General features: G+C 69.3%; 48 protein-coding genes and 1 pseudogene (2 of these 49 only partly in view). 26 read left to right on the top strand and 23 right to left on the bottom strand.

From position 1 onward, the window contains the following. Positions 1–1,429, top strand: partial view of an AAA family ATPase gene (locus OG373_RS09230; RefSeq protein ID WP_405437352.1) — the 3' portion only. The gene continues 95 nt to the left of window position 1, outside the view; 1,429 of the gene's 1,524 nt are visible here — the last part of the coding sequence; the start codon falls outside the window, past its left edge; it ends in the stop codon at positions 1,427–1,429. Positions 1,430–1,626: 197 nt separating this feature from the next. Next, entirely contained in the window at positions 1,627–2,283 is a 657-nt protein-coding gene (locus OG373_RS09225) for an HNH endonuclease (protein ID WP_405437351.1), read from the top strand. A gap of 225 nt (positions 2,284–2,508) precedes the next feature. Here OG373_RS09225 and OG373_RS09220 read toward each other — a convergent pair whose 3' ends face one another. After that, positions 2,509–3,684: a magnesium and cobalt transport protein CorA gene (locus OG373_RS09220; protein ID WP_405437349.1), complete on the bottom strand. Its 1,176-nt coding sequence runs from the start codon at positions 3,682–3,684 to the stop codon at positions 2,509–2,511. A 178-nt stretch (positions 3,685–3,862) separates the two neighbouring features. Between OG373_RS09220 and OG373_RS09215 the strand changes: the two genes are divergently transcribed. After that, positions 3,863–5,032 (top strand): winged helix DNA-binding domain-containing protein, encoded by a 1,170-nt coding sequence (locus OG373_RS09215; RefSeq protein WP_405437348.1) that lies wholly within the window; start codon positions 3,863–3,865, stop codon positions 5,030–5,032. 86 nt (positions 5,033–5,118) lie between these two features. Continuing rightward, complete coding sequence (locus OG373_RS09210) at positions 5,119–6,816, top strand: AMP-binding protein (protein WP_405437347.1); 1,698 nt, start codon at positions 5,119–5,121, stop codon at positions 6,814–6,816. Between the two features lie 122 nt (positions 6,817–6,938). Here OG373_RS09210 and OG373_RS09205 read toward each other — a convergent pair whose 3' ends face one another. Next, positions 6,939–7,427 (bottom strand): glutathione peroxidase, encoded by a 489-nt coding sequence (locus OG373_RS09205; RefSeq protein WP_405437345.1) that lies wholly within the window; start codon positions 7,425–7,427, stop codon positions 6,939–6,941. Between the two features lie 145 nt (positions 7,428–7,572). After that, positions 7,573–8,457, bottom strand: coding sequence for a hypothetical protein (locus tag OG373_RS09200; protein WP_405437343.1), 885 nt, complete (start codon positions 8,455–8,457; stop codon positions 7,573–7,575). A gap of 267 nt (positions 8,458–8,724) precedes the next feature. Between OG373_RS09200 and gcl the strand changes: the two genes are divergently transcribed. Next, on the top strand, positions 8,725–10,512 hold the full coding sequence (gcl, locus tag OG373_RS09195) for a glyoxylate carboligase (RefSeq protein ID WP_405437341.1): 1,788 nt from the start codon (positions 8,725–8,727) through the stop codon (positions 10,510–10,512). A 95-nt stretch (positions 10,513–10,607) separates the two neighbouring features. Here the strand turns inward: gcl and OG373_RS09190 are convergent, their stop codons facing one another. From OG373_RS09190 to OG373_RS09175, 4 genes are all read right to left on the bottom strand, one after another. Then, entirely contained in the window at positions 10,608–11,150 is a 543-nt protein-coding gene (locus OG373_RS09190) for a hypothetical protein (protein ID WP_405437339.1), read from the bottom strand. 403 nt (positions 11,151–11,553) lie between these two features. Further along, positions 11,554–13,011: a catalase gene (locus OG373_RS09185; protein ID WP_405437337.1), complete on the bottom strand. Its 1,458-nt coding sequence runs from the start codon at positions 13,009–13,011 to the stop codon at positions 11,554–11,556. A gap of 210 nt (positions 13,012–13,221) precedes the next feature. After that, positions 13,222–14,121, bottom strand: coding sequence for a 2-hydroxy-3-oxopropionate reductase (locus OG373_RS09180; RefSeq protein ID WP_397733675.1), 900 nt, complete (start codon positions 14,119–14,121; stop codon positions 13,222–13,224). Between the two features lie 75 nt (positions 14,122–14,196). After that, positions 14,197–15,030 carry a TIM barrel protein gene (locus OG373_RS09175; RefSeq protein ID WP_405437336.1) on the bottom strand — a complete coding sequence of 278 codons (834 nt, stop codon included), beginning with the start codon at positions 15,028–15,030 and terminating at the stop codon, positions 14,197–14,199. A 125-nt stretch (positions 15,031–15,155) separates the two neighbouring features. On the opposite strand from OG373_RS09175, the gene OG373_RS09170 reads away from it, so the two are divergent. The 7 genes from OG373_RS09170 to OG373_RS09140 all read left to right on the top strand — a co-directional run bounded on the left by OG373_RS09170 (position 15,156) and on the right by OG373_RS09140 (position 21,166). Further along, positions 15,156–15,407, top strand: a complete 252-nt coding sequence (locus OG373_RS09170; RefSeq protein ID WP_390798964.1) for a thiamine-binding protein — start codon at positions 15,156–15,158, stop codon at positions 15,405–15,407. Continuing rightward, a complete protein-coding gene (locus OG373_RS09165; protein ID WP_397733678.1) occupies positions 15,404–15,802 on the top strand; it encodes a helix-turn-helix domain-containing protein in 399 nt (132 codons plus the stop codon). The genes OG373_RS09170 and OG373_RS09165 overlap by 4 nt, the downstream gene beginning before the upstream one ends. 154 nt (positions 15,803–15,956) lie before the next feature. Next, complete coding sequence (gene uraD / locus OG373_RS09160; protein ID WP_405437333.1) at positions 15,957–16,472, top strand: 2-oxo-4-hydroxy-4-carboxy-5-ureidoimidazoline decarboxylase; 516 nt, start codon at positions 15,957–15,959, stop codon at positions 16,470–16,472. Between the two features lie 2 nt (positions 16,473–16,474). After that, the gene (gene uraH, locus OG373_RS09155; RefSeq protein WP_397733682.1) at positions 16,475–16,879 is read left to right on the top strand and encodes a hydroxyisourate hydrolase; all 405 of its coding nucleotides are present in this window, start codon (positions 16,475–16,477) and stop codon (positions 16,877–16,879) included. Between the two features lies 1 nt (position 16,880). Next, positions 16,881–17,804 (top strand): factor-independent urate hydroxylase, encoded by a 924-nt coding sequence (pucL, locus tag OG373_RS09150; RefSeq protein ID WP_266573105.1) that lies wholly within the window; start codon positions 16,881–16,883, stop codon positions 17,802–17,804. Between the two features lie 191 nt (positions 17,805–17,995). Continuing rightward, positions 17,996–19,399: an 8-oxoguanine deaminase gene (locus OG373_RS09145; protein WP_397733684.1), complete on the top strand. Its 1,404-nt coding sequence runs from the start codon at positions 17,996–17,998 to the stop codon at positions 19,397–19,399. Positions 19,400–19,771: 372 nt separating this feature from the next. Further along, positions 19,772–21,166 (top strand): nucleobase:cation symporter-2 family protein, encoded by a 1,395-nt coding sequence (locus tag OG373_RS09140; RefSeq protein WP_405437330.1) that lies wholly within the window; start codon positions 19,772–19,774, stop codon positions 21,164–21,166. A gap of 103 nt (positions 21,167–21,269) precedes the next feature. Here OG373_RS09140 and OG373_RS09135 read toward each other — a convergent pair whose 3' ends face one another. Beyond that, entirely contained in the window at positions 21,270–22,238 is a 969-nt protein-coding gene (locus OG373_RS09135; protein WP_405437329.1) for an MTH938/NDUFAF3 family protein, read from the bottom strand. 128 nt (positions 22,239–22,366) lie between these two features. Here OG373_RS09135 and OG373_RS09130 point away from each other — a divergent pair, with 128 nt between their 5' ends. Next, positions 22,367–22,753 (top strand): VOC family protein, encoded by a 387-nt coding sequence (locus OG373_RS09130; RefSeq protein WP_405437327.1) that lies wholly within the window; start codon positions 22,367–22,369, stop codon positions 22,751–22,753. A gap of 93 nt (positions 22,754–22,846) precedes the next feature. Here OG373_RS09130 and OG373_RS09125 read toward each other — a convergent pair whose 3' ends face one another. From OG373_RS09125 to OG373_RS09110, 4 genes are all read right to left on the bottom strand, one after another. Next, positions 22,847–24,037 carry a GDSL-type esterase/lipase family protein gene (locus OG373_RS09125; protein WP_405437325.1) on the bottom strand — a complete coding sequence of 397 codons (1,191 nt, stop codon included), beginning with the start codon at positions 24,035–24,037 and terminating at the stop codon, positions 22,847–22,849. Between the two features lie 277 nt (positions 24,038–24,314). Further along, on the bottom strand, positions 24,315–25,934 hold the full coding sequence (gene aceB / locus OG373_RS09120) for a malate synthase A (protein WP_405437323.1): 1,620 nt from the start codon (positions 25,932–25,934) through the stop codon (positions 24,315–24,317). A 252-nt stretch (positions 25,935–26,186) separates the two neighbouring features. Then, entirely contained in the window at positions 26,187–26,798 is a 612-nt protein-coding gene (locus OG373_RS09115; protein ID WP_405437321.1) for an NTP transferase domain-containing protein, read from the bottom strand. After that, positions 26,765–26,947, bottom strand: coding sequence for a hypothetical protein (locus OG373_RS09110; protein ID WP_405437320.1), 183 nt, complete (start codon positions 26,945–26,947; stop codon positions 26,765–26,767). Before OG373_RS09110 ends, OG373_RS09115 begins: the two co-directional genes overlap by 34 nt. A gap of 88 nt (positions 26,948–27,035) precedes the next feature. Here OG373_RS09110 and OG373_RS09105 point away from each other — a divergent pair, with 88 nt between their 5' ends. Then, positions 27,036–28,523 (top strand): PLP-dependent aminotransferase family protein, encoded by a 1,488-nt coding sequence (locus OG373_RS09105; RefSeq protein WP_405437318.1) that lies wholly within the window; start codon positions 27,036–27,038, stop codon positions 28,521–28,523. Between the two features lie 32 nt (positions 28,524–28,555). Here OG373_RS09105 and OG373_RS09100 read toward each other — a convergent pair whose 3' ends face one another. From OG373_RS09100 to OG373_RS09090, 3 genes are all read right to left on the bottom strand, one after another. Then, on the bottom strand, positions 28,556–29,035 hold the full coding sequence (locus OG373_RS09100) for a hypothetical protein (RefSeq protein WP_405437316.1): 480 nt from the start codon (positions 29,033–29,035) through the stop codon (positions 28,556–28,558). A 136-nt stretch (positions 29,036–29,171) separates the two neighbouring features. Further along, positions 29,172–29,801, bottom strand: a complete 630-nt coding sequence (locus tag OG373_RS09095) for a response regulator (RefSeq protein ID WP_405437314.1) — start codon at positions 29,799–29,801, stop codon at positions 29,172–29,174. Then, positions 29,798–31,105, bottom strand: coding sequence for a sensor histidine kinase (locus OG373_RS09090; RefSeq protein WP_405437312.1), 1,308 nt, complete (start codon positions 31,103–31,105; stop codon positions 29,798–29,800). Before OG373_RS09090 ends, OG373_RS09095 begins: the two co-directional genes overlap by 4 nt. Positions 31,106–31,239: 134 nt before the next feature. On the opposite strand from OG373_RS09090, the gene OG373_RS09085 reads away from it, so the two are divergent. Further along, positions 31,240–32,325: an ABC transporter permease gene (locus OG373_RS09085; RefSeq protein WP_405437310.1), complete on the top strand. Its 1,086-nt coding sequence runs from the start codon at positions 31,240–31,242 to the stop codon at positions 32,323–32,325. Then, positions 32,322–33,014 (top strand): ABC transporter ATP-binding protein, encoded by a 693-nt coding sequence (locus tag OG373_RS09080; protein WP_405437308.1) that lies wholly within the window; start codon positions 32,322–32,324, stop codon positions 33,012–33,014. Before OG373_RS09085 ends, OG373_RS09080 begins: the two co-directional genes overlap by 4 nt. Before the next feature lie 94 nt (positions 33,015–33,108). Here OG373_RS09080 and OG373_RS09075 read toward each other — a convergent pair whose 3' ends face one another. Further along, positions 33,109–33,912 carry an IclR family transcriptional regulator gene (locus OG373_RS09075; protein ID WP_030390329.1) on the bottom strand — a complete coding sequence of 268 codons (804 nt, stop codon included), beginning with the start codon at positions 33,910–33,912 and terminating at the stop codon, positions 33,109–33,111. 336 nt (positions 33,913–34,248) lie between these two features. Between OG373_RS09075 and allB the strand changes: the two genes are divergently transcribed. Both allB and alc read left to right on the top strand, forming a co-directional pair. Continuing rightward, entirely contained in the window at positions 34,249–35,583 is a 1,335-nt protein-coding gene (gene allB / locus OG373_RS09070) for an allantoinase AllB (RefSeq protein ID WP_405443996.1), read from the top strand. A 3-nt stretch (positions 35,584–35,586) separates the two neighbouring features. Then, positions 35,587–36,705 (top strand): allantoicase, encoded by a 1,119-nt coding sequence (gene alc, locus OG373_RS09065; RefSeq protein WP_405437307.1) that lies wholly within the window; start codon positions 35,587–35,589, stop codon positions 36,703–36,705. A gap of 194 nt (positions 36,706–36,899) precedes the next feature. On the opposite strand, the gene OG373_RS09060 is transcribed toward alc, so the two are convergent. Both OG373_RS09060 and OG373_RS09055 read right to left on the bottom strand, forming a co-directional pair. Next, positions 36,900–37,637 carry an SDR family oxidoreductase gene (locus OG373_RS09060; protein WP_405437304.1) on the bottom strand — a complete coding sequence of 246 codons (738 nt, stop codon included), beginning with the start codon at positions 37,635–37,637 and terminating at the stop codon, positions 36,900–36,902. A 169-nt stretch (positions 37,638–37,806) separates the two neighbouring features. After that, entirely contained in the window at positions 37,807–40,983 is a 3,177-nt protein-coding gene (locus OG373_RS09055; RefSeq protein WP_405437303.1) for a DNRLRE domain-containing protein, read from the bottom strand. Between the two features lie 411 nt (positions 40,984–41,394). Here OG373_RS09055 and OG373_RS09050 point away from each other — a divergent pair, with 411 nt between their 5' ends. Both OG373_RS09050 and OG373_RS09045 read left to right on the top strand, forming a co-directional pair. After that, positions 41,395–48,768: a polymorphic toxin-type HINT domain-containing protein gene (locus OG373_RS09050; RefSeq protein ID WP_405437302.1), complete on the top strand. Its 7,374-nt coding sequence runs from the start codon at positions 41,395–41,397 to the stop codon at positions 48,766–48,768. Continuing rightward, positions 48,765–49,226: a hypothetical protein gene (locus OG373_RS09045; RefSeq protein WP_405437300.1), complete on the top strand. Its 462-nt coding sequence runs from the start codon at positions 48,765–48,767 to the stop codon at positions 49,224–49,226. Before OG373_RS09050 ends, OG373_RS09045 begins: the two co-directional genes overlap by 4 nt. 264 nt (positions 49,227–49,490) lie before the next feature. On the opposite strand, the pseudogene OG373_RS09040 reads toward OG373_RS09045, so the two are convergent. The 3 genes and pseudogenes from OG373_RS09040 to OG373_RS09030 form a co-directional block, all read right to left on the bottom strand. Further along, a pseudogene (locus OG373_RS09040) lies at positions 49,491–49,755 on the bottom strand (IS5/IS1182 family transposase); the annotation flags it as partial. A gap of 60 nt (positions 49,756–49,815) precedes the next feature. Then, the gene (locus tag OG373_RS09035) at positions 49,816–50,250 is read right to left on the bottom strand and encodes a transposase family protein (RefSeq protein WP_405437298.1); all 435 of its coding nucleotides are present in this window, start codon (positions 50,248–50,250) and stop codon (positions 49,816–49,818) included. Beyond that, positions 50,135–50,791 (bottom strand): transposase family protein, encoded by a 657-nt coding sequence (locus OG373_RS09030; RefSeq protein WP_405437296.1) that lies wholly within the window; start codon positions 50,789–50,791, stop codon positions 50,135–50,137. The genes OG373_RS09035 and OG373_RS09030 overlap by 116 nt, the downstream gene beginning before the upstream one ends. 201 nt (positions 50,792–50,992) lie before the next feature. Here OG373_RS09030 and OG373_RS09025 point away from each other — a divergent pair, with 201 nt between their 5' ends. Beyond that, positions 50,993–51,607 carry a dihydrofolate reductase family protein gene (locus OG373_RS09025; RefSeq protein WP_405437294.1) on the top strand — a complete coding sequence of 205 codons (615 nt, stop codon included), beginning with the start codon at positions 50,993–50,995 and terminating at the stop codon, positions 51,605–51,607. A gap of 11 nt (positions 51,608–51,618) precedes the next feature. On the opposite strand, the gene OG373_RS09020 is transcribed toward OG373_RS09025, so the two are convergent. Further along, a complete protein-coding gene (locus OG373_RS09020; RefSeq protein WP_405437293.1) occupies positions 51,619–51,990 on the bottom strand; it encodes a hypothetical protein in 372 nt (123 codons plus the stop codon). Between the two features lie 135 nt (positions 51,991–52,125). Between OG373_RS09020 and OG373_RS09015 the strand changes: the two genes are divergently transcribed. Continuing rightward, positions 52,126–53,049 carry a DMT family transporter gene (locus OG373_RS09015; RefSeq protein WP_405437291.1) on the top strand — a complete coding sequence of 308 codons (924 nt, stop codon included), beginning with the start codon at positions 52,126–52,128 and terminating at the stop codon, positions 53,047–53,049. A 63-nt stretch (positions 53,050–53,112) separates the two neighbouring features. On the opposite strand, the gene OG373_RS09010 is transcribed toward OG373_RS09015, so the two are convergent. Then, complete coding sequence (locus OG373_RS09010; protein ID WP_405437290.1) at positions 53,113–54,126, bottom strand: Gfo/Idh/MocA family oxidoreductase; 1,014 nt, start codon at positions 54,124–54,126, stop codon at positions 53,113–53,115. Positions 54,127–54,348: 222 nt separating this feature from the next. Here OG373_RS09010 and OG373_RS09005 point away from each other — a divergent pair, with 222 nt between their 5' ends. The 4 genes in view from OG373_RS09005 to OG373_RS08990 are tightly spaced (each overlapping or abutting the next) and all read left to right on the top strand, a layout consistent with a single transcriptional unit that may run on beyond the window. Next, the gene (locus OG373_RS09005; RefSeq protein ID WP_397733724.1) at positions 54,349–55,329 is read left to right on the top strand and encodes a substrate-binding domain-containing protein; all 981 of its coding nucleotides are present in this window, start codon (positions 54,349–54,351) and stop codon (positions 55,327–55,329) included. After that, on the top strand, positions 55,326–56,369 hold the full coding sequence (locus OG373_RS09000) for an ABC transporter permease (RefSeq protein WP_405437288.1): 1,044 nt from the start codon (positions 55,326–55,328) through the stop codon (positions 56,367–56,369). The genes OG373_RS09005 and OG373_RS09000 overlap by 4 nt, the downstream gene beginning before the upstream one ends. Next, on the top strand, positions 56,336–57,307 hold the full coding sequence (locus OG373_RS08995) for an ATP-binding cassette domain-containing protein (RefSeq protein ID WP_405437286.1): 972 nt from the start codon (positions 56,336–56,338) through the stop codon (positions 57,305–57,307). Before OG373_RS09000 ends, OG373_RS08995 begins: the two co-directional genes overlap by 34 nt. Then, positions 57,304–57,671 carry the 5' portion of an ROK family glucokinase gene (locus tag OG373_RS08990; RefSeq protein WP_081522020.1) on the top strand. Its footprint extends 805 nt past the window's final position, so the window shows 368 of its 1,173 coding nt (coding positions 1–368); it begins with the start codon at positions 57,304–57,306; the stop codon falls past the right edge of the window. Before OG373_RS08995 ends, OG373_RS08990 begins: the two co-directional genes overlap by 4 nt.

The raw sequence follows: 57,671 nt of genomic DNA, 5'->3' as shown, positions 1-57,671 counted from the left end.
GCGTGGACGCATCCCTAAGTACATCGGCAAAGTGAAGATCGCCTGCGTAGGCCAGCAGCCAGGCCTCAGCCCACTGCCACAGGGCGAGTTCAACATCCTTAACACACCAGGCGGCCCCCGCTGGTTCTCCCTGGGAGATCTGAAGTACTACGACGAGCTTCGCACCTACGTCAGCGACTTCGCTCGCGAGAGGATCCTTAACGTTCTAGGCGACATCGCCCACGGGCAGCGATCCTTTGACACAGCGATGGGCGAGCCGGTCACGGAGAAGTCACTCCTCCGGGGCGTAGAGGTACAAACGGTAGTGACTCAATACCGGCGCGTTGCCAAGGGAGGCGCCCCGCTCACGAATTACAGCTTCCGGTATACGTCTCCCCCGCGGGCCGCCGGTGATGCGGAAGCACGGCAGACCCTCACGTTCGAAGTCGACCCGGCCTCCAACCCGGCCAGCAACATTCACATCCTCATCGGGCGGAACGGTGCCGGAAAGACCACGCTGCTACGGAACATTGCGGATGCAGTGACCCGTCCGGGGCTGGCTCCGGCTGTGGACGGCGTCATCGAGCACCTAGACGTCGCTGCCACTTCGGGGGGCGCGCAGTTCGTTAACCAGGTATCGGTCACCTTCAGTGCATTCGACCCCTTCCCTGCTGCAGACGGCCATGGTGTTCCCCAGATTCCCTACGAATACGTGGGCCTGGCGGCCCAAGATGGCTCCGACCGGCGCAAGTCCCCAGACGAACTGGCGGAAGAGTTCGAGCTCTCCACTCTGGAGATCGAGGCGACGGGTAGGTGGCGGGATTGGGTCACGGCTCTTGAGCAGCTCAGTGCCGACCCGCATTTCGCTCGTTCCCGCATCCACGACTACGCACGCCACTCCCCCCACAGTCGGCTGACCCCAAAAGACCGTAGGGTTCCCGGTTACGCCAAGGAGATCTTCTCCGAGTTGAGCTCGGGACACGCGATCGTCCTGCTCACGATCACCAAGCTCGTGGAGCTCGTGGCTGAGCAGTCCCTCGTCTTGTTCGACGAACCCGAGGCCCATCTTCACCCACCGTTGCTGTCGGCGTTCGTCCGCGCTCTGTCGAACCTTCTCACCCATCGCAACGGTGTTGCCATTGTTGCCACGCACTCACCTGTGGTCCTGCAGGAAGTACCCCAGTCGTGCGTGTGGAAGATCAACCGACCCGGCGGTCGACCTCGCCGCCCACGCATCGAGACCTTCGGGGAAAACGTCGGAGTCCTCACTCACGAGATCTTCGGACTGGAGGTACGCGAGTCCGGTTTCCATGCGGAGATCGAGAAGGCCGTCCAAGAGATGGCATCCTACGAAGAAGTTCTCGCTCACTTTGGTGGCCAGCTTGGAGGGGAAGCCAAGGGGCTCGTGAGGATCCTCCTCGCCGACAAGGCAGCGGGCGAAGGCCGCTGATGTGGCCTATAGACCTACCCCGGCACCTCCCCGGCCGCAGTTACGAGACCTGCATCTCACGTACACGCGAAATGGGGACCGAGAGGCGGCGTACTCGGCTGAACGACGCCGCAAGTGCGATAGAGAAGGCTGCTCGCAGCTTCCGGAGAGCCGCCGCCTCACAAGACCTGCACCAACTTAAGGAAGACGACTTCAAGGTGCCTGGCGTATCCGACAGGAACGCCATCGACTGGATCTACAAGAACGGAATGGTCGACAAAAGAAGTCCAGGTCGGGCGATCTACGACGACCTCATGGACGCCGCAGAGGACGAGCGGTGCCCCTTGTGCGGTTGGGGCAGAGTCAGTCAGCTCGACCACTTTGTGCCCAAGAGCTCGTTCCCAGCCCTCTGCGTTGATCCGCTGAACCTCATACCGGCGTGCGGCGAATGCAACCGCACCAAGGGCGAATACTGGTCCGCCGACGTTTCCGGGACGCTGCTGCACCCCTACCTCGACCGCGTCGACGGCGACCAATGGCTGGACGCCCGAGTGATTCACGACGACCCTCTGCGGCTGGCGTTCTTCGTAACCGTACCCCCGACTTGGGGCGATGTCCTCGCGGCCCGAGTCCACCATCACTTCAATCGCTTTGGCCTGGCCAAGCTGTATGCCTCCCAAGCCAACCGGACCCTGAGGAACATCCAGCAGTCCCTTGCGGGGCAGTTGCGAGCTGGCGGCGAGGCCATGGTCCGTGCATACCTGCTGGACGCAGCCGCCAGTCGGCTGGCCGTCGAGTACAACGGGTGGGAAGGCGTCACCTACCGGACCCTGGCAGCGGACGATGCCTTCTGCTGCGGCGCCTTCCTGCGCTGACGACGACACCTCATGATGTGGATGCTGCGCCACCCGTTGTCGTTACCCTCCGCGACCGCGTGCAGTCGAAGGTGGTCGGCGGTGCGGGAGGGCCAGCCCCAAGGGGCGGGGGAGAGCCCGGCATGGGCGGGCTGCGGATTCTCCCCAGATTCTCCCCAGGGGGTCCTGCGGGCCACTTTTGAGCGTTCGCAAGAGCTAAGTTGATCAATGGTGCTGATGTACGGGCTACAGCCAGTCGCGCTTCTTGAAGATGACGTAGAGGCTGACGCAGACCACTGCCATCAGCAGGATCGCGAAGGGGTAGCCTGCCGCCCACTTCAACTCCGGCATGGTCTCGAAGTTCATTCCGTAGATGGTTCCCACCAACGTGGGTGCAAACAAGATGGCGGCCCAGGCGGAGATCTTCTTGATTTCCTCGTTCTGTTCGAAGCCGGCCTCGGCCAGGGCGCGCATTTCGGCGTTCTGTTGTTGGGAGACCAGCGTGGCGTTGACCGTCAGGATGTCCGTCAGGGCCTGGCGGAAGCCGTCGACGCGTTCGCTCGTGTGCGTCACGTGGTCGGCCACGTCGCGGAGGTAGCGCTGGAGTTCCTCGTCCGTTCCGTACTTCGCGAAGCCCGCCATCAGGCCGTGGAGCATGCCGACCAGGGGGCGGGTGGCGCGTTGGAACTCGACCATTTCGCGGGAGAGTTCGTAGATGCGGCGGGAGACCGCCGGGTCGCCGCGGAAGACCTCCGTCTCGATCTCGTCGATGTCGGTCTGGACGCCCTCGACAACCGGGGCGTAGCCGTCGACCACCGCGTCGAGGATGGCGTACAGGGCGGCCTCCGGGCCGAGGGAGAGGAGGTCCGGATTCGCCTCCATTCGGCGGCGGACCGCCGAGAGGTCCGGGGCGTCGCCGTGGCGGACGGTGATCAGGAAGTCCGGGCCGACGAAGATGTGCAGCTCGGCGAAGTCGACCTCCTCCTGGGCGTCGAGGTAGCGGGCGGCCCGCAGGACGACGAAGAGGGTGTCGCCGTAGCGTTCCAGCTTCGGGCGCTGGTGGGCTTCCAGGGCGTCCTCGACCGCGAGCTGGTGGAGGTTGAACTCCGCGGCCAGGGAGTGGAGTTCGGGTTCCGTCGGGCGGTGCAGGCCGATCCAGGCCATCCCGTCGGGCTCCTCCCGCAGCTGCCGGAAGGTGTCGGCCAGGGTGGCGGGGGAGGCGACCCGGCGGCCGTCGCGGTAGACGGCCGAGTCGATCACACTGTGGTGGTTCGGGGGAGCGGCGGCGGCCGCCGCCGGTGCGGGCTGCGGCGCGGACGGCGGTCCCGCCGGAGGGGTGTCGGCGGGCGGGGCGGCGGGGCGGCGCCACCCCGCGCGCTTCGCGGCGGACGGCGAGGGGCGGCGGTCAGGGCGCTCCGACATCGCAGGTCAGCTCCCGGTCGAACGTGTGTTTACGGGCAGGGGGCAGGATATAGGGGGAAAAGGACGCCGAGTGTGTCCGGTGCGTGCCCGGTGTGGGGGACTTCCCCTTTTCGGCCGCTCCGGCTTCGGCATGGAGTTGCGGACCGGGGCTGTCCGCAAGGGCCGTTAGCGTGTGGGCATGGCTTCCAGGACGACACATCCCGTACTCGACACCCGCGCTCTGAACCGTGCCACGCTCGCCCGTCAATTGCTGCTGAGCCGCGCCGAGATGTCCGCCCGGGACGCCGTCGCACACCTCCTCGGGCTGCAGGCGCAGAACGTGAAGCCGCCCTACTTCCAGCTGCACGCCCGACTCGCCGGCTTCCGGCCCGCCGAGCTGGCCGGGCTCATGGAGTCCCGCGAGGTGGTCCGGATGGTCACCATGCGGTCGACGATCCACACGCACACCGCCCACGACGCCCTGACGCTGAGGCCCCTCGTCCAGCCCGCCCGCGACCGGGAGGTCGCCTACTTCCGCAAGGGGCTCGCGGGAGTGGACCTGGACCGGCTGGCGGACCGCGCCCGTGCCTTCGTCGAGAGCGAGCCGCGCACCATGGTCGAGATCCGCGAGGAACTGCTCCGGGACTGGCCCGACGCCGATCCGCAGTCCCTGTCCGTCGCCGCGCGCTGCCGGCTTCCCCTGGTCCAGGTCACACCCCGCGGGGTGTGGGGGCGCAGCGGCCAGGTCCGGCTCACCACCGTGGAGAAGTGGCTCGGGAAGCCCGCAGGTGTGGAGGCGGCCGCGGCGGCGGCCGCGGCGCAGCCCGTGGACGAGGTCGTACTGCGCTACCTCGCCGCCTTCGGGCCGGCTTCCGTCAAGGACATGCAGACCTGGGCCGGACTGACCCGGCTGCGCGAGGCCTTCGAACGACTGCGCCCGGGGCTGGCCGTCTTCCAGGACGAGAACGGAGTGGAGCTCTTCGACCTCCCCGACGGCCCCCGCCCCGACGCGGACACCCCGGCGCCGCCGCGCTTCCTCCCGGAGTTCGACAATCTGCTGCTCTCGCACGCCGACCGCACCCGCGTGGTCGCCCCCGAGATCAAGGGGCGCTCGTGGACCGGCAACCAGGCCCACTGCACCCTGCTCGTGGACGGGTTCCTCGCCGGTCTGTGGAAGCTGGAGAAGCAGGAGCTCACCGTCGAGCTCTTCGGCCGGGTGTCGAAGGCGGCGAAGGAGGAGATCGTCGCCGAGGGGGAGCGAATGGTGGAAGAGATGAGCCAAGGGACGATCCAAGGGACGGGCGAAGAGAGCGCGGACGGAGCGAGTGCGTCCGGTGGGGGTGTGCGGTTCGGGGCGATCAGGGCCTGAACCGCCCGCCGGGCCCCCGCGCGTGGTCAACTCGCGGCTGACGCCGCACTGGTGGTCCGTACAGCGAACGCGGCACGATGCCTGTCATGACGACCGAAAGTACGCGGGACAGCGCCACCGCCCAGTTCCTGGCAGCGCGGGACTTCCTCCTGGAACGCCGCGGCGACTACGAGGCCGCACACGCCGGATTCACCTGGCCCCGTCCCCCACGCTTCAACTGGGCCCTGGACTGGTTCGACCACATCGCCACCGGGAACGGCGCCGACGCCCTGCGCATCGTCGAGGAGGACGGCAGCAGCCGGAGCCTCACCTTCGCGGAGCTCGCCGTACGGTCCGGCCGCGCCGCCAACTGGCTCCGCGACCAGGGCGTCGCGCCCGGCGACCGGATCCTGGTCATGCTCGGCAACCAGCGCGAGCTGTGGGAGGTGATGCTCGGCGCGATGAAGCTGCGCGCCGTCGTCATCCCCGCCACCCCCCTGCTCGGCCCGGCCGACCTGCGCGACCGGGTCGAGCGCGGCCAGGTCCGGCACGTCATCGCGCGCGCCGAGGACACCGCCAAGTTCGACGAAGTGCCGGGCGGCTACACCCGGATCGCCGCGGGCGACCACGACCGGGCCCCCGACGGCTGGCTGCGGCTGGCGGACGCGGAAGCCGCCGACGGCGATTTCACGCCGCAGGGCGAGACCCTCGCCACCGACCCGCTGATGCTGTACTTCACCTCCGGCACCACCGACCGCCCCAAGCTCGTCGAGCACACGCACGCCTCGTACCCCATCGGGCACCTCTCCACCATGTACTGGCTCGGGCTGCGCCCCGGCGACGTGCACCTCAACATCGCCTCGCCCGGCTGGGCCAAGCACGCCTGGTCCAACCTCTTCGCCCCGTGGAACGCCGGAGCCACCGTCTTCGTCCACAACTACACCCGCTTCGACCCCGAGCGGCTGATGGCCGAGATGGACCGGCACGGCGTGACCACCTTCTGTGCCCCGCCCACCGTGTGGCGGATGCTGATCCAGTCCGACCTCAGCGCCCTGGCCACGCCGCCGCGCGAGGCCGTCGCCGCCGGGGAGCCGCTCAACCCGGAGGTCATCGAGAAGGTCCGCGCGGCCTGGGGCGTCACCATCCGGGACGGCTTCGGCCAGACCGAGACCACCCTCCAGGTCGGGAACTTCCCCGGGGTGCCCGTCAAGCCCGGCTCCATGGGCCGCCCGGCGCCCGGCTACGAGATCGTGCTGCTCGACCCCGTCACCGGCAAGGAGTCCGCCGACGAGGGGGAGCTCTGCGTGGACCTGCGCACGCGGCCCGCCGGGGTGACCACCGGCTACCGCGACGACCCGCAGCGCACCGCCGAGGCCATGGCGGACGGGCTCTACCGCACCGGTGACATCGCCGCGCGCGACGCCGACGGGTACCTCACCTATGTCGGGCGCTCCGACGACGTCTTCAAGGCCTCGGACTACAAGATCAGCCCGTTCGAGCTGGAGAGCGCCCTGCTGGAGCACGAGGCGGTGGCCGAGGCGGCCGTCGTCCCGGCCCCGGACGAGCTGCGGCTGGCGGTCCCGAAGGCCTACATCACGCTCGCGGGCGGCTGGGAGCCCGGGCCGGAGACCGCCCGGCTGCTGTTCGAGCACTCCCGCGCGGTGCTGTCCCCGTACAAGAGGATCCGCCGCATCGAGTTCGGCGAGCTCCCGAAGACCGTGTCCGGCAAGATCCGCCGGGTGGAGCTGCGGGAGCTCACCGCGGCCGGGTCGGTGGCGGAGTACCGCGAGGCCGACCTCGGCTGAGCCGTACGCGAGCCCGCACGGGAGCCCGTACGCGAGCCCGTACGCGAGCCACGCAGCTCCACGACCGTTACCACGGGCTGCCGATCGAGGTCCGGCAGCCCGTACGGCCGACGCGCACGTACCTACGCCGGCAGCTGCGCCTCGATCGCCGCGATGACCTCGGGGGCCTCCGGCTCGGTGCGCGGGCGGAAGCGCGCCACGACCTCACCGGCGGGGGAGATCAGGAACTTCTCGAAGTTCCACTGGATGTCCCCGGCCTTGCCGTCCGCGTCCGGGGTCTTCACCAGCTCCTCGTAGAGCGGGTGCCGGTGCTCGCCGTTGACCTCGGACTTCTCCAGCATCGGGAAGGTGACGCCGAAACCGGCCGCGCAGAAGGTCTGGATGTCCTCGGCGTTGCCCGGCTCCTGCTCACCGAACTGGTTGCAGGGCACGCCGACGACCGTGAAGCCCTTCTCCTCGTACTTGAACTGCAGGCGGGCCAGGCCCGAGTACTGCGGGGTGAGCCCGCACTGCGAGGCGGTGTTCACCAGGAGGATCGCCTTGCCCTTGTGGGCGGCGAGGCTGGTGGGCTCGTCGGACAGGGTGGTCAGCGGGATGTCGTACAGGCTCATCGGGCTCTCCTGGGCAGGAAGTAGGCAATGCCTACGAGCTTAGGGGGTAGCTCCCCGCTCCTGTCGGGTTCACCCGGTCCTGCCGGGTCCACCGGGTCCTGCCGGTTTCTCTCGGTCCTGCCGCGTTCACCCGCCCCGGGAGGGCCTACGCGTCCGGGCCGACCATGGCGTCCGCCGGGTCGTTGACCGGTTGCGGCATGCCCGTCAGGTCCATGACGAACAGCGGTATGCCGAGCTCGTCCGCGCGGGCCCGGGCGTCCTTGGTGTACCCGGCGAGCGAGAAGTAGACGCTCGTCGCGGAGGCGGTGAGCCCGTTCAGCCAGACGCACTCGACCGCCCGCAGGCCGGCCGGTGCGGTGGTCGGGTCCACCTGGGCGACCAGGCCCGGCGCCCGCAGGTCCACGGCCGCCGAGGGGATGGGGCGCCCGTCGGGCTGCCGTACGTCCCGGAAGCCGAGCCAGCGCAGGTAGAGCGCGGCCGTGGCCACCGCGTCGCGGGCGGTACGGATGGTCACCGGCCGGAACGCGGGCCGCGGCACCGGCGTGGCCGGCGGGGGCGGGATGTGCGCCGGGTGCCCGCCCGGGCCTGCGCGCCCGGCGGCGCCCGGACCCTGGCCCGACTCCTGACCCTGACCATGCCCCCGCCGAGTGGCGGCCGACGGAGCCGCACCGGGCGAGCCGCCCGCACCGGCCGGATCCGACGCACCCGCCGGGCTCTGCGTCCCCGGAGTTCCCGTTCCCGAGCCGCTCCCGGACTCGAACCGCTCCATCGGGTGTACCGGAATCAGCACCACCGTCCCGCACGATCCGCAGCCCAGCTCCGGGTGCGGCCACTCGCTCTCCCGCCCGCAGGACGTGCACCGCACCGTCACCCAGGTGTCCGACCAGGTCCGGTGGGTCAGCTGCACGGGAGGCGCAGCCAGATCCAGCGGGGGATGGACCGGGCTTCCGCAGGCACAGGGGAAGACCGGGGCGGTGTAGCCGTTCTCGCGCAGGCACGCCGGGCAGCGCACCGGTACCGCTTCCGCCATGAGACCTGGACCCCCTCCGTCGCTGTGCGTAGGTCCATGCTCCACCACCGGCGACCGCCGGGGGGACGGTGCGCTCCATTTCCGGGGGATTCCCGCCGACGGATCAGTGATTTGTACAAGTCGCCGAGCGAGATGCGGCTTTTGGTGGCTTCCGGGGTCCCCTACCGCCTTGACGTCGAAGGAGCCGCCGCTTAGCTTGTTCCGTATAGCAGAACAAAACTTCCGGATTACGGAAAAGCCTGACCGCCAGACCCGCAGGAGAACTCGATGCCTCGTATGACAGCCGCCGCCGCTGCAGTGGAGATCCTCAAGCTCGAGGGTGTCGAACAAGCGTTCGGTGTCCCCGGTGCTGCGATCAACCCGTTCTACCGAGAGCTCAAGAACGTGGGCGGCATCGCGCACACCCTGGCTCGCCACGTCGAGGGCGCGTCGCACATGGCCGAGGGCTACACCCGCGCCAAGGCGGGCAACATCGGTGTCTGCATCGGTACGTCGGGCCCGGCCGGCACCGACATGATCACCGGCCTGTACTCGGCCATCGCGGACTCGATCCCGATCCTGTGCATCACCGGTCAGGCCCCGGTCTCGAAGCTCCACAAAGAGGACTTCCAGGCCGTCGACATCGCCTCGATCGCCAAGCCCGTCACCAAGAAGGCCACGACCGTCCTGGAGGCCGCGCAGGTCCCGGGCGTGTTCCAGGAGGCCTTCCACCTGATGCGCTCCGGCCGTCCGGGCCCGGTCCTGATCGACCTCCCGATCGACGTCCAGCTGACCGAGATCGAGTTCGACCCGGCCACCTACGCGCCGCTGCCGGTCTACAAGCCGCAGGCCACCCGCGCCCAGGCCGCCAAGGCCCTGCAGTTCCTGCTGGAGTCGGAGCGCCCGCTGATCGTCGCCGGTGGCGGCATCATCAACGCCGACGCCTCCGACCTGCTGGTCGAGTTCGCCGAGCTGGTGAACGTCCCCGTCATCTCCACCCTGATGGGCTGGGGCACCATCCCGGACGACCACGAGCTGGCCGCCGGCATGGTCGGTGTGCAGACCGCGCACCGCTACGGCAACGCCACGTTCCTCGAGTCGGACTTCGTCTTCGGCATCGGCAACCGCTGGGCCAACCGTCACACCGGCTACAACCTCGACGCGTACACCAAGGGCCGCAAGTTCGTCCACGTCGACATCGAGCCCACCCAGCTGGGCAAGATCTTCGCCCCGGACTTCGGCATCGCCTCCGATGCCAAGGCCGCGCTGGAGCTCTTCATCGAGATCGCCAAGGAGCTCAAGGCCGAAGGCGAGCTGCCGGACTTCTCCGCCTGGGCCGCCTCCGCGCAGGACCGCAAGGCGACCCTGCAGCGCCGTACGCACTTCGACAACATCCCCCTGAAGCCGCAGCGCGTCTACGAGGAGATGAACAAGGCCTTCGGCCCGGAGACCCGCTACGTCACCACCATCGGCCTCTCCCAGATCGCCGCCGCGCAGTTCCTGCACGTCTACCGCCCGCGCAACTGGATCAACTGCGGCCAGGCCGGCCCGCTCGGCTGGACCATCCCGGCCGCCATCGGTGCCGCCACCGCGGAGCCGGAGACCCCGATCGTCGCGCTCTCGGGCGACTACGACTTCCAGTTCATGATCGAGGAGCTGGCGGTCGCCGCCCAGCACAAGGTCCCCTACGTCCACGTCCTCGTGAACAACGCCTACCTGGGCCTGATCCGTCAGGCGCAGGGCGGCCTGGGCATCAACTTCGAGGTCAACCTCGAGTTCGAGAACATCAACACCCCCGAGCTGGGCGTCTACGGCGTCGACCACGTCAAGGTCGCCGAGGGCCTGGGCGTCAAGGCCATCCGCGTCACCGACCCGGACAAGCTGGGCGAGGCCTTCGAGGAGGCCAAGAAGCTGGCCCAGGAGTTCCAGGTCCCGGTCGTCGTCGAGGCCATCCTGGAGCGCATCACCAACATCGCGATGAGCAAGACGGTCGACATGAGCGACGTCACCGAGTTCGAGGAGCTCGCGACGGAGCCGGGTCACGCCCCGACCGCGATCAAGGCCCTGCAGGTCTGATCCCCCCGCACGCCCGACGGCCCCCGTCCCTCCTTCCGGAGGGGCGGGGGCCGTTCGCGTTCTCCGTACGTACGACTCCCGGTCCCCGAGCGGCCTCAGGGCTCCTGCGGGAACGGCACGGGGACGGCGGTCGGCGTCGCGGGACCGGCGGCCGCGTCCACGGCGAACGCCGCCCGTCCACCGGGCCCGTACGGAGCCTCCGGCGGGTCCGCGTCCGCCCGCAGGTCGCCGCCGTCCCGCGGCCGCACGTCCGTGACCCCGTACGCCGTCGCGAACGGCGTGTGCCGGGCATGGTCGCAGGTGACGAGGGTGCCGTCGCCGTCCGGGAGCCCGCCGCCGATGTCCTCGGCGACCTCGGCGAGCAGACCCGCGTGGACCACGGCCGGGTCGGGCGCGTACGCGTAGCGGCCCAGGGGCCGTGCGGACGGCGCGGGCAGGCCGCGTCCGGTGAGCGAGGCCCTGGCCGGCAGCAGGGTGGCCGTGCGCCGGGTGAGCGCCGCCGGCTTCCCCCATTCCCCCAGGCCGAAGCACAGGACCGGCTCCTTGCACGACCTCGTCGTGGGAGATCCACTCCGCCTCGTCGGCCCCGCCCGGACCGGGTACGCACCACGCCGACCTCGTGCAGGGCGCGGTCCCATCGGGCCGTACAAGCGGGAACGGCAAAGCGCCGAGTCACGGGACCGTCCGTGACTCGGCGCTCTGGTTTGTTACCGCCCGACGGAGCGAGGCTGGCGCGACAGGACGTTCGCACCGCCGGGCGGGGTATGTGGGGAGGAAGGTTCCGCGGGCAGGGGGCTCTGTGCGCAGCCCCCGTACGCGGAGATTCGGCTGGGACCGTGGCGGGCGGGCGACGAGAACTCCGGCGTCGTCCCCCTCAGGTCAAGAGACGGGCCTCGGAACCCATTACCACCGCACTGGCTCGCACGCCCGCCACGGTCCTCGTCCTGCCCTCACCGCGTACCACCCCTCATCCGGGTCCACGGGTCGGGCTGAGCACCCGGGGCCTGACCTCCCGTCAGGCCCCCGGTACATCCCATCGGCTCAGGCGTCGCGCAGGGCGCGGACGGCCTCCTCGACGCGCTTGCCGTAGTCGGCGTCGGCGGCGTGGAAGTGAGCCAGGTTCTTCTCGATGACGTCCTCCAGGGTGACCTGAGACAGACCGCCGGCGATGTTCGCCACCAGACGCTGCTTCTCGGCCTCCGACATCAGGCGGTAGAGCTCACCGGCCTGGAAGAAGTCGTCGTCCTTGGTGTGGGCCGGGGCCTCGTGGGTGCCCGTGTAGCCGGAGACGGCCTTCGGGGCGCCCAGCGCCAGACCGGTCTCGGCCGGGCCCCGGTACGAGTTGGGCTCGTAGTTCTTGTCGTGGCGCGAGCCGTTGCGCAGCGCCATGACGCCGTCGCGGCCGTAGTTGTCGGCCGTCGTCGCCTTCGGGGCGTTGACCGGCAGCAGGGTGTGGTTCACACCCAGGCGGTAGCGCTGGGCGTCGGCGTAGGCGAAGAGGCGGCCCTGGAGCATCTTGTCCGGCGAGGCGGTGATGCCCGGGACGAAGTTGTTCGGTGAGAAGGCGGACTGCTCGACCTCGGCGAAGACGTTGTCCGGGTTGCGGTCGAGGACCAGACGGCCCACGCGCTGCAGCGGGTAGTCGGTGTGCGGCCACACCTTGGTGAGGTCGAACGGGTTGAAGCGGTAGTCCGCGGCCTCGGCGGCCGGCATGATCTGCACGTACAGGGTCCACGAGGGGTTCACACCGCGCTCGATGGCCTGGAGCAGGTCGGTCTGGTGCGAGTTGGCGTCCTTGCCGACGAGCTCGGCGGCCTGCTCGCCCGACAGGCAGCGGATGCCCTGGTTCGTCTTGAAGTGGTACTTGACGAAGAAGGCCTCGCCCTGCTCGTTCGTCCACTGGTACGTGTGGGAGCCGTAGCCGTTCATGTGACGGTACGACGCCGGGATACCGCGGTCACCCATGAGCCAGGTGATCTGGTGCGTGGCCTCGGGGGCGTGCGCCCAGAAGTCCCAGACGTTGTCCGGCTCCTGCTTGCCCGTGAAGGGGTCGCGCTTCTGGGAGTGGATGAAGTCGGGGAACTTGATCGGGTCCTTGATGAAGAACACCGGGGTGTTGTTGCCGACGAGGTCGTAGTTGCCCTCTTCGGTGTAGAACTTGAGCGCGAAGCCGCGCGGGTCGCGGACCGCGTCCGCGCCGCCGAGCGAGTCTGCGACGGTGGAGAACCGCAGGAAGGTCTCGGTCTTCTTGCCGACGGTGTTCAGGAACGCCGCGCTGGTGTACGCGGTGACGTCGTCGGTCACCTCGAAGTAGCCGTACGCCGCCGAGCCGCGGGCGTGCACCACGCGCTCCGGGATGCGCTCGCGGTTGAAGCGGGCGAGCTTCTCGAGGAGCTGCTGGTCCTGGACCAGGAGCGGGCCACCGACGCCGGCGGTGGCGGAGTTCTGATTGTCGGCGACCGGGGCGCCGGACTCGGTCGTCAGCGTGCGCTTCGACATGGTGACCTTCCGTACGGGGTAACTGCTGACGGAAAGCGTCTTCCGTCATGCGGAACAGCCTAATTTCGGCGAGAACTAAACGTCAACAGTTTGTTGAACGAAGTTGAAGAGTGAGTGGTAATCCGGACGGCGCCGGCACTTGGGCGCGACAGGACAGGTGTCAGCACCGGCGCCATCCGGAAACTCAGGCCCCTGCGGGAGGGGAAGCGCTCAGATCTGAGCGCCGGAGAGGCGCTCGACGGCACGGAGCAGGGCCGAGTGGTCGAGGCCACCGTCGCCCTGGGCGCGCAGCGAGGCGACCAGCTGGGCGACGACCGCGCCGACGGGCAGGGCGGCACCGACATTGCGGGCGGCGTCGGTGACGATGCCCATGTCCTTGTGGTGCAGGTCGATCCGGAAACCGGGCTTGAAGTCGCGGTTCAGGAAGTTGTCCTTCTTGCGGGTCAGGACCGTGGAGCCGGCCAGACCGCCGTTGAGGACGTCCAGGGCGGCCTCGAGGTTCACGCCCGACTTCTCGAGGAAGACGACGGCCTCGGCGCACGCCTGGATGTTCACCGCGACGATGAGCTGGTTGGCGGCCTTCACCGTCTGGCCGGAGCCGTGCGGACCGCACAGGACGATGACCTTGCCGAGGGCCTCGAGGATCGGCAGCGCCGCGTCGAAGTCGGCCTGGTCGCCACCCACCATGATCGACAGGACGGCTTCGATGGCGCCGGCCTCGCCGCCGGACACCGGGGCGTCGATGACGCGGATGCCCTTCTCGGCGGCGTTCTTCGCGAGGTCGATCGAGGTCTGCGGGGTGATCGACGACATGTCGATGATCAGCGCGCCGGACTTCGCGTTCTCCAGGATGCCGTTCTCACCGTAGGAGATGGCCTCGACCTGCGGGGAGGCGGGCACCATCGTGATGATGACGTCGGCGTCCTTGACGGCCTCGGCGATCGAGCCGGCCGCGGTGCCACCGGCGGCGGCCAGGCGGTCCAGCTTGTCCTGCTCCAGGGTGAAGCCGGTGACCGGGTAGCCGGCCTTCAGGAGGTTCTCGGCCATGGGGGAGCCCATGATTCCGAGTCCGACCCAGGCGATCGACGGGAGCGCAGCGGAGTTGCTCATGATGAGGGTCCTTCTCTTAATGCTTTGTACGAAAAGTGCGTGACGTGCCTGGCTGATCGCCTGGACTTGGTCCGCCTACTGGGCGGCGCGGGCCTCGGCCGGCAGCCACGCGAAGGAGGCGGCGGCGTCGGCGGCCTTGTACTCCAGGCCTACGTAGCCCTGGTACCCGGCCTTCCTCAGCTGGTCGAGCAGCTCCTCGAGGGGCAGCTCGCCGGTGCCGGGGGCACCGCGTCCCGGCTTGTCCGCGATCTGGACGTGCCCGGTCTTGGCGGCGTACTTTTCGATGACCTCGGAGAGGTCCTCATCGTTCATCGCCAGGTGGTACAGGTCGAGCAGGAACTTGGCGTTGCCGAGGCCGGTGGCCTCGTTCACCTTGTCCACCACTTCGATGCCGGCCGGGGCGCTCACCAGGGGGTAGAGCGGCGACTCGGGCTGGTTGAGGGTCTCGATCAGGAGGATCGCGCCGACGCGGTCCGCGGCCCGAGCCGCCACGACCAGGTTCTTCAGCGCGAGCTCGTCCTGAACGGCCGGGTCCACGCCTTCGACGCGGTTGCCGTAGAGGGCGTTCAGCGCCTTGCAGCCGACCGAGGCCGCGAAGTCCGCGGCCACGTTGATGTTGGCGTTGAAGCGTTCCGACTCCTCACCGGGAACCGAGACCGCACCGCGGTCCGGGCCCGGCAGTCGGCCGGCGTAGAAGTTCAGGCCCACGAGCTGGGTGCCGGCGTCCTCAAGAGCGTTCTTGAGAGCGTCGAGCTCCTCCTGTGCGGGGGTGGGGGTCTCGATCCAGGGCCACCACAGCTCGACCGCCGTGAAGCCCGCCGCGGCGGCTGCCGCGGGGCGCTCCAGGAGCGGGAGTTCCGTGAAGAGGATCGACAGGTTCACATCGAAGCGCTGGTCCGTGTATCCCATGAGGGGTGTGCGCTCCTTCCGTATTGCGGAAGTTATTTTCTGTCTGATGGAAGATTGCATGGGGTTCCGCGCCGATGTCAAGTGCGGACTCCCGAAAAATCCTGACCGCGCGGTAGCTTGACGACGTGCGATTGAGAGTGGAGTTCACGACCGAGCCCTTCGATCTGGAAGAGGCTCCTGCCCATGCCGTGGCGGCCCGCGAGGTCATCCAGAAGGCCCAGCTGGACGCGGTGGACGTCGGCCCGTTCGGCAATACCGCCGAGGGGGAGGCCGACCGGGTCCTGGCCGCGGTGGAGGCGCTGCTGCGCGACTCCCTGGAGGCCGGCGCCACGCGTGTCTCGCTCCAGGTCAATGTGATCGGGGAGGAGGTGTCATGACCGAGCCCCGCGATCACCCCTTCATCACCGCGGTCAAGCCGCTGGTGGACGCCATGGGCGGCGAGCTGATGGATCCCTCCCTGGCACAGCCCGACGACGTCGTGCTCGCCTGGGAGGGTCAGGACCTGCTGGCCGTACGCCTGCCGCAGCTCTCGGACTCGCTGGACCACATCCTGGCGGCCCTGGAGCGCCGGTTCGGCGTACCGTTGGCGCAGCTCGACCGGAAGTCCAAGCAGGACGTCGTACGGATACTGGAGGCGCGGGGCGCCTTCTCCGTGCGGCACGGCGTGGAAACGGTCGCGGGCGCCCTGGGCGTGAGCCGCTTCACCGTCTACAACTACTTGAACAGGGACTCCGGAGCCCCCAAGGGTGCGGGTAAGAGCAGCCAGGAGTGAACGACGGCTGACTCATGGTGACGAGCCGCCGCCCAATTCACCCGGGCGGCGGCTTTTGTGTACGGGAAGTTTCAACAAAGTGTTGACGCCGTGTTGTCGAGGGCGTTAGCTATGCGCAGCCCGTCAAAGCAACAACAGGCCACGGAGGCCTACCGTGACTTCGAGTCCGACCCCGGGTCTCACCCGGTTCAACACCTTGGACGACGGCGCGGCCACGGCCGAGCTGCACGAGGTGTGCGCCAGTTCGGCGTGGGGGAGCAAGATGCTCGCCCAGCGCCCCTTCGCCACCGCAGAGTCCCTGTTCGCCGCGAACGAAGCCGCCATGGCGGAGCTCACCGCGGACGACCTGGGCGAAGCGATGGGAGGCCACGCGCCGATCGGCCGGCCGAAGCCGGGAGACCCGACCTCCGCCCGCGAGCAGCGCGGCATGGCCGGTGCCTCGGAGGAGCTCAAGAACGAGCTCCTCGAACTGAACCTGGCCTACCAGGACAAGTTCGGCCACGTCTTCCTCATCTGCGCCACCGGTGCGACCGGTGAGTTCATGCGTGACGCGGTCAAGGTCCGGATCGACAACTCGCCGGAGCAGGAGCGGGAGATCGCCCGCGGCGAGCTCGTCAAGATCAACAAGATCCGCCTCACCCGTCTCGTCGAACTCGCAGAAGGAGCGTGACCATGAGCACCGAGACCACTGCGTCGGTGTCCACGCACATCCTGGACACCAGCATCGGCAAGCCCGCCGAGGGCGTCGCCATCTCCCTGTCGGCCCGCACCGGGCTCGACGGCGAGTGGGCGGCCCTGGGCGGCTCCGCCACCGATGCGGACGGGCGCTGCAAGGACCTGCCGGCGCTGCCGGAAGGCACCACCCACGTGCGTCTCGACTTCGAGACCGAGACGTACTTCTTTAGTAAGCACAGTTCCGAGAAGCAAGCCGAGGCGCAGCAGGACGCCCCCCGCGTAAGGGACAGCGGTGCGTTTTTCCCGGAAGTGACGATCACGTTCGCGGTCACTCCCGGCGAGCATTACCACGTACCGCTGCTGCTCAACCCGTTCGGCTACTCCGTTTACCGAGGGAGCTAGCATGGCCACGATTCTGGGCCAGAACCAGTACGGCAAAGCAGAGAACCGCGTCGTCAAGATCACGCGGGACGGCGACACGCACCACATCAAGGACCTGAACGTCTCGGTCGCCCTCTCCGGCGACATGGACGACGTCCACTACTCCGGCTCGAACGCCAACGTCCTGCCGACGGACACCACCAAGAACACGGTGTACGCGTTCGCCAAGGAGTACGGCATCGAGTCCGCCGAGCAGTTCGGCATCCACCTGGCGCGCTGGTTCGTCAACAGCCAGGAGCCGATCCAGAAGGCGCGCATCCGGATCGAGGAGTACTCCTGGTCCCGGATCGCCACCTCGGACGCCAACTCCAAGTTCATCGGCTCCGACGAGGTGAACCACTCCTTCGTCCGCGAGGGCCAGGAGACCCGCGTCACCCAGATCACGTACGACGGCACGAACTGGGAGGTCATCTCCGGCCTCAAGGACCTCGTCGTCATGAACTCCACGAACTCCGAGTTCTGGGGTTACGTGAAGGACAAGTACACGACGCTGAAGGAGGCCTACGACCGGATCCTGGCCACCCAGGTGTCGGCCCGCTGGCGCTTCAACTGGTCGGACGACGAGCAGCGGATGCCCAACTGGGAGAAGTCCTACGCCGAGACCCGCAAGCACATGCTGCAGGCCTTCGCGGAGACCTACTCCCTGTCGCTGCAGCAGACCCTGTACCAGATGGGTTCGCGCATCATCAACCACCGTTCGGAGATCGACGAGGTCCGCTTCTCGCTCCCGAACAAGCACCACTTCCTCGTCGACCTGGAGCCCTTCGGCCTCAAGAACGACAACGAGGTGTACTTCGCCGCGGACCGTCCCTACGGTCTGATCGAGGCCACCGTCCTGCGTGACGGTGTGGACGCGCGCATCCCCGTGGACATGACCAACCTCTGACACGGCACGCCCGGTCCCGGGGCTCCGCAGTGGCCCCGGGATCCGGCGACACCACCCAGCTTCCTGAATCGGCACCCGGACGTATCACACGGCGCGGCAGTACTGTCAGCTGTCAAGGCCCCCGGCTCCGGCACTCAAATCCCCCGGGCCTTGCCGTGCCCCCACCGCCACTGAAAGCACGAGGAAGTCCCATGGCAGCATCGGCAGCCCTTGACAGCGCGGTCGAGCGCATCGTCATCGAGAACTGTGCGATCGCGACCGTCGACGCGAACGACACCGAGTACGCCTCGGGTCACGTGGTAGTCGCCGGCAACAAGATCGAGTTCATCGGCGCGGGCAAGGCCCCCGAGAACCTCGAGAACGTGGTTCGCCGCATCGACGGCACCGGGCACCTCGTGACCCCCGGTCTGGTCAACACGCACCACCACTTCTACCAGTGGATCACGCGTGGTCTGGCCACCGACCACAACCTCTTCAACTGGCTCGTCTCGCTGTACCCGACCTGGGCGCGCATCGACGAGCAGATGACGTACACGGCCGCGCAGGGCTCCCTCGCCGCGATGGCCAAGGGTGGTGTGACCACCGCGATGGACCACCACTACGTCTTCCCCAAGGGCTCCGGCGACCTCTCCGGCTCGATCATCCGCGCCGCCTCCGAGATGGGCGTCCGCTTCACCCTCGCCCGCGGTTCCATGGACCGCAGCGAGAAGGACGGCGGCCTGCCGCCGGACCACGCCGTCGAGACCCTCGAAGGTGCGCTCGCCGACACCGAGGCGACCGTGAAGAAGTACCACGACGCCTCCTTCGACGCGATGACCCAGGTCGCGGTGGCCCCGTGCTCCCCCTTCTCGGTCTCCACCGAGCTGCTGAAGCAGGGCGCCGAGCTGGCCCGCCGCCTGGGCGTGCGCATGCACACGCACGGCTCCGAGACCGTCGAGGAAGAGCAGTTCTGCAAGGAACTGTTCGGCATGGGCCCGACCGACTACTTCGAGTCGACCGGCTGGCTCGGCGAGGACGTGTGGATGGCGCACAGCGTCCACATGAACGACTCCGACATCGCCGCGTTCGCCCGCACCAAGACCGGTGTCGCGCACTGCCCGTCCTCCAACGCCCGGCTGGCCGCCGGCATCGCCCGCGTCCCGGACATGCTGGCCGCCGGCGTCCCGGTCGGCCTCGGCGTGGACGGCACCGCCTCCAACGAGTCCGGTGAGCTGCACACCGAGCTGCGCAACGCGCTGCTGATCAACCGCCTGAACCCGGTCCACCGCGAGCGCGCCCTGAACGCGCGCCAGGCCCTGCGCCTCGGTACGTACGGTGGCGCCCAGGTCCTCGGCCGCGCCGACAACATCGGTTCGCTGGAGGTCGGCAAGTGCGCCGACCTGGTGCTGTGGAACCTGAACACCTTCCTGCACTCCTCGATCGCCGACCCGGTCACCGCCCTGGTCTTCGGTGCGGCGGCCCCGGTCACCGCTTCGTTCGTCAACGGCAAGCAGATCGTCGAGAACAACCGCCTCCTCTTCGCCGACGAGGACGCCATCGCGGTGTCCACGCGGGAAGAGGCCCAGCGCCTCGCGCGGATCTCCGCGCAGGCCTGATCCCCCGGAGTCCGGCCGGGGGGGACGGCCCCCGGCCGGCCGCCGCGGACCCGAGCGGGGTCCGTGGCAGCCGTTCCCGGGTAGCGCCTGAGGAGATCCGAAGGCGCCCCCGGGGGCGGTGACTCGTGCCACCAGTTCTACGGCGCGCATCTCGCGCCACTGCCGCGGCACCTCCAGCTCGCGATCCGGTTCCGGCCGGAGCCGGGAGCCGGACCGCAGCGCGGAATCGAAGATCGGGCGAATCGTTTCCGCACCCCTTGGGACCAGCAGTCGCACCACCCACAACCGCATACAGGCTCGACTCGCACCGCTTTCGCACCACCTCCAAGACACCCACGTCCCTGCCGACGTGTTACCCGACCGGAGGAAGCCGTGGCCCTGCCGCCCAGGTTTCGCAAAGACGCAGTCGCAGTACCGGAGCAGGAGAAGCATCCGGTCGACGAGACCCTGCCTCCCCTGAAGATGTTCACGAGCGGCCTCCAGCACGTGGCCGCCATGTACGCGGGTGTCGTGGCCCCGCCCATGATCGTCGGCCCCGCCGTCGGACTCTCCGCCACCGAGACCGCCTTCCTGATGGGCGCCTCGCTCTTCACCGCCGGCCTCGCCACCCTCCTCCAGACCCTAGGGTTCTGGAAGATCGGCGCCAAACTCCCCTTCGTCAACGGCGTTTCCTTCGCCGGTGTGACCCCGATGATCGCGATCGGCAAGGGGGAGGGGGACAACGCCATCCCCGTCATCTTCGGCGCGATCATCGTCGCCGGGGTCATCGGCTTCTTCGCCGCCCCCTACTTCGGCAAACTCGTCCGCTTCTTCCCACCGGTCGTGACGGGTACGGTCATCACCCTCATCGGTGTCTCCCTGCTGCCCGTCGCCTTCAACTGGTCGCAGGGCGGGAACCGCACCGCCACCGACTACGGCTCCATGCAGAACATCGGCATGGCCGCCGCCACCCTGGTCATCGTCCTGCTGATGCGCAAATTCCTGCGCGGCTTCCTCCAGCAGATATCCATCCTGCTCGGCCTCGTCGCGGGCACGCTCATCGCCCTCCCGCTCGGCATGACCAGCTTCGACGCGGTCGGGAACGCCTCGGTGGTCGGCTTCCCGACCCCCTTCCACTTCGGCGCACCGCAGTTCCAGGTCGCCGCCATCATCTCGATGTGCATCGTCATGCTGGTCTGCATGACCGAATCCACCGCCGACATCCTTGCACTGGGCAGGATCGTCGGCCGTCCGGCGGACGCGAAAACCATCGAGGGCGGGCTGCGCGCCGACACCCTCGGCAGCGCGATCAGCCCGCTGTTCAACGGGTTCATGTGCAGCGCCTTCGCCCAGAACATCGGGCTGGTCGCCATGACCAAGGTGCGCAGCCGCTTCGTCGTCGCCGCGGGCGGCGGCATCCTGATCCTGCTGGGCCTGTGCCCGATGGCCGCCTCCGTCATCGCAGTGGTCCCGCTGCCCGTCCTCGGCGGCGCCGGCATCGTGCTCTTCGGCTCGGTCGCGGCGAGCGGCATCCAGACCCTGGCCGGGGCGGCCATGGAGAAGGGCGAGAACGCCCTGATCGTCGCCGCCTCCGTGGGCATCGGCCTGATCCCCATCGCCGCGCCGGAGTTCTACCACGCCTTCCCGAAGGACCTGCTGGTCGTCCTCGACTCCGGCATCAGCACCGGCTGCGTCGTGGCCATCCTGCTGAACCTGGCCTTCAACCACCTCGGCGCCAGGAAGGGCGCGGCCTCGGGGGCCGCGGCGGACCCGGTGCCGGTGCACTGACGCCCGGCACCGGCCCGGCCGGGCGCACGCAACGGCGGCGCGCACGCCACCCACTGCGGGTGTGGCGTGCGCGCCGCCGTTGCGTGCGCCCGATCCGCCCCCGTCAGCAGGTCGAGTGGAAGAGGCCGGCGACCTGCTCGGTGGCCGCCAGCCGGTTGTAGAGCTCCACCGCTGCGGTCGTCTCCGCCACGTGCACCTCGACCCCTGCCGCCCGGAGCACCTCCAGCGTCTGCCGGGCGATCCCGAGGCGCTTGTCCATACCCTGGCTCAGCACCACCGCGGTCACCCCCAGGTCGAGGAACTCGCGCACCTCCTGCGGCTGGACGCCGGGCTCGTGCCGCGTGCCGTGCTCGGACCAGTCCCAGGGGCGGCCGCCGCCCGGGTAGAGCCTGAAGTCCTTGCCGGGGGCGAGTCCTTCGGCCTCGATCCGGCCCCACGAGAGGTGAATGATGCGCGGGGAGCGCTCCGCGGCCGGGTCCGGCGCCGGGGGAGTCCACAGCATCAGGTTGCTCATCAGCTCGGCCTGTTCGATCGCGTCGTCCAGCGCGTGGTGCGTGTGGCGGCGCCGCGACAGCAGTGCGCGCGGCATCCGGCCCTTCACGGCCGCCCGCAGCGGAACCCGCGCCTTCGTCGCGTAGAGCGTCTTCATGTCCAGGCAGCCGGAGTGGCCGAAGGGGCTGTCCGCGCCGAAGCGGATCAGGTACCAGTAGAGGAAGGTCCAGTCGAAGGACGCCGGATAGCCGCACATCACCGGCTGCGCCCCGGCTGAGACCTCCCGTACCCAGGCCCGGAACTCGGACATGGCCACCGCCGGATCGGTGCCCTCCCGCACCAGCCGGTCGCGGTCCAGTCCGCTCACGGCCAGCGCCTCGGGCACGAACTCCTCGCTGATGGGACGCAACTCCCGGTAGAAGGTGAGCTGTTCGGGATCGGCGGCCGTATACGAAGCCCCGTCCTGCCGGCCCGCGACCGAGGCCCCGAAGCTGATCATCGAATACGGTCCGGGAATGGGTCCGTCGGCCTCGATGTCGACGGAGATGTACAGGCCGGGACGTGCGGTGCGGGCTGCCATGCGCCCGAGGATGCCAGCACCCCGCGCCGTGATCACCCGGTTTTCCGGGGCGCCGGTGTGCGGAATCGACGCCCGGCCGTCCCGGGGGGACCATGGGAAGCGGGGTGCCCCGGACCGAAGGAAGAGCCATGTTCGAAAACAGCAGGGCATTCAGCGGATTCGCGGTCGACGACCTGGACAGGGCCAAGGAGTTCTACGGCACGACCCTCGGCCTGAACGTCTCGCAGGACGAGGAGATGGGCCTGCTCCGCCTGGACCTCGCGGGAGGCACCACGGTCATGGTCTACCCGAAGGAGGACCACCGGCCCGCGATCTATACGATCTTGAACTTTCCCGTGGACGACGTCGAACGGGCCGTCGACGAGCTGACCGCCCGCGGTGTCGCCTTCGAGCGCTACGAGGGCTTCGAGGCGGACGCCAAGGGCATCGTGCACGGTGATGAGGGCACGCCCACCATCGCCTGGTTCAAGGACCCGGCGGGCAACATCCTCTCCGTACTCAATGGCGGTCCCTGAAGCCGCACACGGCCCTGCCCGTCCGGCAGGGCCGTGCCGCGCGCCGTGCCGCGCGCCGTGCCGCGCGCCGTGCCGCGCGCCGTGCCGCCCGGACTAGGAGGCCGGCGTCAGGAACATGCCCGTCTGGTCCGCACCCGCGGTGTTCTTGCAGCTGAAGCCGGAGCTCGCGGGCTGCGCGACGACCAGGGCCAGGCAGCGCCCCGCGGCCAGCTGGCCGAAGTAGTTCGGGTGCATGGACTCCTGGATCAGCCCCTGCGTCTCGTTGTTGTCGATCCAGCGCGCCCACTCGCTCGTCCTCGCCGAGGCGGGCACCGCGGAGGTCACCTGCTTGCTCGCCTTCGCGCACACCTCGCGGCCCTGCATCATGTCCCGCAGGTCCAGGAACTGCACGCCCTTGGCCGCCGCGACCCCCTTGATGCGGCCCGCTATCTGCGGCACCAGCGAGTCCCGCGCCCAGTCCGAGTCCCGGTTCCAGAAGGGGCAGCCGCCGGTGTTGAGCCGGCTCCAGTCGCTCTGCGTGTAGCGGTTCTCCGCGCCCCGCGGGATCGGCGACGGGTAGGACTGCAGCACGATCCGGTACGCGGAGTCCGCGTACCCGGCAGCGCGCATCACGGCCCGGATCTCGTCCACGGACTTGCCGACGTTGCCCATGACCGCGTCGATCTTCTGGTCGACGCCGTACTGCTGGTTGTCGTAGCAGTACGAGTTCCAGATGACGAAGTCGAGCGCGCAGTCCTTGATGATGTCGGCGAAGCCGAGGTCGTTCCCGCCGATGGACAGGGCGATGACCTTGACGTTGTGGCTCGCGGCCACCGCGGCGAGCTGATCGGCCTGCGGGGCCTCGCCCTTGAAGGAGACACCGCCGTTGGAGGCGCGGAACACGTTGTCCGAGACCGCGCCCGAGCAGGCCAGGTTGACGGCGACGTCGGCGATCGCCCCGGCGCTGCGCACCTCGGCGGAGTCGGAGCGGTGGCATCCGCCGGCGGTGGCCCCGTAGACCTTGCCGGGATCGTAGGTGCTGCCGCTGACCCAGCCACGGTCGGTCCCGTTCCGGCTCCCGCTGTTGGTCAGGCTGTTGCCCTTCCAGCGGCCGGCCTCGCCGGAGATGTAGCTGTCGCCCATGGACACCACGGCGGTGGGTCCGGTCCCGGGGCTGGCGGCCGAGGTTCCGGCTCCGCCGGCCAGCAGCGCGCTGACGGTGAGCGGTACGACCAACCCGGCCCCGGCCAGTCGTCGCACCCGACTGCGGTCCCGGTCCTTGCTGACGTTGCGGAATCCGATCACTGCGGAACTCCTGCGTTCGGCCACGCCGAAGTCGGCGACGACTGCGTCGCGTGGCTGGGAAGTGGGGGTACCGCCGGCCGGTGGCATCGGAAAGGTGACACGGGCCCACTTGTTACCGCTAGGTACAGTCACGTTACGAACAAGTAACGACCGACCGGTCGTTCGGGAGTCGACCCCTCCTGTTGTGGAACGCAAACGGCTCCGCCCCCGCGCCGTGAGGCGACGGGGGCGGAGCCGACGGGTTTCGGCCGCTGTGCGTCTCGGTCGAACCCCGGTCTCAGCCGACCAGCTGGTCGTACGCCGGGAGGGTGAGGAAGTCCGCGTAGTCCGCGTCCAGGGAGACCTGGAGCAGGAGGTCGTGGGCCTGGTTCCACTTGCCGGCCGCGAAGGCCTCCTCGCCGACCTCGGCGCGGATGGCGGCCAGTTCCTCGGCGGCGATCTTGCGGGTCAGATCGGCCGTGGCCGTCTCGCCGTTCTCGAAGACGACACCCGCGTTGATCCACTGCCAGATCTGCGAGCGCGAGATCTCGGCGGTGGCCGCGTCCTCCATCAGGCCGAAGATGCCGACGGCGCCGAGGCCGCGCAGCCAGGCCTCGATGTAGCGGATGCCGACCTGGACCGCGTTGCGCAGGCCCTCGTACGTCGGCCGCGCGTCCAGGGAGTCGATCGCGATGAGCTCGCCCGGGGCCACCGAGACGTCCTCGCGCAGGCGGTCCTTCTGGTTCGGCTTCTCGCCGAGCACCGCGTCGAAGGAGGCCATCGCGATCGGGACCAGGTCGGGGTGGGCGACCCAGGAGCCGTCGAAGCCGTCGCCCGCCTCGCGGTCCTTGTCGGCCTTGACCTTCTCGAAGGCGACCTTGTTGACCTCGGCGTCCTTGCGGGACGGGATGAAGGCCGCCATGCCGCCGATGGCGTGCGCGCCGCGCTTGTGGCAGGTGCGGACCAGCAGTTCGGTGTACGCCCGCATGAACGGGGCGGTCATCGTCACCGCGTTGCGGTCCGGCAGGACGAACTTCTCGCCGCCGTCACGGAAGTTCTTGACGATGGAGAAGAGGTAGTCCCAGCGGCCCGCGTTCAGGCCGGCCGCGTGGTCGCGCAGCTCGTAGAGGATCTCCTCCATCTCGTACGCGGCGGTGATCGTCTCGATGAGGACGGTCGCCCGGACGGTGCCTTGGGGGATGCCGACGTAGTCCTGGGCGAAGACGAAGATCTCGTTCCAGAGACGCGCCTCCAGGTGCGACTCCGTCTTCGGCAGGTAGAAGTACGGGCCCTTGCCGAGGTCGATCAGGCGCTTCGCGTTGTGGAAGAAGTAGAGCCCGAAGTCCACGAGCGAGCCCGAGGCGGGGCCGCCCTCGAACTGCAGGTGACGCTCCTCCAGGTGCCAGCCGCGCGGCCGCATGACGACGGTCGCGAGCTCGGCGGCGGGCTTCAGCGCGTACGCCTTGCCCGTGCGGGGGTCGGTGAAGTCGATGCGGCGCTCGTAGGCGTCGATGAGGTTCAGCTGGCCGAGGACGACGTTCTCCCAGGTGGGAGCCGAGGCGTCCTCGAAGTCGGCGAGCCAGACCTTGGCGCCCGAGTTCAGGGCGTTGATGGTCATCTTGCGGTCCGTCGGACCGGTGATCTCCACACGACGGTCGTTCAGCGCGGCCGGGGCCGGCGCCACCTTCCAGTCGCCCTCGCGGACCTGTGCGGTGTCCGGGAGGAAGTCGAGGGTGGAGGTCCGGGCGATCTCGGCACGGCGCTCGCCGCGAAGGGCGAGGAGCTCGGCGCGGCGGGGGGCGAACCGCCGGTGCAGCTCGGCCACGAAGGCGAGTGCCGCTTCGGTGAGGACTTCGTCCTGCCGGGGCAGGGGCTCGGCGTCGACGATGGCCAGCGGGGACGGCGCTGGTGCGGACATATCTGTCACTCCTTCAGCGGCGGTGCCTGGCGGCCGCGGGGGAATGCTCGCGCGAGACGGCACGCAGTGCCGTCGGGTGTGGAGAGTTCCGGAATACGGTCGCGGGCGCCGTCTGGGGGTTCAGGGCGCTTCTGACCAGTGGATAGTAATTTCCTCATGGTGGAAGTTCAATGGTTTGTTGATATCGAGATTCTCTGAGTCGACAGATTCCGCTTCCTGGTGGCCCTCAGTGCCAGGGTCGTCACGCCGTGCTCAGAGGAGTCGTGCCAGGTCGGGCGGCGTGTCGATGTCGAAGGCCTCCGCGATGTCCGCACACTCCACCAGCATGAGCTCCCCGGCATGTCGCGCAAGATGCACCCGCGCGCCCTTGTCGCCGGTCGCCGTCGCCGCGATGTCGGCCCAGCGGTCCGCGCCGAACAGCACGGGGTGGCCGCGCTCCCCGTCGTACGCCGCCGCCACCAGGCTGGTGGGGGAGCGGTACGCCGCCAGCACCCGGGCCGCGGCCGCCGGGCCGATGCCCGGCTGGTCCACGAGCGAGACCAGCGCCGCGCGGGCCCCCGTACCGGCCAGCGAGGTCAGGCCGACCCGCAGCGAGGAGCCCATTCCCTCGGCCCAGTCCGGGTTGTCCACGACCACGCAGCCGGACAGGTCGGCGCGCTCGCGGACCTCGGCCGCCGAGGCGCCGAGCACCACGTGCACCGGGCCGCAGCCCGCCTCGCGCAGGACGCGCACGGCGTTCTCGACCAGCGGGCGGCCGCGGTAGGGGAGCAGGGCCTTGGGCCGCCCGCCGAGCCGGCGGCCGCCGCCGGCCGCCAGGAGCAGGCCCGCGATCAGGGGTGCGTCGGAGTGCGCGTTGGCTGACATGCCACCGATTCTCGCCCCTGCGCGAAACCGCGTGACCGCCGCGCCAGGGAGCGGCGTACGGAGGTCAGCGCCGCGCCGATCCGCACCGGACGGGCGATCCGGTTCTCGGCGGCGGACAGCAGGGCGCGTTCGTCACGGTCGGTCAGCATCTCGGCGTCTCCTTGCCAATCGGGGGCCAATACAGCGAGTCTGGTCCTCGATTGGCCTGGCCGTCAGAGCCAATCAGGGGAGGATGGCATGGCAAACGGGCGAGTGGTCCAGACAGCGGACAGAACCCTCGGCAGCCGCCAGCTCGCGGCCCTGCTGCCCGCCGACGTCCTGGCCCGCCCCGGCTACCGGGCGCTCGCCGACGCCGTCCGCACCCTGATCCTCGACGGCCGCGTCGCCCTGCACGTCCGGCTGCCCGCCGAACGCGAACTCGCCGAGGCGGTCGGTGCCAGCCGGGCCACCGTCACCGGCGCCTACGACCTCCTGCGCGAGAGCGGCTACGTCCGCAGCCGGCGCGGCTCCGGCACCTGGACCGAGCTTCCCGACGGCCACCGCCCGGTCGGAGCCCACGCCCTCCTCGGCGCCGGCGGCTACAGCGCCGACGGCGATCCCGGCGTCGACCTCGCCATCGCCGCCATGGGCGCCCCGGAGGGCAGCCTCGCCGACGCCCTGGCCCGGGCCGCTCCCCGGCTGCCGGGGCTCGCCCGGACCCCCGGCTACCACCCCTTCGGCCTGCCCGACCTCCGCAGCGCCGTGGCCGACCGGTTCACCCGGCGCGGCCTGCCCACCCGCCCCGAGCAGATCCTGGTCACGGCCGGGGCCCAGCAGGCCTTCGCGCTGGTCGTCAGCCTGCTCTGCCGGCCCGGCGACCGGGTCGTCACCGAGAACCCGACCTACGCCAACGCCCTCGACGCCCTGCGCCACGCACGGCTGCGCACCGGATCCATCGCCGTCTCCGACGCGGGCTGGGACATGGGGATAGCCGAGTCCACGCTGCGCCAGACCGTGCCGAGGCTGGCGTACGTGATCCCCGACTTCCACAACCCGACGGGCGCGCTGATGCCGCCGGAGCAGCGGCTGCGGCTGCTCGCGGCGACCCGGGCGACCGGGACCTGGCTGGTGGTCGACGAGACCATCGCCGACATCGCCCTGGACGTGCCCGCGCCCGCGCCGCTGGCCTCCCTCGCCCCGCGCGGCGGTGCGGACCACGTGATCACCATCGGCTCGCTCAGCAAGACGCACTGGGGTGGGCTGCGGGTGGGGTGGATCCGGGCCAACGCGAAGATGATCACGGAGCTGACGGCCGTACGGGTGTCGGCCGACATGACCGGATCGGTGCTCGACCAGCTCGTCGCCCTCCCCCTGCTGGACGGCATGGACCAGGAGTTGCCCGCCCGGCTGACGCAGCTGCGGATCCAGCGCGAGGCCCTGGTGCAGTCGCTCCAGCGGCACACCCCCGAATGGTCCTGGCAGATCCCGCCGGGCGGCCTTTCGCTCTGGGTCGACCTGGGCGAACCGGTCAGCTCCGCCCTGGCCGAGCGGGCCGCCGCGGCCGGAGTGCACATCGGCCGCGGAGCGCGGTTCGGGGTGGACCCGGGAACCTTCGAACACCGCCTGCGGATCCCGTACACGCTCCCCGCCGACCGCCTCGACGAGGGCATCCGCCGCCTCGCGAGCGCCTTCCACGACGGGGTCCCGCTGACATCGACGGTGGAACGCCCGCACTGGGTCGCGTAGCGGCGGCGGGGTCTACGTGGGTCCAGGCGGGCCTACGCGGGCCCGCGGAAGTACCGGTTCGCCGTCGGCAGGAACATCAGCGCCACCGCCGTCAGCACGGCCGCCAGATGGATCGTCCTGCTCATGCCGAATGCCCACTCCAGGGTGTCCGCGCGGGCCAGCGCGTCGCCGAGCGACCCACCATCGATCAGGTACCCGAGCGGTTCGACCACCAGCGAGGCGGTGCCGAGGATCCCGAGGCCGACAGCCAGGGTGATCCGGGCCCAGCCGGCTCCCCGGCGCATGCGTACGGCGACCAGCACGGCGGCGGTGAACACGGCGAGCCGCACCGCCAGACCCACGCCGATCGCGTCGGCCGGCTCCCTGCCGACCATGAGCGCGGTCTCGAAGGCGCCGGCGGCCACGGCCGTGACCCAGAGCGCGAAGGCGGCCCGGACGGTGGCGGGCGGCGTGCCGGGGTCGTGGTGCCCCGCGGCGTGGTGTGCGGGGGCGGACGGGGATGTGGCAGGCATCGGGAGCTCGCTCTCGCTGAGGCAGTACGGGGCCACGGGCCATGGGGGGACTCGGTGGCCCGACACCCCGATGCTCCCGTCGGCGCTTCCCCCGCACCCGCCTGCTGCCCCGCCTGTCGGCCCTGGGGCCGGCCCCCTACCCCGTGCGGATCAGGCGGCGGGTGGCGGCCGCCGCGACCGCCGAGGTGCGGGAGTCGACGCCGAGCTTGGCGTAGACATGCACCAGGTGGGACTTGACCGTGGCCTGGCTGAGGAACAGCTTCTTGGAGATCTGCTGGTTCGACAGGCCGTCCGCGACCAGCTGCAGCACCTCCAGCTCCCGCTTCGTCAGCGCCTCCGCCGGGGTCCGCATCCGGTCCATCAGGCGCAGCGCCACCGCCGGGGCCAGCGCCGACTGGCCCACCGCGGCCGTCCGTACGGCCGCCGCCAGCTCCTCCGGCGGGGCGTCCTTGAGCAGGTAGCCGGAGGCACCCGCCTCCACCGCCGCCAGGATGTCCGCGTCCGTGTCGTACGTGGTCAGCACCAGCACCCGGGGCCCGCCCGGGCGGGCGGTGATCAGGGCCGTCGCCTCCGAACCGTGCATGCCGCGACCGAACTGGAGGTCCATCAGCACCACGTCCACCGCTTCGCCGGCGGCCAGCTCCACCGCCCGCTCGGCGGTGGCGGCCTCGGCCACCACCGCGAAGTCCGGTTCGGTGTCCAGCACCGCGCGCAGCCCGGCCCGGACCACCGGGTGGTCGTCGGCGAGCAGGAGACGGATGGTCACAGGGCCTCCACTGCTTCCGGATGTTCCGGTCGTGATGTGTGTGCTGAGTGCGCTGCGGGAGCGGCGGGTGCTGCGTGTGCTGCGCGTTCGACGTGTTCCAGGGGCAGCGGCAGGGTGACGGCCACGGCGGTGCCCTGCCCGGGGTCGGACTCCACGGTGAACAGCCCGCCCAGGGTCTCGGCGCGCGAGCGCATGGCGGGCAGCCCGAAGCCGCCGTCGCCGGGGCCCGAGGAGCCCGACGCGACCGAGGACGGGTCGAAGCCGTGCCCGTCGTCGACGACGTCGAGGGTGACCGAGGCGTCCATGAAGGTCAGCGTGATCTCGGCGCGCCCGGCCCGCGCGTGCCGCACCACATTGGCCAGCGCCGACTGCGCGATCCGCAGCAGGGCCACCTCGTAGGGGGTGGGCAGCACCCGCGGGCCGCCGCTCAGCGAGAACCGCACCCGTGGCCCCGGAACACCCGCGCACAGCCGTTCCAGCGCGGCCGCGAGCGACCCGTGCTCCAGGTCCGGCGGGGTGAGGGCCCGGACGAAGCGACGCGCCTCGGCGAGGTTGTCCTGGGCCGCCTCCCGCGCCCGGCCGATGTGCTCCAGCGCCGGAGCCCCCTCCGGCAGCGCCCGCTCGGCGGCCCGCAGCAGCAGCTGGATGGAGGACAGCCCCTGGGCGAGGGTGTCGTGGATCTCCCGGGCCAGCCGCTCCCGCTCGGCCAGGATCCCGGCACTCCGCTCCGCCGCGGCCAGCTCGGCCCGGGTCGTGATCAGCTCCTCGATCAGCTCCCGGCGGCGCTCGCTCTCCCGGTACAGCGCCTGGTAGCCCAGTACGGTCGCCACCGCCACCGCCCCGCCCAGCAGCGGCCCGAGGAAAGCCCCCGGGGTCACGGCGTCGCTGTGCGCGAGGTACCCCCCGATGGCCGCACAGGCGGTCACCGCGACGGCCGCGACCCCCCAGCGCAGCCGCAGCAGGTGCAGCTCCAGGAAGTACAGCGGAAAGGCGATCCACAGCCCGTCGGAGGAGACCGCGAGCAGCGCCGCCCAGGCCGCGCCGAGCCCGGTCAGCCACAGCGCGCCGGCGCGCGGCGAGCTGTGCACGGCGGGGGCCCGTACGCCGCCCACGTAGACGGCGGCGAGCACCGCGCAGGCGGCCGTCACCCAGCCGGCCCGGGGCGCGGAGTCGGCGACGGCCCGCCCGGCGGCGAGCGCGAGCAGCCCGAAGAGCAGCGCGTGCAGGCACAGCCGCAGCACCCTCGAGACGGGGGTGAGGGCGCGCGTCGGTGAGGAAACGGGCGAAGCGGTGGGAGAAGTCATGACCGGACCAGCGTAAGTGGGGGCGGACCCGCCCCGGTCAACCGAAAGTTTGATGTCCGGGTGCACCCTTCGATACGAGGATCTCTACCGGGGCGCGATGCCTTGTGTCCACGCGGAAGACCAAGGTGGGGAACATGTTCGTCGCATGGAGAGATCTACGGTTCGCCAAGGGCCGCTTCGCCCTCATGGGGTCGGTCGTGCTGCTCATCACGCTGCTGGTCGGCCTGCTGTCCGGGCTCACCTCCGGCCTGGCCCGGGAGAACATCTCGGCCATCACCGGCCTGCCCGCCACACACCTGGCCTTCGCCGCGCCCACCGGGGACCAGAAGGCGTCCTTCACCAACTCGCAGGTGGCCGAGCCCGGCTGGCTGGCCTGGCGGGAACAGCCCGGCGTGAAGTCGGCGGAGCCGCTCGGGATCCGCACCACCAACGCCGTCTCGGGTGAGCGCACCGCCGCGGTCTCGGTCTTCGGCGTGGACTCCGCGGGTGGGCTCGCACCGCGGGGCGCCGGGCTCACCCAGGGGCAGGTGGTCCTCACCGAGAAGGCCGCGAAGGAGCTGGGGGGCCTGGCCGCCGGGGCCAAGCTGAAGATCGGCCCGCTCGAACTGACCGTGGCCGCCGTGTCGGGAACCGCCGCCTACAGTCACACCCCGGTCGTCTGGATGGACCTCAACGACTGGCAGCGCGTCGGCAACCCCGGCACCTCCATCGACACCCTCGCCACCGTCGTCGCCGTCTCCGGAAGCGGTGTGGACCTCGCCGCGGCGGACAAGGCCGCCGGCACCAGGGCCCAGACCGTCGAGGAGGCGCTGGGCGCCATAGGTTCGTACCAGGCGGAGAACGGCTCGCTCCAGCTGATGCGCGGCTTCCTCTTCGCCATCTCGGCCCTGGTGATAGGGGCCTTCTTCACCGTGTGGACGATCCAGCGCAGCGGAGACATCGCGGTCCTGAAGGCACTGGGTGCCTCCACCCCGTACCTGCTGAGGGACGCCCTCGGCCAGGCCGTCGTGATGCTCGCCATCGGCACCGGGCTGGGCACCGCGCTCGCGGCCGGCTTCGGCGCACTGATCAGCGGCGGCCCCGTGCCCTTCGTCCTCGACGCCGCCACGGTGCTCGTCCCCGCCGCGATCATGATTCTGCTCGGCGCGCTGGGCGCTGCCCTGTCCATCCGGCGGATCACCGCCGTCGACCCGCTGACCGCCCTCGGGAGCGCCCGATGACCCTCCTCGTCCACGACGTCACGCTCACCTACCCCGACGGCGAGAGCCGGCTGACCGCCCTCGACGCGGTCCGCCTGGAGGTGCCCGCCGGCACGCTGACGGCGGTCATCGGGCCCTCCGGCTCGGGCAAGTCCAGCCTCTTGGCGGTCGCCGCCACCCTCGTCACCCCGGATTCCGGCCGGGTCGTCGTCGCCGGCCGGGACACCACGGAGCTCGGCCCCGCCGAGAAGTCGGCCCTGCGCCGGGAGAAGATCGGCATCGTCTTCCAGCAGCCGAACCTGCTGGCCTCGCTGACCGCCGCCGAACAGCTCCAGGTCATGGCGCACCTCTCCGGCCGCCCGGCGCGCGCGGTGCGCCGCCGCGCGCTGGAGCTGCTGGAGGCGGTGGGCCTGGCCGACAAGGCCGACAAGAGGCCCCACCAGCTCTCGGGCGGTCAGCGGCAGCGGATCAACATCGCCCGCGCCCTGATGAACGAGCCCGCCGTACTGCTGGTCGACGAGCCGACCAGCGCCCTGGACCACGAGCGGGGCGCGGCCGTGCTCGACCTGCTGGTCACCCTGACCCGGGAGCGCGGTACCGCCACGGTGCTGGTCACGCACGACCACGCCCACCTGGAGCGGATGGACCGTACGGCGACGATGACGGACGGCAGCCTGACGCTCGCCCCGGAGCCGGCCCCGACGCCCTGAGCCGGGAGCCCGGAGCGGGATACGCGAAGGCCCCGGCGGCCCCTCGGAGGGAGGGGGCCGCCGGGGCCTTCGCGCGCCTGCGGAGTACGGGGGCCTACGCGGGGCTCTGGTTGGCCAGAGCCACCGACAGCTCGGCGGCCACGCCCTGCAGGATCGGCACGAAGGACTCGGCCACGGCCTCGGTCACACGGCCCGCCGGACCCGAGATGGAGATCGCGGCGGCGGTCGGCGAGTTCGGCACCGACACGGCGAGGCAGCGGACTCCTATCTCCTGCTCGTTGTCGTCCACCGCGTAACCGGCCCTGCGGACCTGCTCCAGCGCCTCCAGGAAGCCCTCGGGCGTGGTGATGGTCTTCTCGGTCGCCGCCGGCATCCCGGTGCGGGCCAGCAGGGCCCGAACCTCGTCGGCCGGGGTGTGGGCGAGCAGCGCCTTGCCCACACCGGTGGAGTGCGGCAGCACCCGGCGGCCGACCTCGGTGAACATGCGCATGGAGTGCTTGGACGGCACCTGGGCGACGTAGACGATCTCGTCCCCGTCGAGGAGGGCCATGTTCGCCGTCTCCCCGGTCTCCTCGACCAGCCGGGCGAGGTAGGGGCGGGCCCAGGTCCCCAGCAGGCGCGACGCGGACTCGCCGAGGCGGATCAGGCGGGGGCCGAGGGAGTACCGTCGGTTGGGCTGCTGGCGTACGTAACCGCACGCCACCAGCGTGCGCATCAGGCGGTGGATCGTGGGCAGAGGCAGACCGCTGGCGGCGGAGAGCTCGCTGAGGCCGACCTCGCCCCCGGCATCGGCCATACGTTCGAGCAGGTCGAAGGCGCGCTCAAGGGACTGGACGCCACCGCTGGCGGCGGGGGTCTTTGAGGAAGCGTCGGTGGTGCTGGCGCTGGACGTCGGCACGGCGCGGTCCTTTCGGTGCTGGCAGGCAAGGGAGCAGCCTACCCGGCGGTCGGCATCGGCCCCAGTGCTGGGTCGGGGTCGTCGTCGCCGGTCAGAGAGGGTTTGTCCTGGTGGCGGACGTCCTCGTGAAGTTATCCGCCCGCATCCCGGTGGTGGTAGCTACATTCTGTATAGCGAAATCTTAATTCCATCCTGTGGAAACATCCAATTGCGGTCCCGGTGTGTCAGTGGTCCGTCCGGGCGCTCTTGACTGGGTACGGATCGCCGGGAAGACTCCGTCAACAGAACGTTGAATTTCGCTCTGTGGAAGTAGATGGGGAGGTTCCGGTGGCCGACGTGGCTGTGGAACTGGTACTGCGCTCGACGCGCGTCATCACCCCCGAGGGGACGCGTGCCGCATCGGTGGCCGTCGCCGGCGGGAAGATCACGGCCGTGCTGGCGTACGAGGCCGAGGTACCGGCCGGAGCCCGGCTGGAGGACTTCGGCGACGACGTCCTGCTCCCCGGCCTGGTCGACACCCACGTCCACGTGAACGACCCGGGCCGCACCGAGTGGGAGGGCTTCTGGACGGCCACCCGCGCCGCGGCGGCCGGCGGCATCACCACGATCCTCGACATGCCGCTCAACTCCCTGCCGCCGACCACCACGACCGACAACCTGCGCGTCAAGCAGGAGGTCGCCCGCGCCAAGGCGCACGTCGACGTCGGCTTCTGGGGCGGCGCCCTGCCGGACAATGTCAAAGACCTGCGCCCGCTGCACGACGCCGGCGTCTACGGCTTCAAGTGCTTCCTGTCGCCCTCCGGCGTGGACGAGTTCCCCGAGCTCGACCAGGAGCAGCTGGCCACCTCCCTCGCCGAGATCACCGGCTTCGGCGGCCTGCTGATCGTGCACGCCGAGGACCCGCACCACCTGGACGCCGCTCCCGTCGTCCCGGGCCCCAAGTACGCCGACTTCCTCGCCTCCCGGCCGCGCGACGCCGAGAACACCGCGATCGGCAACCTGATCGCCCAGGCGAAGCGGCTGAACGCGCGTGTCCACGTACTGCACCTGTCGTCCTCCGACGCGCTGCCGCTGATCGCCGCCGCCAAGGCCGAGGGCGTACGGATCACCGTCGAGTCCTGCCCGCACTACCTCACCCTCACGGCCGAGGAAGTGCCGGACGGCGCGAGCGAGTTCAAGTGCTGCCCGCCCATCCGCGAGGCCGCCAACCAGGACCTCCTGTGGGACGCGCTCGCCGACGGCACGATCGACTGCATCGTCTCCGACCACTCGCCCTCCACCGCGGACCTGAAGACCAGCGACTTCTCCACCGCGTGGGGCGGCATCTCCTCCCTCCAGCTGGGCCTGCCCGCCATCTGGACCGAGGCGCGCCGCCGCGGCCGGACCCTGGAGGACGTGGTCCGCTGGATGTCCGCGGCCCCGGCGCAGCTCGCAGGTCTCGCCCAGAAGGGCGCGATCGAGGTCGGCCGCGACGCCGACTTCGCCGTGCTCGCCCCCGAAGAAACGTTCACCGTGGACCCGGCCGAACTCCACCACCGCAACCGGGTCACGGCGTACGCGGGCAAGACCCTGCACGGCGTCGTGAAGTCCACCTGGCTGCGCGGCACGCAGATCGCCGACCACGGCACCCCGACCGAGCCCACGGGCCTCCTCCTCGAAAGGCAGAACTGACCAGTGGCGATTGAATCCTTCACCGGTAACGCGAACCCGTACGGAGGCGGCGACCCGTACGCGGACTACCGCACCGCGGACTTCCCGTTCACCCAGTACGCGAACCTCGCCGCCCGTGAGCTGGGCGCCGGTGTCATCGCCGCCAACGACGAGTTCTTCGCCCAGCGCGAGAACCTGCTGATCTCCGAGGCCGCGCACTTCGACCCCGAGGACTTCGGCCACAAGGGCAAGGTCATGGACGGCTGGGAGACCCGCCGCCGCCGCGGCATCTCCGCCACCCAGCCCTGGCCGACCCCCGAGGACCACGACTGGGCCCTCGTACGCCTGGGCGCTCCCGGCGTCATCCGCGGCATCGTCGTCGACACCGCCCACTTCCGCGGCAACATGCCGCAGGCCGTCTCCATCGAGGCCGCCAACTGGGCGGGCGCCCTCGCGCCGACCCCGGAGGAGCTCCAGGGCGGCGACGTGAAGTGGACGACCATCGTCCCCCGCACCCCGGTCGGCGGCCACGCGGCCAACGGCTTCGAGGTGGACGTGGAGCAGCGCTTCACGCACCTGCGCGTCAACCAGCACCCCGACGGCGGCATCGCCCGCCTGCGCGTCCACGGCGAGGTCCTGCCCGACCCGAAGTGGCTCGACGCCCTCGGCTCCTTCGACGTCGCGGCCCTGGAGAACGGCGGCTCCGTCCAGGACGCCTCCAACCGCTTCTACTCCCCGCCGACCAACACCATCAACCCGGGCCGCTCCCGCAAGATGGACGACGGCTGGGAGACCGCGCGCCGTCGCGACAACGGCAACGACTGGATCCGCTACCAGCTCGTCGCCGAGTCCGAGATCCGCGCCGTCGAGATCGACACCGCGTACCTCAAGGGCAACTCGGCCGGCTGGGCCTCGCTGTCGGTCAGGACGGGCGAGGAGGGCGAGTGGACGGAGTTCCTGCCGCGCACCCGCCTGCAGCCCGACACGAACCACCGCTTCGTCCTGGACACCCCGGCGGTCGGCACGCACGTGCGGATCGACATCTTCCCGGACGGCGGCTTCTCCCGCCTGCGCCTGTTCGGCTCCCTGACGGAGTCCGGCGCCGCGGCACTGACGGCCCGCCACCAGGAACTGGGCGGCTAGTCCGGAACCAGTGCGACGCGCGCCCCGAAGGCCGACACCTTCGGGGCGCGCTCGTATTCTCAGCCTCGCCGGCGTTTGAGGCGCGGGGTCCGGGGCGGAGCCCCGTGCGGACAGCCCGCACCCGCCCACCGGGGCGCGCGGCCCCGGGACCCGCCCGCACGCCCGGCGAGGGCCACGCACGCCCGGCCGGAGGGCTACGCGGCGTACCCGCCGTCCACCGCGAACTCCGCCCCCGTGACGTACGAGGCGTCCGGCCCCGCGAGGAAGGACACCACGCCCGCCACCTCCCCCGGCGCGCCGAACCGCCCGAGGGCCGTCATCGCCGCCTGTGGGCCCGCGTACGGTCCGTCCGCCGGGTTCATGTCCGTGTCCACCGGACCCGGGTGCACGAGGTTCGCGGTGATGCCGCGCCCGCCCAACTCCCGCGCGAGCGCCCTGTTGAACCCGATCAGCGCCGACTTGCTCATGGCGTAGAGCGTCCCGCCCGGCCCCGGCACCCGCTGGGTCATGCAGCTGCCGACGGTGATGATCCGCCCGCCGGAGCCGAGGTGCGCGGCCGCCGCCTGCGTCGCGTGGAACACCCCGCGCACATTGACCGCGAGTACGCGCTCCACATCGGCCGGAGCCATTTCCTCCAACGGCCCGAGCAATCCCACGCCGGCGTTGTTGACCAGCACGTCGAGCCGCCCGAAGCGCCGTACGGTCTCCCCGACGGCGTTCGCGGCCTGAGCGGCGTCCCCCGCATCGGCCCGGAGCGCGACGGCCCGCCGCCCGAGCGCCTCCACCTTCCCGACGACCTCGGCCGCCGCCTCGGCGTCGCTGACGTAGGTGATCGCGACGTCCACCCCGTCCTCGGCGAGCCGCAGCGCGACGGCCGCCCCGATCCCCCTGCTCCCACCGGTCACCAGCGCGACGGTGCTGCTGCTGTCCATGCCGTTCCTCCCGCATCGATTGGTTGCTGCTTCAATCAAATCTCCGCGGGATCACCACCGCTGGCAGGAATCCGACCTGGCGTTCCCGTGCGGGGGAGGGGGAACGCGTAAGCGCCCTGTCGGGAGTGATCTCCCGGCAGGGCGCTCGCGGTTGCGGCTGTTCGACCCGCTACCCGATCGTCAGGAAGGTGTTCCAGCCGTCCTCGTCACGGCCGATGGGGGCGCCGACGGTGCTGGTTCCGCCTTGGAAGAGCCACTGGTTCTCGTTGTTCCCGACGGCCCAGATGTCGGGGATGCCGTCACCGTTGGCATCGGGAGTACCGAGGACCTTGGGGTAGGCGGCCCTGCCCCAGCCGGTGGTGGCGTAGGTGTAGTCCTCGGCGCCCTCGGAGTTCGCCTTGGACTCCAGGGACGTGAGGTCGACGCCGCCGTTGACTCCCGGCTTGCCCTTGCGCAGGGCCAGGCCGCGGTTGGCATTCGTGTTGTCCCGGAAGATCAGGTCCGGGACCTTGTCCCCGGAGACGTCGCGGACCCCGACGATGTCGCGGCCCGCCCAGCCGGTGGCCATCTTCTTGTAGGAGGCGAAGCTGGAACCGGTGTAGCCGGAGAACACCCAGAAGCCGTCGGCGTCCAGGGCGAACAGGTCGCCCAGGCCGTCGCCGTCGATGTCCTCGGTGACGACGAGCTGCCGGAAGACGGACGGGTCGGGTGCGCTGAGCGGCATCTGCATCTGCATGCGGCGGCCGACGTCGAACTGGCCGGTGCCGGTGCCGGGGTAGATGTAGAGCTTGCCGTCGGGCATCCGTGCGATCAGGTCCGTGAGGCCGTCACCGGGGTACCAGTCGGTGGCGTGAGCGATGAGCGCGGACTGGCCGGTGGTCGGGTCCTTCCAGTACCCGGGGGCCACGGGCTGGCCGTTGTCGACCGCGCCGGGGATGAAGGCGTCGGTGTCACCGCCCTTGTCTCCCGCGTAGGTGCGCAGGTTGCCGTCCTTGTCGATGGCCAGGAGGTCGGGATTGCCGTCTCCGGTGACATCGCCGGGCTTGTCCTGGCCGGGCCTGGGCCTGACGAGGAACCCGTAGACGCTCTGGTTGGAGATGTTGCCGGACTTGCTGACGGTGCGGACGTAGAGGACGTTCGGCCCGGAGGTGTCCACCTGGAGCGGTACGGAGGCCACATCGCTGCCGGCCGTGGGAACGGCCTTCTGGTCGAAGGAGGGCCGGTTCAGGCTCCACTGGTACTCGCGGATGTCCTCGGCCTTGGCGCCGTTGCCCTTGATGGTGAAGGTCTGGCCCGGCGTACTGGCGGGCTCGGTGCTCCACTGGGTGAAGCTGTCGCCCTGCGGCGGGAAGGCGTCCGAGGAGACGGCCGGGTTGGGCGGGACGGTGTGACTGACGGTGAACGTGCACCAGGCGCCGCTACCGGATTCGTGCGGCCCGCTGCCCGACACCCAGCCGTCCTTGTCCTTGGCGCGGGAGAGCCAGTAGTACGTCTGGCCGTCGGTGAAGGTGGTCAAGGGCACCTCAGCGGTGACGACACCATCGCTGTTGGCCGAGAACCACTGGTCGTAGACCGGCGGCCCACCGGCAGCGTTCCACACCTCGATCTGGACCCGGTCGAGGTTCTGCTGGTCCGGCCTGTCGTCGCGGTCCGTAGCTTTGACCTGGAAGGTGATGTTGGTCTTGCCGATGCCGGTCCCGGGCCAACTGGTCAGGCACGGGCCGCCGGGGAAGGTCTGCATGTTCGCCGCGATCGGGGTGTCCGGGCGCGTGTTGTAGACGACCTCGATGTACGGGGCCGTCTCGCCGTTGGCGATGAACTTCTTCCAGTAGTACGAGTCCGACTCGTTGGGCGCGGCGAACCCGAGGGACAGAGCGCCCCAGCCGCCGTTGGCGGCGTCGGTGACGAGGCCCTTGATGTCGGGGGCGATCCAATTGTCCGGGCACGAGCTGTTGTAGCCGTAGCCGGCGTGCTCGGTCGCGACCTTCCTCGTCCAGAATCCGGTCGTGTTGTTCCACGTGCTCGACGACGTGATGTACGGAGTCGAGTAGATGTCCGTCGGCTTCTGTTCGCAGGACCACGAATAGGTCTGCAGAGCACGCACGCTGGCCGAGATGATGCCCGCGCCGTGAAGCTGACTACCGAAGTCGAAGTTGAAGACGGAACGAGAGGTGCCGCCGGAGGAGGACTCATATCCAACCCGGGCTTCGTTCGTTCCGCTCGCGTTGTAGTTCTGCCCGTTGTAGAAGCTTGAATTTCCTGCTGTCTTGTAAAGAAGGGTCCAGGCGTGCTTGTGCCCCTTGAATGAGGGGTCGATGAAGACCGGATAGACCGTTTCCGGAGCATTGAGCAGCGCATTGTCCGGGGTGAGGGACAATGCATTGTCGGCGAGTGCCGCCGCGAGGGGCTTCAGGCGTGCGCCTTCCGCACCGGCCAGGCCGGACAGGGCCAGCGTCGGGTGCTGCTTCGCGATATCGGTCGGCTTCCAGGCCGGCTTGTCGTCGGTGGTGGCGACCTTGCCGCTGGAGTCCCACATCATCGGGGTCGGCGAGCCCGCGATCTCTTCGCCCTTGGCGTCACGGGCGCTCAGCGAGTCCGACTCGTCGTCCAGGTGGAAGGTCATGTCGGGGCTGGCGAGACGGTACTTGAGCTGCCCGAGCAGCGGATCGGCCGCGGCCTGCTTGTCCTTGACGACCAGCAGGTGCGAGTAGCCGCCGTCCTGCGCGGTCATCACCAGGTCGAGTCCGGGGCGGACGTTCTCGTACAGGGCGCGCGGGCCGTCGATGACGGGAGCGGGCAGGGCGCCGGGCCAGCTGACGGTCATGTCGTGGCCACCGGTGTTCAACCGGACCAGCTCGGTCCACACTTCGCCGGGTGCGTCCTGACGCAGCGACACGCGGGTCACGCCGCGCGAGGCGCGTTCCCCGCCGTCCGCCTGCTCCTTCGACCCCCCGCTGAAGAGGACACGGCCGTTGACCGCCTTGGCCGCGTAGCCGCCCTCCACCCGCTCCAGACCGGTGTCGATGGGCTTCCACTTGCCGTTCACGTTGGCGCGGAAGGCCGAACTGAAGATCTGCTTGCGGAACGACCCGTCAGGCTGCGCCCACGTCGTGGTGTTGGCGCTGCGCGCAGCCGTGACCTCAACCTCTTTGCCGCTCTTCTGCGCCAGTCGCCGCGCCTGCGGTTCGTCGACCGGAGCATCCTTGCCGGGTCGGCTGTTCGACTTCCCGTCGCCGATCACGTGCACACCGACCGGCACCGCGACGGCGGTGGCGAGCAGAACGGCCAGACCCCCCAGGGCGCGCCGACGCCTGTACCACCGACGCGCGGGTGCGGAGCCTTCCACTGCCCCAGCCCCTACTGGCGGACTCTCGCCCGCGGAATCACTGACAGACACGACGTACTTCTCCCCCCTCGGGCGCTCGACTTCGCAGCCCTCGGCACTCACTAATGACTTCTGCACTTGGCCTGAAGAACCTCACGGCCGACTCCGCCCGGCCTTTCAGGCGCAGGGCGTGCGAGCTGAGCATGAACTATCCCGCCGACATCTTCACCCTCGGAGTTGACCGCGGGGCGTGCCGTTAGCGGCTGATTTGCACTGATTACCCCAAGGTATACGCCTGGTCAAGTGACAATGCCCACACCGGATATCGGAACCATGGTGTTTCAGGCGCGCCGGATACAGAATCAGTGGCTAACTGTCAGTTTCCTGCCAGCCGTGTGCCATTGCCGCGGAGGCAGATCGTGGGGGGTCCGCATGTCGCCGTTCTCGGCGAATTTCCGCCTGCCCGGAAACAGAAAGGCGCGCGCAACACGCGCGCGCCTTGCCGGGCGCACAGGCATCACACTCTCCGTGGTGCTGGTCGCAACTCTTCTACCCGTCCAAGCCTGGGCGGCACCACCGGGCGACCGCAGCGGTGTCAACCTGCCGAGCCTTCAGCAGGATCCCGAGGCGAAACTCGATGCGGCTGCTGCCGCGAAGCTCAAGGACTGGGCGGGCAAGCCGGCCCAACCGCCCGCCGAGTACGAGGCGTCCCAGAAGGCCGCACCGGTCGCCGGCTCCGGCCAAGTCTCGCTTTCGCCCACGAGCCCCGAACTCGTACAGGTCGGCGCGCTCCCCGTCAGCATCGGCAAGATCGAAGGCACCGGCACGGCCCCGACCGGAACCTGGTCGGCAGCCATCCAAGGACGCACGCAAACCGAAGCTGCGAACATCGACGGCGCCCTCATCAAGATCACACCGCCCGCCGACGCGTCGACGCCCGTCGATGTCCAGCTGGACTACACGAAGTTCCGGGATCTCTACGGCGCCGAGTGGGCATCGCGCCTGCAGCTACGGCAGTTGCCCGAGTGCTTCCTGACGACGCCGGACGTGCCCGCGTGCTCCGTCTTCAAGGACGTCCCGAGCGCGAACGACCCGGTCAAGCAAAAGGTCGTCGCCACCATCGACCCGACTACCGCACCCGTTCAGGGAATGCGCACCATGACGGGTGGTGCAGCCGGCGCGGTGGTCCTCGCCGCATCCGACAGTGCGGCGGGCGCGGGTGGCACGTACAAAGCCACCTCACTGTCCACTTCGGGCTCCTGGAGTGCCGGCAGCAGCAGCGGCGGATTCTCCTGGACCTCCCCCCTGGCAATTCCTCCCGCTGCGGCGGGTCCCACGCCTGCCATCGCGTTCTCGTACTCGTCCCAGGCCGTGGACGGCAAGACGTCCGTGACCAACGGTCAGGCGTCGTGGCTCGGCGACGGATGGGACTACCACCCGGGCTTCATCGAGCGCCGGTACCGCTCCTGCGCGGACGACCGTGAGGCGAAGCCGAGCAAGCCGAACAACGACAACGAGACAGACAAGAAGAAGGGCGACCTCTGCTGGGTCGCCAACGGCGACAACGTCGTTCTCTCCCTCGCCGGCTCGACGACCGAATTGGTCCACGACGCCGCCAGCGGGCAATGGGTTCCCGCGTCCGACGACGGTTCCAAGGTGGAGCGGAAGACGGGGGGCGCCAACGGCGCGAAGGACGGCGAATACTGGATCGTCACCACCCGTGACGGAACTCGCTACCACTTCGGCCGTCACAACGTCGGTACCCACGGCGACGGTTCATCACCGCAGACAGTCACCGACTCCGTCTTCACCGTCCCGGTCTTCGGCAACCACCCGGACGAACCCTGCTACAAGCCGGAGTACGCCAACTCCTCCTGCACCCAGGCCTGGCGTTGGAACCTCGACTACGTCGAGGACGTCCACGGCAATGCCATGGTCATCGACTGGGCGAAGGAGGAGAACCGCTACGCCAAGAACGAGAACTTCACAGAGAAGGACCGCAGCAAGGTCGGCTACATCCGCGGGGGCCACCCGACCCGCATCCTCTACGGACTCCGCGCAGACAATCTTGCGGGAGCGCCTGCCGGCCGCGTCGATTTCACCGTGAAGGAACGGTGTTTCGAGGACCGCGACACCAAGTGTGAGAATGCTCAGTTCGACTCCACGAACGCCGACGACAAGCGCGGGTGGTGGGACACCCCCACCACCCTGTACTGCAAGATGGAGGCGGAGAACTGCTACATCTCCGCTCCGACCTTTTGGTCGCGTAAGCGTCTGTCCGCCGTCACGACCCACGCACAGCGAACGGAGGGGTCCACTGCGCTCTCCAAGGTCGACCAGTGGGCACTGAACCAGTCCCTGCCGCACCAGCGGACCGACACGCATCCGCCCCTGTGGCTCGAGTCCATCACCCGCACCGGATACGGACCCAAGGACGGCGTCAATGGTGTCGCCCTGCCGGCGGTCACCTTCCTGGCCAACACCGTCGACATGCCCAACCGGGTGGCCAAGTCGGCCGATGAGGCGACGCCCGACTTCGACCGGCTCCGTGTGGAGACGATCCGTACCGAGACCGGCGGCGAGATCTATGTCGACTACTCCGATCCGTGCCCGGTCGGTACCGGCGGTCTGTCGGAGAAGGGGAACACCACCCGCTGCTTCCCGGTCCGCTGGTCCCCGGATCCGGACCTGGAGCCCGAGAAGACACCGATCGAGTGGTTCAACAAGTACGTCGTGGACAAGGTGGTCGAGAAGGACCGGGTTGCCCGGCAGCCCGATGTCACGACCGCCTACCGCTACGAGGGTGGCGCCGCCTGGGCCCTGGAGGACGACGAGTTCACCAAGCCTGCACTTCGCACGTACAGCCAGTGGCGGGGGTACGCCGAGGTGGTCACCACGCGCGGTGAAACCGCGCGTACGGGCACGTCCACCGCGACCGAGCAGTCGCAGAAGCGCACCCGCTATTTCCGTGGCCTGTCCACCGACAAGGCCAAGGTCGTGGTCAAGGACTCCACCGGCGCGGAGGAGCTCGGGGAGGACCTGCCCCAGTACCAGGGTCAGACTGCCGAGGTCATCAACTACACGAAGGCGGGCGGCAGTGTCGACAACCGCCAGCTGACCAAGCCGGCGAAGTTCGACCCGAGTGCCACGCGCAACAAGACCGACGGTTCCAAGCTGAACGCGTACCGCAGCGGTGTAGACCGCACGGACGCAATCCAGTCCGTCAGCGGCGGCAAGTCCCGCATGGTGCGGGTCTCCAACACCTACGAGGGCACGGCAGGGTACGGCCTGCTCAAGACGGCGCAGACCGATGTCCTGGAGAACCAGGGCACCGGCTGGTCCATCGTCAAGCAGTCGTGCAGCAAGCCCACGTACGTCCACAACCCGGCGAGCCACCTGATCGGCCTGCCCGCGGAGAATCGTGAGACGACCGGCGACTGCGCCGGGGGCGGCATCGAACCCGGCACCCTGCTCAGCAAGACGCGTACCTCCTACGACGCGGTGAACGCCTTCGGCACGGCGCCCACGAAGGGCCTCCCGTACCAGGTCGACACCGGTGACGCAGCGGGCACCGGCTGGATCACGTCCGCGCGCACCGAGTACGACGCTCTCGGCCGTGCCATCAAGAGCTACAACGCCGCGAACAGCCCTTCGAGCACCGCCTTCACTCCGGCGACCGGCCCGGCATTCGTCGTCACCACGACCAACGCCCTCGGGCACCAGGTGACGACCAAGCTGGATCCCGCTCGCGGCAGCGTGCTGGAGGCGACCGACGCCAACGGCCGCAAGGTCACCACGGAGTACGACCCGCTCGGCCGAATCACCCAGGTCTGGACGCCCTCGCAGAAGCCGGCCACCGACAAGGCCGCCCACGCGTTCGAGTACCAGATAGCCGAACACAAGGCCCCCGTCGTCATCTCCCGCACGCTGAAGGACAACGGCACCTACAACACTTCGATCGCGATATTCGACGGCCTGCTGCGCCCTCGTCAGACCCAGGCGGAGGCAGAGGGCGGCGGCCGCTTGATCACCGACACCCTGCACAGCGCGAACGGAACCGTCAGCCAGGTCAACGACGGCTACCTCGCCGAAGGTGCCCTGAGCACGACGTTCTTCCTTCCGCAGTCGGTGACCGAGGTACCCAAGTCGACCCAGACCGCGTACGACGGCCTTGGCCGCCCGGTCCGGATCACCACCCTGGAGAAGGGCGAAGCCCGGCAGTCCGACACCAGCCATTACGAGGGCGACTGGACCCTCACCCGTAGCGCTATGTCACCCACTGGGGCGACCCCGCTGGCGGGCAGCCGAGCCGTCAAGACCACGACCGACGCGCTGGGCCGCACCTCCCAGATCGAGCACTACACCGCCACCGACCTCACCACGTCAAGCAAGACCAGTTACACCTACGACGTGCGGGGCAAGCTCGCCAAGGTCATCGACCCGGCCAGTAACACCTGGAGCTACACCCACGACGCGCGCGGCCGCCTGACCGCATCGGACGACCCTGACGCGGGCACGTCGAAGTTCACCTACGACAACCTCGACCAGCGGGTCTCGACGACCAACGTCTACGACGTCACCCAGTTCACGACGTACGACGCCCTCGGCCGCATGACCGCGCTGCGCGACGACACCGAGACAGCCGACCCTATCGCCACCTGGACCTACGACACCCTGCCCGGTGGCAAGGGCCAGCCCGTCGCCTCCACTCGCAAGTGGGGCAACGGCACGTACAAGACCGAGGTCACCGGCTACGACAACGAGTATCGGCCCACCGGAACGAGGATCACCATCCCGGACCTGCCCAGCACGAAGGGCCTGGCCGGCAGCTACGCATACAGCACCACGTACACCCCCACGGGAAAGGTCCAGTCGACTACCCTGCCGGCGACGATCGGCGGCCTCGCCGCCGAGAAGCTGATCACCCGCTACAACGCCGACGGCATGGTGCAGACCATGTCGGGCCTGTCCTGGTACACCGCCGATACCGTCTACAGCCCCTTCGGCGAAGTGCTCCGCACCGCGTCCGGCAAGGCACCCCAGCGCGTGTGGACCACCAACACCTACGACACCCACACCGGACGGGTCACCGCAGTAACCGGCCACCGCGAGACGCGTGACCCCGCTTCCGAGTCCAACCTCCTCTCCTCCCTCACCTACAAGTACGACGCTGTCGGCAACCCGATCTCGATCACGGACACCTACCCTGGTGCCACCAAGCAGGCAGCTGCCCGCGTCGACCGCCAGTGCTACACCTACGACGCCATGGGCCAGCTGGTCCGAGCCTGGACCGGGAAGACGGAAGGCTGTCCCACCAGCCCCACAGGCCCAGCGCTCACCGAGGTGGGCTCCGGTACGCCGGAAGACGCCTACCGCCAGGATTTCGCGTTCGACGCGATCGGCAACCGCACCAAGCTCACCGACTTCGACCCGAACAACGGCGCACTCAACGACGAGACGACCTACACCTACGGCGTGGACGTCTCCGGCGGTGGCCAGCCGCCCGTGAAGAAGCAGCCTCACGCCCTGACGAAGGTGAACAAGGCCACCAGGACGGTCGGCTCCACGGTCGACTCGCTGTCCACCTACACCTACAGCGCGGCGGGCAGCACCAAGACCCGCACGATCGACGGTGACACCCAGACCCTGAACTGGGACCGGCGTGGCAAGCTCCTCTCCGCCACCAGCCCCGGCGTCGGTTCGGTCGCGGTCACCGGGCTCTCCGGCAAGTGCCTCGACGTCCAGGACGGCACAGCCGACAGCACTCCCGTTCAGCTGCTGTCCTGCAACGAGACCAAGCTCCAGCAGTGGCGCATCACCGGTGACACCGTCCAGGCCCTCGGCAAGTGCCTCACCTCCGAGGGCGGCAAGGCCGTCCTGACGACATGCACGCCGGGCGAGCCGAGCCAGAAGTTCACCTACCGCGAGACGGACAAGGCCCTCATCACCGGCACCAACCAGTGCCTCACCGTCCCCAACGACAATGACGCCGAGGGCAACGACCTGCACACCTTCACGTGTGCGAGCCCTGCCCCCACTCCGGCTCAGCAGTGGAGCTTCGGCAACCTCACCAATTATCTCTACGACGCCACAGGGAACCGTGTAGTCCAGGAAACGGGCAGCGCCCGCACTCTCTACCTCGGCGAAACCGAGATCACGGTCAACAAGGCCGGACAGGCCATCGACGCCGTCCGCTACTACAGCAGCCCCGGTGCCCCCACCACGGTCCGCCGTACCAACGGCAAGATCACGGGCCACACCCTGTCGCAGTTGCTGACCGACCACCACAACACGGCCACGATCAGCGTCGAGCAGAAGGCCGGCCAGCCGGTCACCCGCCGCAAGTCCGACCCGTACGGCAACCCCCGTGGTAGCCAGCCCGCGGCCTGGCCGGGCGACCATACCTTCCTCGGCGTCGGTACTGACGACAACACCACGGGCCTCACCCACATCGGCGCCCGCGAATACGACCCGACGACGGGCCGCTTCATCACGGTCGACCCGATCATCGACATCACCGACCCGCTCCAGATGAACGGGTACACGTATTCCAACGGCAACCCCATCACCAACTCGGACCCCAGCGGCCTGAAGCTCTTCGAAGGCGACAACGACGGCGGCTTCGACAGTGGCGGGTGCGGTGGATGCAATACGGCCGCCAAAAATTACACGCCCGGCCCGAATCTCAGCTACTACGACGGCCCGATCCCCCTCCAGCTCGGCAAGACCATCGTGGTATTCAAGGACACAAAAACCTTCCATGAATCCACGAAGGCACTTGCCAAGCATGATCAGGCTGTCAGGGATCACCACTACAACATTTATGGCAACTGCATAGATTGGAAGAACGGAGAGGGTTGCAAAGATCCGCACCCTGGAACCATGATTCCTTATGCCGCCACCGACTTTCTGTGCGCTCGCGAAGGAGTCACCTGCGAGAATCAGATGACCTTCAGTCAAGTGCTCGCCGAGGGTGCACAGCTTGAGCTCCAGTACGGCAATTGGGCGCTCCGGGGCGTCGGAGGGAAGGCAGGGAACACGGGGAAGGCGCCATCATGCCCCAATAGCTTCATCGCTGGCACGGAAGTCCTCCTTGCTGACGGATCCAGCAAGCCGATCGAAGAGCTGGCGGAAGGTGACGAGGTCCTCGCTACCGACCCTGAGACCGGCGAGACTTCGAAGAAGATGGTCACGGCGACCATTTACACAGAAGATGACAAGACCTACGTCGACCTCAGCATCCAGACGCCTGACGGCGTCAAAACCATCACTACGACGGGACGCCATCCCTTCTGGTCCGAATCCGATCGGGCCTGGAAGGATGCCGGGGACCTGAAGCCAGGTGTGACCCTCCGCGCAGACGATGGGGCTCCCGTCAATGTTGCCGCTATCCGCGTCTACAAAGCGTTCAATAAAACTTACAATCTGACTATTGCTGACCTCCACACGTACTATGTGCTAGCGGGGCAGACGTCGGTTCTGGTTCACAACTGCGGTGGCAGGGTGAAGGGGGCTGACTGGCATCACATCTTCAATCGTCACTCCGCGAGTAGTCGGCACCCCGGTAAGAGTAAGTTCGCTTCGGACAACACCACGACAATCCGTTCTCTAGTTGAGGAGGCCCTACAGAAGGGCGACAGGAGTTCCAACGGCTTGAAGGGTGGTCACCTCCATGAGTTCGACTTCGGGAGGACGGTGGGGTATGACAGGCATGGGAAGCCGTTGACGGGCGTCCGAGTGGTGGTACGCAACAAGAAGATCATTACTGCATTTCCGATCAAAATTGGAACAGTGGGTCCCCCGTGATCAAAATCAGCTATACCTTGTCAAGTGATCCTTTTGTGCTGCGAGAGCAGAATGGGATAGATCTGGCTAGCGCCGACCTTGTGGATCTGTGTTATTCATGCTTCGGTGGAGACTTGACGTTCGAAGTGAATGATGTGGATTTCAGTATCATCACCGGCGGCGGAGTTCAAATTCTTGACTTCGCCGTCGAATTCTACGAGGCATCCCGGAAGGTCTCCTCTGGAGAGGTTGGTCGGGTGGCCTTTGCCGGCATGGCGGACGAGATTCTCCTCCGCGGGGCATCCCCCGGTTTGGTAGAAGTCAGTGCGAACTATGTTGATCACTCGTCGAAGGTCCCGCTGAAGGAGCTCGAAAATTCAGCCTCCGCATTCTTGGTGGAATTGATTGCCGACTTGGGGAGCAAGTATCCCAAGCTGCGCAGGAATGGGAATGTAGCGAGGCTTTCTTCGCTGTCCTGATTCGATTGTGTGATTATATAGTTGATTGAGGCGCCTGGCTCGGGGATTCCCCGGCCGGGCGCTTCTTTTGATGAAATTCATTCTGGCCCTACTCGGTTCGGGTTTCCTCGTCGAGGGCGCTGTTTCAGTGATAAGTAAGGGCTCGGGTCGGTCCTCTCGATTTGAATCCGATGTCCGGCGGGCGGATAACCGGAGAAGATGGGAAGGAGGGTTTCAAGCGATGTAAGTGAGTATTTGACTCTCGGTTGTCTGTTTCATTTCTGGTCAGGTGTCGCGCCAGTTGGGGGTGTTCTGATGGGTGAGGCGTCGGGTCATGAGGTTGATGGCGACGATCTGGAGCGTGGCTTCTGATCGGTGCGGGTGGGTTTCGTAGTTGCGGGCCAGGCGGCGGAGGGTACAGGAGCCAGCCGAGGGTTCTTTCGACTACCCGGCGGCGGGGCTGGACGGTGAAGCCGCAGGTGTGGGGGTCGGGTTGGACGATCGCGAGGTCGATGCCGCGGATGGCTGCGTGTTCGACGGCTTTTCTCTTCCTAACGAGCTCGTGCATGGTTGGCGGTGTGGTGTCGAAAGGTGCAGGTCGGCCCGTTGGTCACTGTGGCTGAAGGGCGCCGCGGGTGGCGGTCTGCTGGTGTGAGAGCAGTCCGGCGATGGCTTGGATGGTGTCGCTCATGTGCTCGCGGCGGCCGTGGTGGCGGGCGAGGGCTCGCCAGTTCTTGAGGTGGGCGATGCCGTGCTCGACGCGGATCCGGCGTGAAGAGTGCGCCTTGCGTCTGTGCTCGTGGATCTCCTCGGACCACTCCGGCGGGTCCTTCTTGAACTTGCGGTGTGGTGGTGTCACGACGCGGCCTCCGGTCTGGGCGCTCAGGCCCTGGTAGCCGGCGTCGGCGAGGTTCTCCACGGCTGCTGGGCTACCAGTCAGGTGCTTGACCAGGCCTAACTGCCGGGCGTGGGTGATGTCGGCACAGCTTGCCGGCTGGGCTGGACTGCAGAACAGGAGCCTGCCGGCAGAGTCGGTGAGGGCCATGGCTCTTGACTGCGTTCTGCTTGTTCTTGCCGGAGATGAACTTCTCCCGGTCCTTGCGGCCGACGGCGAGCCTGCGGACCCGGATCTCGGTGCCGTCGATGATCCCGGTCTGTCCGCTGGCGCCAAGGTGGTCGATGACCTGGGCGAGGGTGCGGAGCCGGATGCCGGCCGCGATGGTGCAGCCACGGGTTGCGAGCAGGGGCCGCACCTCGCCGATAGCACGGGTGATCGTGGAGCGGTCCACGCCGAACCAGCAGGCCAGCACGTCGTGACTGGCACCGTGGCGAAGGTGGACGAGCGTGGCCAGGAGCCGGTCGATGAAGACCAGCCGGTGCTTCGCATCAGCGCCAACGGCCCGCTTCCGCGGCCTGGCCTCCAGCCTCGCCTGGTGCCTTTCAGGCCATAACGGACCTACCTCAGCCACAAGTTCGGCGATCACATCGGCAGACAGCCCTGTGATCCTCCGGTCGCCGACGATCTCAGCACGGGACCCGTTCCCCACCACACGAACATGATCAGGGATCATGATCCAGCGCCGCACCGCCAACCGTGCACGAGCTCGTTAAGTGTCCGCCCGTTGGGTCTGCTCAATCATGGGTTCTCGCTGCGGGCAGTCTGCTGCGAGTGGCGCTCTCCGTGGCTGGCCGTTGACTGCGTCAGAAGCTGCGTGTCGCCGCGATGAACTTTCGCGGGTCCGGGAGTCTGCATCTGTGGACGGACTACCGACAAGGAGCGCAGGGCCATGGGGAAGCTGACACTGACCACCTTTGTGACGCTGGACGGCGTGATGCAGGCGCCCGGGGGGCCCGATGAGGATCCGAGCGGGGGGTTCGAGTACGGGGGGTGGGTCGCGCCGTTCGCCGATGAGGGGATGGGGGAGTTCATCACCGAGGTGTTCGGGCGGGCCGAGGCGTTTCTGCTCGGGCGGAAGACGTACGAGATCTTCGCCGTGTACTGGCCGGAGCACGACGACCCCGCCGACCCCGTCGCGGGCAAGCTGAACCGGCTGCACAAGTTCGTGGCCTCCACCACCCTCGAGGAGCCGGCCTGGGGGCCGGCCACCGTGCTCGACGGGGAGCACCTGCAGAGCGAGATCGTGCGGGCCAAGGACGAGCTGGACGGGGAGCTCCAGGTCCACGGCAGCGGGCAGCTCGCGCAGTGGCTGCTGGCCCGGGACCTCGTCGACGAGCTGAACCTGCTGATCTTCCCGGTGGTCCTCGGCACGGGGCAGCGGCTGTTCCCCACCGGCGGGCTGCCGACCGCCTACGCGTTGACGGGCTCCAGTACGACGCCGGCCGGGACGGCGCTCCAGACCTACCGGCCCACGGGACGGGCCACCTTCGGCACGGTCGGCTGAGCGGACACCCCCTACCGCGGGTCCAGGGCCAGTTGGACCACGCGGCCCTTGCGGAGGACCAGGAGGTCCGGGGACTCGTGTTCGTAGAAGCGGAGGCGGCCGACCGGGCCCGGGGGGCGGACGTGGGGGGCCAGGAGCAGCAGGAGGTTCTCCACATCCGGGAGCTGTTCCGCGTGGACCTCCTGGCGGGCGGTCAGGGCCCAGCCGCCGCGGTCGGTCGGTGCGAACTCGCCGACGAGCATGCCGCCGACGCGCCAGGCCGGGCCGCGGGCCGCCAGGAGGCCGTCCGGCGACGTCAGCTGGCGCCGCACCTGCGCGAGCACGTCGTCGGGAGTGCTGGCGAGCAGGTCGAACGCCAGGTCCAGGGCGTAGAGATCAGCCATGCCGCCGATGCTACGGGCCCGTCGGCCGTGGCCAGGAATAGGGTCGCCCGGCATGATCGGCTCCGGTACGGTGTGCCCGCACCCGTGCGAGCCGCCGATGTCTCCACCCCTGATGAGCCCCATGGGAGACCTGCCGTGACCGTGCTCTCGCCCGCCGTCGAAACGCCCCGCTGGGCCTGGCTCGCCGATCTGCCCGTGCTGGCCGTCGCCGTCGTCTGGGGCGGCAGCTACCTCGCGGCCAAGGGCATCACCACCACCCACACCGTCGTCGCCGTGCTCGTGCTGCGCTTCGCGCTGGTGCTGCCCGTGCTCGTCGTCGCCGGGTGGGCGCGGCTGCGCGCCCTCAACCTCGCCCAGCTGCGCGGCGCCGGGCTGCTGGGCCTCGTACTCGGCGGGATCTTCCTCCTGGAGACCTACGGGGTCGTCCACACCTCCGCCACCAACGCCGGGCTGATCATCAGCCTGACCATGATCTTCACCCCGCTCGCCGAGGCCGCCGTACGCAGGCAGGCGCCCTCCACCGGATTCCTCGGGGCCGCCGCCCTCTCCGTCGTCGGGGTGGTACTGCTGACCCAGGGCGCCGGTTTCACCGCGCCCAGCCTCGGTGACCTGCTCATCCTCGGCGCGGCCCTCGCCCGGACCCTGCACGTGCTGCTGATGGCCCGCATCGAGGCCGTCCAGGACGCCGACTCGCTGTCCCTGACCACCGTCCAGCTCGGCGCCGCCGTGCTCGTCTTCGCCCTGCTGGCCGCCGCACCCGGCACCGGCGCGACGCCCTGGGCCGCCGCGGCCGACTTCGGGCCCGCCGAGTGGGCCGGCCTCGCCTTCCTCTCCGTCTTCTGCACCCTCTTCGCCTTCTTCGTGCAGATGTGGGCCGTGCGCCGCACCTCGCCCTCCCGGGTCAGCCTGCTGCTCGGCACCGAGCCGCTGTGGGCCGCCGTCGCCGGCATCGCCATCGGAGGGGAGGAGCCGGGGGCCATCGGCTACGCGGGAGCCCTCCTGGTCCTCGTCGGCACCGCCTGGGGGCGGCGCGCCGTGACGCCGGCGCCGGCGCCCTGAGCGTGGCCGGAAAGCGCCGCAGCAACAGGTGATCACCCGCCGTACTGTGGCCCCGTGCCCCCCTTACAGAGCCGGCAGGTCCGGGAGCTCCTCCAGCCGCACCCGGCGTCGTTCCCTGCGCGAGAGTTCGCAGGCCTCGGCGATCCGGAACGCCGCCAGTGCCTCCCGGCCGTCGCACGCGTTGGGCCCCTCGCCCCGCACCAGGTGGACGAAGGCCGCCAGCTCGGCCTCGTAGGCCGGGGCGAAACGTTCCAGGAAGCCCGTCCACGGCTTGCTCGCCGCGGGCGGGCCGTGCGGTTCGGTGGAGGCGATCGGCGTCCGGTCGTCCAGCCCCACGGAGACCTGGTCCAGCTCCCCGGCCAGCTCCATCCGTACGTCGTACCCGGCGCCGTTGCACCGCGTGCCGGTGGCCGTGACCAGGGTCCCGTCGTCCAGCGTCAGCACCGCGGCCGCCGTGTCGATGTCGCCCGCCTCCCGGAAGAGCGCCGGTCCCGCGTCCGACCCGGCCGCGTACACCTCGACCACCTCGCGCCCGGTCACCCAGCGGACCATGTCGAAGTCGTGCACCAGGCAGTCCCGGTAGAGCCCGCCGGAGGTCGCCAGGTACGCGGCGGCCGGCGGCGCCGGATCGGCCGTCGTCGTCCGGACGGTGTGCAGCCGCCCCAGGGCGCCCGAACGGACCAGCTCGCGGGCCGTGCCGTAGCCCGCGTCGAACCGGCGCATGAAGCCCACCTGGAGCAGTCCGCCCGCGGCCGCGACCTCCCGCAGCGCCGCCAGGCTCCGGTTCAGGTCCGGGGCCAGCGGTTTCTCGCAGAACACCGGCAGCCCGCCGCGCACCGCCCGTACGACGAGGTCCGCGTGCGCCTCGGTCGCGGACGCGATCACCACAGCGTCCACGCCCCAGGTGAAGACCTGCTCCACGGAGGGCGCGGCGGTGGCCCCGAGCCGGTCGGCGAGGCGCGCCGCCCGCGCGGGATCGGCGTCCGCGAGCAGGAGCGAGCCGGCTTCCCGGTGGCGGGCCAGTACCGCCGCGTGGAAGGACCCGATCCGGCCCGTTCCGATCAGCCCGATGCGCATGCACTCAACCTGGCCCCGTCGGCGGAACCTGTCAATCCGCCCGCGCATGTCAACCTGCCCGTGCGTGCCCCGATGACCCTTCATGGTCGACTGTGGCGGATACTGAACGGCTGGACCGGAATGGAGCCGGAATGACCGGATTGGTGACCGGCTCGACGGACCGAATTGGTGACGAGGGAAGGGCGCGGCGACGTGGCTAGGGTTCGGACAGGGGTACGCGTCGTGGGCGCCGTGCTCGCGGCGGTACTGGGGGCCTCGCTCGCAGGCTGCAGCAGTACGGGCGGCAAGCGGGCCGAGGAGCGTGCGAAGGCCGCCGCGGCGGGCCGGCCCGCCGTCTCGACCCCGCGCTGGACCTTCGCGATGGTCACGCACGCGGGCGACGGCGACACCTTCTGGGACATCGTCCAGAAGGGCGCCAAGGAGGCCGCGGCGAAGGACAACATCAACTTCGTCTACGCCCACGACGACCAGGCACAGCAGCAGGCGCAGTTCGTGCAGAACGCCATCGACCAGAAGGTCGACGGGATCGTCGTCAGCCTGGCCAAGCCCGAGGCCCTCAAGGACGTCCTCGCCAAGGCCGCCAAGGCCGGGATCCCGGTGATCACGGTCAACTCCGGCTCCGCCCAGTCCGCCGCGTACGGGGCGCTGACCCACATCGGCCAGGACGAGGAGATCGCGGGCGAGGCGGTCGGTACCGAGCTGAACAAGCGCGGCCGCAAGAAGGCCGTCTGCGTCCTGCACGAGCAGGGCAACGTGGGCCACGAGCAGCGCTGCGCAGGTGCGAAGAAGACCTTCTCCGGGACGATGGAGAACCTGTACGTCGAGGGCACCAACATGCCCTCCGTCCAGGCGGCGATCCAGGCCCAGCTGCAGGCCGACCCCTCCGTCGATGCCATCGTCACCCTCGGCGCGCCCTTCGCCCCGACCGCCGTCAAGGCGAAGGACGCGGCCGGCAGCAAGGCCGAGGTGGACACCTTCGACCTCAACGAATCGGTGGCCCGCGACCTGAAGTCCGGAGCCCTCGGCTTCGCCGTCGACCAGCAGCCCTACCTCCAGGGCTACGAGGCCATCGACCTGCTCTGGCTCTACCGCTACAACGCGAACGTGCTCGGCGGCGGCCGTCCGGTGCTCACCGGCCCGCAGATCGTCACCGCCGACCAGGCCGCCGAGCTGGAGGAATACATCAAGCGGGGCAGCCGATGAGCACGGCCACGCCCGCCGACGGGCTCGACGAACGGCTCGCCCCCACCTCCACCCTGCGCAAGCTGCTCGGCCGTCCGGAGCTGGGGTCCGTGGTCGGCGCCGTCGCCGTCTTCGTCTTCTTCTCCATCGTCGCGCCCACCTTCCTGCAGGCCTCCAGCCTCAGCACGATCCTGTACTCGGCCTCCACCATCGGGATCATGGCCGCCCCGGTGGCCCTGCTGATGATCGGCGGCGAGTTCGACCTCTCCGCCGGTGTCATGGTCACGACCTCGGCGTTGGTCAGCTCGATGTTCAGCTACCAGATGACCGCCAACGTCTGGGTCGGCGTCGGCGTGTCCCTGCTGGTCACCCTGGCCATCGGCTTCTTCAACGGCTTCATGCTGACCCGCACCAGGCTGCCCAGCTTCATCATCACGCTCGGCACCTTCCTGATGCTGACCGGCCTGAACCTCGGCTTCACCAAGCTGATCACCGGCACGGTCTCCACCAAGACCATCGCCGACATGGAGGGCTTCTCCTCCGCCCGCGCCCTCTTCGCCTCGCAGTGGACCATCGGCTCGGTCACCCTCAAGGTCACCGTCCTGTGGTGGTTCGCCATCGTCGCCGTCGCCACCTGGATCCTGCTGCGCACCCGCGCCGGCAACTGGATCTTCGCCGTGGGCGGCGGGGCCGACGCGGCCCGCGCCACCGGCGTGCCCGTCGTGAAGACCCGTATCGGGCTCTACATGGGCGTTGCCCTGTGCGCCTGGATCTCCGGACAGCACATCCTCTTCTCGTTCGACGTGGTCCAGTCGGGCGAGGGCGTGGGCAACGAGTTCCTCTACATCATCGCGGCCGTCATCGGCGGCTGCCTGATGACCGGCGGCTACGGCTCCGCCATCGGCTCGGCGGTCGGCGCCTTCATCTTCGGCATGACCAGCAACGGCATCGTGTACGCCCAGTGGAACCCGGACTGGTTCAAGTTCTTCCTCGGCGCGATGCTCCTGCTGGCCACGCTGCTCAACGCATGGGTGCGCAAGCGGGCGGAGGCGACCAAGTGACCGCGACCGAGAAGACCACGACCGTGCCCGGGGCGGCCCCCGCCCTGGTGAAGCTGACCGACGTCAGCAAGTTCTACGGGAACATCCGCGCCCTCCAGGGGGTCTCCCTGGAGGTCTCGGCGGGCGAGATCACCTGTGTCCTCGGCGACAACGGCGCCGGCAAGTCCACCCTCATCAAGATCATCGCGGGGCTGCACCGGCACGACGCCGGCACCTTCGAGATCGAGGGGGAGGAGACCGTCCTCGCCAACCCGCGCGCCGCCCTCGACCACGGCATCGCCACCGTCTACCAGGACCTCGCCGTCGTCCCGCTCATGCCCGTCTGGCGGAACTTCTTCCTCGGCTCCGAGCCCACCCGCGGTCGCGGCCCCCTCCGCCGCCTCGACGTGGACCTCATGCGCGGGACCACCCGCGCCGAGCTGCTGCGCATGGGCATCGACCTGCGCGACGTGGACCAGCCCATCGGCACCCTGTCCGGCGGTGAACGCCAGTGCGTGGCCATCGCCCGCGCCGTGTACTTCGGGGCGAAGGTCCTCGTACTCGACGAGCCCACCGCGGCCCTCGGGGTCAAGCAGTCCGGGGTGGTCCTCAAGTACGTCGCCGCCGCCCGGGACGCGGGCCTCGGCGTGGTCCTGATCACGCACAACCCGCACCACGCGTACCTGGTGGGGGACCGTTTCGTCCTCCTCAAGCGCGGCACCATGGCGGGCAGCCACACCCGCGACTCGATCACGCTGGACGAGCTCACCCGGCAGATGGCGGGCGGCTCCGAGCTGGACGAGCTGAGCCACGAACTGGAGCGAGTGGCAGAATCAGGGGCAGGCACCCCACGGGCCACGGCCGAAACGGACGGCGCAGCCGGACGGAGCGGCCCGGCCGACGAGACCGACCGGGCACCCCGGACCACCGCACCCAAGAGGGACGACACGACTCGATGAGCACGTACCGGGACCTCACGCTCACCCACCGGGGGTCGGCGCGAAGCACCGTCCTGCGGACCATCGGGAGCCGGGAGCGCCGCTCGCACCTGACGGCCCCGCGGGTCCCGACGGTCGGCATCGACATCGGCGGCACCAAGGTGATGGCCGGTGTCGTCGACGCCGACGGGATCATCCTGGAGAAGATCCGCACCGAGACCCCGGACAAGTCCAAGAGCCCCAAGGTCGTCGAGGACACCATCGTCGAGCTGGTGCTGGACCTCTCCGACCGGCACGACGTGCACGCGGTGGGCATCGGCGCGGCAGGCTGGGTCGACGCCGACCGCTCCCGCGTGCTGTTCGCACCCCACCTGGCCTGGCGCGA

Origin of the sequence: Streptomyces avidinii, from assembly GCF_045161815.1 — a bacterium.
GTDB lineage: Bacteria > Actinomycetota > Actinomycetes > Streptomycetales > Streptomycetaceae > Streptomyces > Streptomyces avidinii.
Note: the sequence above shows the minus strand (reverse complement) of the source record. Positions and strands in the feature narration are given on the sequence as shown.

What these genes read in the sequence shown, in the direction of transcription:
- OG373_RS09220 (WP_405437349.1), bottom strand. Translation starts at nt 3,684, where the DNA reads ATGTCGGAGCGCCCTGACCGCCGCCCCTCGCCGTCCGCCGCGAAGCGC.
- OG373_RS09215 (WP_405437348.1), top strand. Translation starts at nt 3,863, where the DNA reads ATGGCTTCCAGGACGACACATCCCGTACTCGACACCCGCGCTCTGAAC.
- OG373_RS09210 (WP_405437347.1), top strand. Translation starts at nt 5,119, where the DNA reads ATGACGACCGAAAGTACGCGGGACAGCGCCACCGCCCAGTTCCTGGCA.
- OG373_RS09205 (WP_405437345.1), bottom strand. Translation starts at nt 7,427, where the DNA reads ATGAGCCTGTACGACATCCCGCTGACCACCCTGTCCGACGAGCCCACC.
- OG373_RS09200 (WP_405437343.1), bottom strand. Translation starts at nt 8,457, where the DNA reads ATGGCGGAAGCGGTACCGGTGCGCTGCCCGGCGTGCCTGCGCGAGAAC.
- gcl (WP_405437341.1), top strand. Translation starts at nt 8,725, where the DNA reads ATGCCTCGTATGACAGCCGCCGCCGCTGCAGTGGAGATCCTCAAGCTC.
- OG373_RS09190 (WP_405437339.1), bottom strand. Translation starts at nt 11,150, where the DNA reads ATGGGACCGCGCCCTGCACGAGGTCGGCGTGGTGCGTACCCGGTCCGG.
- OG373_RS09185 (WP_405437337.1), bottom strand. Translation starts at nt 13,011, where the DNA reads ATGTCGAAGCGCACGCTGACGACCGAGTCCGGCGCCCCGGTCGCCGAC.
- OG373_RS09180 (WP_397733675.1), bottom strand. Translation starts at nt 14,121, where the DNA reads ATGAGCAACTCCGCTGCGCTCCCGTCGATCGCCTGGGTCGGACTCGGA.
- OG373_RS09175 (WP_405437336.1), bottom strand. Translation starts at nt 15,030, where the DNA reads ATGGGATACACGGACCAGCGCTTCGATGTGAACCTGTCGATCCTCTTC.
- OG373_RS09165 (WP_397733678.1), top strand. Translation starts at nt 15,404, where the DNA reads ATGACCGAGCCCCGCGATCACCCCTTCATCACCGCGGTCAAGCCGCTG.
- uraH (WP_397733682.1), top strand. Translation starts at nt 16,475, where the DNA reads ATGAGCACCGAGACCACTGCGTCGGTGTCCACGCACATCCTGGACACC.
- pucL (WP_266573105.1), top strand. Translation starts at nt 16,881, where the DNA reads ATGGCCACGATTCTGGGCCAGAACCAGTACGGCAAAGCAGAGAACCGC.
- OG373_RS09145 (WP_397733684.1), top strand. Translation starts at nt 17,996, where the DNA reads ATGGCAGCATCGGCAGCCCTTGACAGCGCGGTCGAGCGCATCGTCATC.
- OG373_RS09135 (WP_405437329.1), bottom strand. Translation starts at nt 22,238, where the DNA reads ATGGCAGCCCGCACCGCACGTCCCGGCCTGTACATCTCCGTCGACATC.
- OG373_RS09130 (WP_405437327.1), top strand. Translation starts at nt 22,367, where the DNA reads ATGTTCGAAAACAGCAGGGCATTCAGCGGATTCGCGGTCGACGACCTG.
- aceB (WP_405437323.1), bottom strand. Translation starts at nt 25,934, where the DNA reads ATGTCCGCACCAGCGCCGTCCCCGCTGGCCATCGTCGACGCCGAGCCC.
- OG373_RS09115 (WP_405437321.1), bottom strand. Translation starts at nt 26,798, where the DNA reads ATGTCAGCCAACGCGCACTCCGACGCACCCCTGATCGCGGGCCTGCTC.
- OG373_RS09110 (WP_405437320.1), bottom strand. Translation starts at nt 26,947, where the DNA reads ATGCTGACCGACCGTGACGAACGCGCCCTGCTGTCCGCCGCCGAGAAC.
- OG373_RS09105 (WP_405437318.1), top strand. Translation starts at nt 27,036, where the DNA reads ATGGCAAACGGGCGAGTGGTCCAGACAGCGGACAGAACCCTCGGCAGC.
- OG373_RS09100 (WP_405437316.1), bottom strand. Translation starts at nt 29,035, where the DNA reads ATGCCTGCCACATCCCCGTCCGCCCCCGCACACCACGCCGCGGGGCAC.
- OG373_RS09090 (WP_405437312.1), bottom strand. Translation starts at nt 31,105, where the DNA reads ATGACTTCTCCCACCGCTTCGCCCGTTTCCTCACCGACGCGCGCCCTC.
- OG373_RS09085 (WP_405437310.1), top strand. Translation starts at nt 31,240, where the DNA reads ATGTTCGTCGCATGGAGAGATCTACGGTTCGCCAAGGGCCGCTTCGCC.
- OG373_RS09080 (WP_405437308.1), top strand. Translation starts at nt 32,322, where the DNA reads ATGACCCTCCTCGTCCACGACGTCACGCTCACCTACCCCGACGGCGAG.
- OG373_RS09060 (WP_405437304.1), bottom strand. Translation starts at nt 37,637, where the DNA reads ATGGACAGCAGCAGCACCGTCGCGCTGGTGACCGGTGGGAGCAGGGGG.
- OG373_RS09050 (WP_405437302.1), top strand. Translation starts at nt 41,395, where the DNA reads ATGTCGCCGTTCTCGGCGAATTTCCGCCTGCCCGGAAACAGAAAGGCG.
- OG373_RS09035 (WP_405437298.1), bottom strand. Translation starts at nt 50,250, where the DNA reads ATGGCCCTCACCGACTCTGCCGGCAGGCTCCTGTTCTGCAGTCCAGCC.
- OG373_RS09025 (WP_405437294.1), top strand. Translation starts at nt 50,993, where the DNA reads ATGGGGAAGCTGACACTGACCACCTTTGTGACGCTGGACGGCGTGATG.
- OG373_RS09020 (WP_405437293.1), bottom strand. Translation starts at nt 51,990, where the DNA reads ATGGCTGATCTCTACGCCCTGGACCTGGCGTTCGACCTGCTCGCCAGC.
- OG373_RS09010 (WP_405437290.1), bottom strand. Translation starts at nt 54,126, where the DNA reads ATGCGCATCGGGCTGATCGGAACGGGCCGGATCGGGTCCTTCCACGCG.
- OG373_RS09000 (WP_405437288.1), top strand. Translation starts at nt 55,326, where the DNA reads ATGAGCACGGCCACGCCCGCCGACGGGCTCGACGAACGGCTCGCCCCC.
- OG373_RS08995 (WP_405437286.1), top strand. Translation starts at nt 56,336, where the DNA reads ATGGGTGCGCAAGCGGGCGGAGGCGACCAAGTGACCGCGACCGAGAAG.